A 55,282-nucleotide genomic window follows, 5' to 3' on the forward strand; every position below is an offset into this window, starting at 1 on the left:
CGAGCGCGATATCGTGCGCGCGCTTGGCCGCAATGGGCCTGCGGCGCTTGATGGCTCGATCGGCGATCTGATGACCCGCAAGCTCGAGACCTGCGTGATCTCGGAAAATGCGCTGACCGTGCTGGAGCGGATGACCGAAGGTCGCTTCCGCCATATGCCTGTGGTCGATGGCGAGGGCCGGATGATCGGCTTCATCTCGATCGGCGACGCGGTCTCGGCCCGGCTCAAAGAGCTGCATGCCGAGAAGGAAGCGCTGACCGGCATGATCATGGGCGTCTGAGCTCCGAGTGGGCCAGCGACGGAGACCGGGGCAGGGCCTCATGCGGGGCCTTGCATCTGGAGCGGGAATATTGTTCCAAGTTGCTGAACCGGGGCAAAGGAAATTCACATGCGGATCGGCCTCTATCCAGGCACTTTCGACCCGATTACGCTCGGGCATGTCGATATCATCCAGCGGGCCATGGCTTTGGTCGACCGGCTGGTCATCGGTGTGGCGATCAATCGCGACAAGAAACCGCTGTTCGATCTCGAACGGCGCGTTGCCATGGTCGAGCAGGAATGCGCCGCGATCACCGCGCGCACCGGCGGCGAGATTCTGGTCCATCCTTTCGAGAATCTGCTGATTGATTGCGCCCGCGATGTTGGGGCAACCGTGATCGTGCGCGGGCTGCGCGCCGTGGCGGATTTCGAATATGAGTTCCAGATGGTCAGCATGAATCGCGCGCTCGATTCGAGCATCGAGACCGTGTTTCTGATGGCCGATGCCCGGCGTCAGGCGATTGCCTCGAAGCTTGTGAAGGAAATCGCGCGGATGGGCGGCGATGTCTCGAAATTCGTGACGCCCGCGGTGAATGGCGCGCTGCAAGAGGCCTTCGGGCGCAGCTAAGAACGCGCGCCTGCCTCATTTCCTCTCCCACGCCGCCCTGAAGTTGCTAGAGTTTCAGGGCGCGAGACAAGGAGAGAGATGCAGCAGATAGATTCCCACCAGCAAACGCGGCAGGGCCCGGACCCGATACCGGACCACGCAATTCTCGGCTTTGATGCCATCCCCGGCGCTTTGCGCGACGGGTGGCGCGACTTTCGCCGTGCGCCGGGCTTCGGGCTCTTTTTCGCCTCTTTCTATGTCCTCGGCGGTTTGGTGCTGGTGGCGGTCGCCGCCGCGACCGGGCGCGAATGGCTGCTGATGCCCTTCATCGTCGGCTTTCCGCTGATCGCCCCCTTTGCCGCGGTCGGGCTTTACGAGGTCAGTCGCCGGATCGAGCTGGGCGAGGTGCTCGACTGGCGCGCGATCCTGCGCACGGTCGTGGCACAGAAGGACCGGCAAGTGCCGTCGATGGCGATGGTGATCCTGCTGCTCTTCATGTTCTGGGTCTTCGTCGCCCATACGATTTTCGCGCTCTTCATGGGCGTTTCGGCGCTGACCAATATCACCAGCTCGCCCGAAGTTCTGTTCGGCACGCAGGGGCTGGCCATGCTTGCGGTCGGCACCTGTGTCGGCGCGGGCTTTGCGGGCGTGCTCTTCGCCATCACCGTGGTCGGCCTGCCGTTGATTCTTGACCGCGAGGTCGATCTCATCTCGGCGATCATCGCAAGCTTTCAGGCCGTCGCGGCAAATCTTGGTGTGATGCTGCTCTGGGGGCTGGTGATCACGGGCTTGCTGTTTCTCGCGATCCTGCCGCTGTTTCTCGGGCTTTTCATCGTGCTGCCGGTGTTGGGCCACGCAAGCTGGCACATGTATCGCCGCCTTCTGCCCGATGAGGACGAGACCTGATCGGGGCAGGCTGCGGTATCGCCACAGGCGGTCCTGACGAGCGGGCACGAAAAAGGCGGCCATTGGCCGCCTTGGTCGTCTCGGATCTTGGTCCGGACTTATTCGGAATCCGACGCACGCGGCGGCGCCAGTTTCGGGGTCAGACCGTTCTGGAGCGGATCCTCCTGACGCTGAACCGAGCCCTCGAAGTGGGCACCAGACTCTATAGCGATGGTCTTGTGAACGATGTCACCCTCGACGCGGGCGGTGGCGGTCAGGCGAACTTTCAGGCCACGCACGCGGCCAACCACACGACCGTTCACGACGATTTCGTCAGCGACGATTTCACCTTTGATGGTCGCGGTCTCGCCGACGATCAGCTGATGAGCGCGGATATCGCCCTCGACCGTTCCTTCGATCTGCACATCACCTGCGGTCTTGATATTGCCGGTCACAGTGAGGTCAGCAGAGAGAACCGAGGGCGTCCCGCGATGGCGCGGCGCGGCAGGAGCGGGGGTCTCGTGGTTCGTGTCGAAGCTGCGCGGGGTCTCGGTCGCTTCGGGCGCGGTTTGTTGACGGGGGCCAGGCTCAGTGACACGGGTCTTAGAAAACATTTTGGGCTGCCTTGATGAAACTCATGGGATCCACGGATTGACCATTCACGCGGACTTCATAGTGAAGATGCGAGCCGGTCGATCTACCGGTATTGCCCATATCACCGATCTGGGCCCCGCGCGACACCTTTTGGCCGACTTTCACCCGAATCTTGGAGAGATGACCATAACGTGTTTCTGTTCCGAGCTCGTGCTCGATCTTGATGAGATTGCCGTAACCCTGCATCCAGCCTGCATAAACCACGGTGCCATCTGCGGTTGAAAACACCGAGGTTCCGACCGGTCCGGCCATGTCGATGCCCTCATGGCGACGGCCCCAGCGCGAGCCGTAAGGCGAGGTATAACGGAAGGCCGAGCGCAGCGGCATCGCCAGCGGCAGCTTGTCGACCGCGATCCGGTAGGTGTTCACCTTGTCCAGCGAGACGAGGATTTCCTTCACCCGCGGATCGTCTTGCGTGATCGCAGCATCGCCGCGGGTCGAATAGCCAGCGGGCTCGAGCGGGCCGCCGGTGCCCGAATAGCCGGCGCGGACGGTGCGCAGCAGCTTGTCGGGATCAAGGCCAAGGCGGCGGAACATTTTGTCCATCGGATCGGTCGAAAGAGAGACCGCATCCTCGATCTGCGCAAACAGCGCGTCATTGCGGGCGACGATCCGGTCGCGGTCAAGCGCGATTTCCTGCGCCTCACGACGGGCATCGGTGGCCTCGGTCTCGGCGCGGAGCCTTGCGCCCGCAGCCTCTTTCAGCTCACCCGAAACGATATCCAGCGCGACCGAAAGTTCAGACATGCGATCCGCGCCGATCGGGGCCGGGCTGCCGTCTTCGGCCGGTTGGCCTTTGACGCTGTGCAGCGCCAGCGTCGTGTCATGCAGCTTGTTCTGGACCGCGCTCAACCCGGCTTCCAGCTCGCGACGCTGGTTTTCCGAGGTCAAAAGCTGCGACTGCATGGCCGAGACCTGATCCAGCGCCACCGAAAAGCGGCCTTGAGCGGCGGCAGCTTCGGCAGCGCGGGTGTCGCGCTCGGCCGACAAAGCGGCCAGACGGATCTCGAAGGCTTGTTGGGCGCGCGCGGTGGTGTCGCGTGACGAGCCTTCGCTCACCGTGCCGATGATCAGAAGCGAGCTTGCGATGATTGACCAGCCAAAGACCAGTGCAGCACCACCAAGCGCCGTCAGTTGCGTCAGCGGGCGCAGACGGATGTAGCGCGCGCTCTTCTCCGATTTCAGGAAAAGGCGCTGCTCCGGCAGCCAGCGTTCCAGCGTCGCATTCAAGCGGTTGGTGATGCCCAATGTCACTGTCCAGTTTCTGTGAGTGCGTCCCAGCCGCGCAATGACTGACCGCAGATGGAGCGGGTAAATCGGATGTGTGCCTTGGATGCAACAACGACGACAGAAACCATGTCGCTATTTGGCGGTTTGCTGCCAAATCCGACAGAAACCGGCAGATTTTCGCCGAGATACAGTGCGCCCTCTGCCGGTGTTTCGGACTCGTGGTTTGAACGGTCGGGCGGCTCACAGTTTCGTCAGAAAATCTGTGCTTTTCCGGCACCTGCACATGACCATTATGTCGCGGTCGGGGCATTTTCCCCGAGCAATCCCGGGGCAGATCGCCCAAGGGCGCGCCTTGAGCGTCTGCGACTTTCGGCGGTCAGCCGAAGGCGTAGGGCAAGGGGCCCGAGCGGTCCTCGGGGATGCTGATCGGGCGGTCGACCGGCGGCACCGAGCGCTGATGGCAATTCGGGCGCGGGCAGATTCGGCAGGAAATGCCGATGGGTTCGAAGAGGTCCGCGCTCGAAAGGTCGAGCCCATCGGCATAGACCATATCGCGGGCATGGCTGATCTCGCAGCCCAGACAGATCGCGAAGCGCCGCATCGGCGCGCCGAACGACCCGCCCGGTTTCGAGACATCGCGCGACAGGCACAGGTAGCGCTTGCCGTCGGGCGTCTCGGCCAGTTGCCGCAGGAAACGCGTCGGCGTCTCGAAGGCCTGATGCACGGTCCAAAGCGGGCAGGCCCCGCCAAAGCGCGCGAATTGCAGCCGGGTCGCGGAGTGGCGCTTGGTGATCGTGCCCGCCTGATCGACGCGGACGAAGAAGAAGGGCACGCCCTTGTTGCCCGCGCGCTGCATGGTCGAGAGCCGATGCGCGACCTGTTCGAGCGAAGCGTTGAAGAGATGTGACAGCCGCTCGAGATCATGGCGCTCTGTCTGGGCGGTGGCGAGAAAGCGCGAATAGGGCATCATCGCCGCGCCTGCGAAGTAATTCGCGAGCCCCAGCCGCGCGATGTCGCGCGCGCTGTCGCTGCGAAAACGGGCAAGCTCCAACGTCGCCTCGATCAGCGGGCGGCGGGTTTCCAGCGCGATCAGATGGAGCAGCTGGAACGCCAAAGTCTCGCGGCTGGCGGCGGCATTGACGGTGATGCGATTGCCCTCGCGCAGAAAGACCGCGCTGCTGCCAAGCTCGGCCCGGCTGACGGTCATGCCGCGCTCTTCCAGCGTGCGGATGGCGCGGTCGAGCGGCGCCATCTCGGGATTGGTCATCGCGTAATGCTCGGCCGCGTGATCGACTGCGTCGATGTAATTGTCGCAATAATGGAAGAAATCGCGCACCTCTTCCCAAGGCGAGAGGCTTGCGTTCTGCATTCCCGAACCCAAAGCCTCATCCAGCGCGGCCAGCCGTTCCTGCCCGTCGCGATGGGCGCGGTAAAGCTGCAAAAAGGCGCGGGCGAAGGCCGGGGCATTGGTCGCGGCAAGGCGCAGGTCGATCATGCCGGGCGGCGCGTCAAAGACCGGATCGGCCAAAGCCTCGGCCAGATCGACCACCATACGGTCGGCATCCCCCACCGCCATCGCACCCAGATCCAGCGAGAACTCGGCCGCGAGTTTCAGCAAAACCCCCGCCGAAACCGGGCGATGGTTGTTTTCCATCTGCGAGAGATAGGGCAGCGACACGCCCAGCCGGTCGGCAAAGGCGCGCTGAGTCAGCCTTGCGCGCTGGCGGGTTTCACGAAGAGCTGCGCCGGCATAGATCTTTTGCGTGGCCATGAGGGTGTCCGTCTTTGCAAACTTTCGGATAGGCTTTGCAAAGCGGACCCGCAAGGGGCGATCTCAGCCCCAGTCGTGAAAGACGAACCAAGCGCCAAGGCAGATCAGCGCAAAGCCCACACCATGCTGCCAGGTGAGCTTTTCGCCGAGATAGGCCCAGGAAAACACCGCGAAAACCGAGAGGCTGATGACCTCCTGAATGGTCTTCAGCTGAGCCGCGCTGAAATGGCCGTAGCCGATGCGATTGGCCGGCACCTGCAACACATATTCGAAAAAGGCGATGCCCCAGCTGACCGCGATGACAATCGCGAGCGGCGCCGCCTTGTGCTTGAGATGCCCATACCAGGCGAAGGTCATGAAGATATTCGAGGCGAGCAAAAGCCCGATTGTGACGACAGGAACCGGCAGGTTCATCATTGTTCCCAGTTGGTGCGGTGCTTTTCGAGGTTGCCGAACCGGGTGAAGCGGCCTTCAAAGCTCAGCTCGACCGTGCCGATCGGGCCGTGACGCTGCTTGCCCAGAATGACCTCGGCCTTGCCATGGCACGCTTCCATAACCTGCTGCCAGGTCACCATCTTGTCGAGCTCGTGGTCACCCGGCTTTTCACGCTCGCGGTAATATTCCTCGCGATAGACGAACATCACGATATCGGCGTCCTGCTCGATCGAGCCGGATTCGCGCAGGTCCGAGAGCTGTGGGCGTTTGTCTTCGCGGTTCTCGACCTGACGCGAGAGCTGCGACAGCGCGATCACCGGAATATCCAGCTCTTTGGCGATGGCCTTGAGCCCTTGGGTGATTTCCGAGACCTCGTTCACACGGCTGTCCTTGGCGGTCGCGGCGCGCAGCAGCTGAAGGTAGTCCACGATCAGCACGTCGAGCCCCATCGTGCGCTTCAACTTGCGGGCGCGGGCGGCCAGTTGGTTGATCGGCAAAGCCGGGGTGTCGTCGATATAAAGCGGGCAGTTTTGCAGATCATGCGCGGCTTGCACGAAGCGGCGGAACTCGTCCTCGGTCATATCGCCGGTCCGGATGTTCGACGAGGGCACCTCGGCGGCCTCGGACAGGATCCGCGCGGCAAGCTGTTCGGCCGACATCTCGAGGCTGAAAAAGCCGACGACGCCGCCCAGAACCGTGCCATGCGAGCCGTCGGGCATCTCGCCCATGCGATGCGCTTTGGCGACGTTGAAGGCGATGTTCGTCGCCAGCGAGGTTTTCCCCATCGAGGGACGCCCGGCCAGAATGATGAGGTCCGAGCGGTTCAGACCGCCCATCTTGCCGTCGAGATCAACCAGCCCGGTCGAGACCCCCGAAAGCCCGCCGCCCCGGCTATAGGCGGCATTGGCGGCATTAAGCGCGCCTGTGACCGCCGAGAGGAAGCTCTGAAAGCCGCGCTCGGCCACGCCCTGTTCGCCGAGCTTGTAAAGCGTCTGTTCGGCGGCCTTGATCTGCTCTTCGGCATTGTCGCTGATCGTCACTTGCGAGGCGCGGGCAGAAATATCCTGCCCGAGCGCGATCAGTTCGCGGCGCATGGCGAATTCGCGGATCATCTGCGCGTAATCGCGCGCGGCATGGGACGAAATCGCCGCTGCCGCCAGACGCGCGAGATAGGCCGGGCCGCCAAGGTCTTTCAGGCCCTGGTCGTTTTCCATGAAGGCCTTGATCGTCACCGGGCTCGCCAGCGCGTTCTTGGTGATGCGCTCGGCGCAGATTTCATAGATGCGACGATGGACGGGATCGTAGAAATGCGGCGGGCTGATGATCCGGGTGACGTGGTCAAAGACCTCGTTATTGGTCAAAAGCGCGCCGAGAAGCTGCTGTTCGGCCTCGATCGAGAAGGGGACGGCCTGTTCTGCGGCGGCGCTGGCGATCTCTGCCGGTTGCCGGATTTCCAATGCGCGCAGCTCGCTCATGCCCATGCCCTCATATCAGTGGACCCCGCTTATCTCACAAAGCGGGGCCCGGTTCTATCCTGCTCATCGCGCTTTCGCGCTTTGCAGATCAGGGATGCGCGGCTTGCCACCCACGCGGATCGTTGAGGAAGGCCTCGACCTCATCCAGCGTCGCCGCGTCGAATTTGCCCTGCGCGCGAGCCTCGGCCAGCACATCCCACCAGGTGCAAAGATAGTGCAATTGCACGCCATGTTCGGCCAGACGCGCGGGCGTGTCCTTGAAGATGTCGTAGTAGAAGATCACCGCCGTATGCCCGCAGTTCGCGCCGGTTTCGCGAATGGCATCGACGAAAGACAGCTTCGAGCCGCCGTCGGTGGTCAGATCCTCGACCAGAAGCACCTCTTGGCCCTCGGTCATCACGCCTTCGATGCGGGCGTTGCGGCCGTAGCCTTTGGGCTTCTTGCGGACATAGGTCATCGGCAGCGCGAGCCGCTCGGCGACCAGAGCGGCAAAGGGAATGCCCGCCGTCTCGCCGCCCGCGACGTTTTCGAAGAACTCAAAACCCGCGTCGCGCAGGACGGTGCCCGCCATGAAGTCCATCAGCGTCGCGCGGATGCGCGGGAAGGACAAAAGCTTGCGGCAGTCGATATAGGTCGGGCCCTTCAGGCCAGAGGCATAGGTGAAGGGCTCGGCGGCGTTGAAATGAACCGCGCCGATTTCCAGAAACATGCGGGCGGTCAGGCGCGCGATTTCCTCGCGCGAGGGGAAGGGCAGGGTCATTTCACGTCCTCGACATGCCAGTAAAGCGGGAAGCCGGGGTCGAAAACGGTGACGGTCTCGTCGCCGGCGGTGATTTTTGCGGGATATGCGGCGGGCGTGTCGCGTTTCACGAGACGCAGGCTGTCCTCATTGGGCGCGAGCCCGTAATGCGCGGCGCCATGAAGCGAGGCAAAGCCCTCAAGCCGGTCGAGCGCGCCGTCTTCCTCGAAGACATGGGCGAGGATCGACATGGTGTTCGGCGCGGTAAAGCAACCGGCACAGCCGCAGGCGCTTTCCTTGGCTGTATCCGGGTGCGGCGCCGAATCAGTGCCGAGGAAAAAGCGCGGATCGCCCGAAGTCGCGGCCTCGCGCAAGGCGATGCGGTGGCTTTCGCGCTTGGCGACGGGCAGGCAATAGTAATGCGGGCGTATGCCGCCGACGAGGATATGGTTGCGGTTGATGACCAGATGATGGGTGGTGATCGAGGCCGCGATATTGTCATTGGCGCGCACATAATCGGCGCCGTCCTTGGTCGTGATATGCTCCATCGTGACCTTGAGGCCGGGATGGGCGCGACGGACCGGGTCGAGCACGCGGTCGATAAACACCGCCTCGCGATCAAAGATATCGACGGCGGGATCGGTCACCTCGCCATGCACACAGAGCGGCACGCCTGCCTCGGCCATCGCATCAAGCACGCCGCGCACCTTGTCGAAATCCCGCACGCCGCTGGCCGAATTGGTGGTCGCGCCAGCCGGATAAAGTTTCACGGCGGTGATGATGCCTGCGCGATAGGCCGCGACCAGATCGGCGGCATCGGTGGCCTCGGTCAAGTAAAGCGTCATCAGTGGACGTAACGTCACGTCGCCCGGCAGCGCGGCGGTGATCCTGTCGCGATAGGCGACCGCCTCGGCACCGGTCACAACCGGAGGCACAAGGTTCGGCATGATGATGGCGCGACCGAAATGCGAGGAATATCCGCAGACTGCTTCCAGCATCGCGCCGTCGCGCAGATGCAGATGCCAGTCGTCGGGGCGGCGGATGGTCAATGTCTGGGTCATGGTTTGGCCTTATAGGGGCTGGCGGCGCGGGGGTGAAGTGCCCCTTGCTAGCCGAAAGTGGAGCTTGGCAAAACGCCCCATCGGGCCCAAGTTCTCAAATTGCGACAGGAATAAGGAAGTCCCGAGATGAAAACCGATATGTTCGGCCCAGCCGCCATCTTCGCGCCCTTCGCGCTTTGGCAACAGATGGCCGAGATCGCTTGGGAATCCCAGACGGTCATTGCCATGCGCACGGCGGGCCTGCTCGGTCTGGTCAAGCAAGACGCGGGTGAGCCGCAGCGGATGGTCATGGAAAAGGCCGATGCGGCGGGCGAGGCGATGACCGCCGCCTTGCGCGCGGCCTCGCGCGGGGCACGGGCCGATCAGGTGATGAAGGCCGCCTTGCGCCCCTATCGCCGTCGCACCAAGGCCAATGCCAAGCGCCTGACCGGGCATCTTTAAGCCGGACCTGTCTTCTGGCGTGATCCAGACTGGCGGATCGCCCAACCCCGGATCGCCCAACAAAAAACGCGCCCCTTCGGGCGCGTTTTTGTTTTTTGGATCAGGCGCAAAGGCTCAGATCAGCTTGCCCATGGCAACAGCGGTATCCGACATGCGGTTCGAGAAACCCCATTCGTTGTCATACCAGGTCAGGATGCGGCAGAAGGTGCCCTCCATGACTTTGGTCTGGTCAAGCGCGAAGATCGAGCTGTGCGGATCGTGGTTGAAGTCGATCGAGACATTCGGCTGGTCGGTGTAGCCCAGCACGCCCTTGAGCTTGCCGTTCGAGGCTTCGATGATCGCCTGGTTGATCTCTTCGACAGTGGTGTCGCGCGCGGCTTCGAAGGTCAGGTCGACGACCGAGACGTTCGGGGTCGGCACGCGGACCGAGACGCCATCGAGACGGCCCTTGAGTTCCGGCAGCACCAGACCCACGGCTTTTGCCGCACCGGTCGAGGTCGGGATCATCGACAGAGCCGCGGCGCGGGCGCGGTAGAGATCCTTGTGCATCGTGTCCAGCGTCGGCTGGTCGCCGGTGTAGCTGTGGATCGTGGTCATGAAGCCTTTCTTGATCCCGATCTTTTCGTTCAGCACATAGGCGACCGGGGCAAGGCAGTTGGTGGTGCAGCTCGCATTCGAGACGACGAGCTGGTCGGCTTTCAGCGTATTGTCGTTCACGCCGAAGACGATGGTGTTGTCCGCGCCGGTCGAGGGCGCCGAGACCAGAACCCGCTTCGAGCCATTTTCGAGGTGGATTTTCGCCTTGTCGCGGTCGGTGAAGATGCCGGTGCATTCCAGCGCGACATCGACATTGCCCCAGGGCAGTTCGGCCGGGTTGCGCACGGCGGTCACTTCGATCGGGCCGGTGCCCACGTCGATCGTATTGCCCGAGACCTTCACCTCATGCGGGAAACGGCCATGGACCGAATCGAAGCGCAGCAGATGGGCATTGGTCTCGACCGGGCCGAGATCGTTGATCGCCACCACCTGAATGTCGGTGCGCCCCGATTCGACGATTGCGCGCAGCACGTTCCGGCCGATCCGTCCGAAACCGTTGATTGCCACCTTGACTGTCATGGTTTTCCTCTCCCGCTGATTCAGGGTTTGGCTGCAAATAGCCCGCAAATCAAAGTGATTGCAAATGTTCCGCGCCGCTTTCGCCGCTCAAATCCCCGGGAGCGGCCATGTTAGCGACAGACTTTCGGCCCTAGCGCCAAAAGCTGAGAAATTCGATGAGATCGGAGAACTGGCGCCCGAGGAAAAGCGGCATGTGGCCGCCCAGAAAAACCGCATCGACCACGAAGAGCAGGACGATGAAAAGGGCCAGCGTGAAAGCGATCGCGTTTGTCATAGGGTTTCCTGCGCCCAAAGGCCGGGGCGCGCCATGAAAGCTTGGGATGCGCGGGGCCCGCGCCCCTTTGTGCTAGGCCAAGGGGCGCGGGCTCTGCAAGGGCTCTTCGCCGGGAAGGTCCGTGCGGGGCCAATCAGCTATCCTCATCGGTTTCACCGGCGATCAGGAAGAGATCGCCCGCGGCCTCCATGCGGCGGATGGTCGCGACAACGGTGTTCATCGCCTCTTCCGTGTCCTTGGTCGAGACCTTGCCCATCGCAGTGATATCTTCGCGCATGGTGTCGGCCAGCCGCGTGGACAGCGCCGCGAGGATGAATTCGACCGTCGGCTGATCCTTTTGCCCCGAACCCGCCATGGCCCGTGTGAGCGTGATCCCGTCGATCTCGCGGATGATGCGGGGAATGTCGCGCGGATCAATCCGAACCGGGATATTCGACCAGGTGAAGATCGCCTTGCGGACATGTTCGGCGAATTGGGCATCGTCATCATCAAGCCCGGCCAGAACCGCGTCGCGGGTCGAGGCCAGCGAGAAGTTGAGGATCGCGCCGACCTTTTCGACCGGCCCGCCTTCCAGCGCGGGCTGCGGCAGAAGATCTGCGGCATGAACCAGCGCAAGCCCGATACGACGCAATGCGGGCAGCTCGATCCCGCCGGTGAGCGACATCGCATAAGCGATCTGGCGCGCGAGTTCGGGCTCGAGCTGGCCAAAGACCTCGGCCGCGCGCGGCACCGGCAGTTTTTGAAACATCACCGCCGCGATCTCGCAGGCCTCGGTCCGCGCGAGCTCTGCCAGCATATTCGCGGGCAGGGTCGCGATGCGCTGCCAAGGATCGCTGGCGCCGGACAGCGCCGCCATGCGTCGGAGCCTGCTGGAGGTCGCCTCGGAGAGATGGCCGTCGAGAAGCGACAGCGCGCCGTCGATCGTGCCGGGGAAATGCAGCCCGACCGCTTCGATTTGGGTGCAAAATTCCTCAATGACGCTGTCGCGGGTGTCGCGGTCGATCAGATCCATCGAGGCGATTTCTTCGGCGAGCGCGGCCTGAGCCGAGGGCGGCAGCGCGGACAGGTCGAGATCGGCGCCTTCGGCCAGCAGATAGCGCACGACGACCGCAGCCTTCTGGCGCGAGGTCAGCACGCGCGAGACGAAGCCACCTTCGTCGAAACCGCCATCAAAGCCGCCGAAGCTGCCCGCGCCGAAGCCGCTGCCATCAATCATCAAAAAGCCCCCGATTCTTGCGTCTCGGGGGCAGATTGGCATCAAAAGGCTAAGGACGGGTTAGCCTGCGGTCAGAGCGCGCCGAAAACCCGGCGGAAAATCGTATCGACATGTTTGGTGTGGTAACCAAGATCGAACTTTTCCTCGATTTCCGCGGGCGAGAGCGCGGCGGTGACTTCTGCATCACCGAGAAGCTCGGTCTTGAAATCGGCGCCCTGTTCCCAGACCTTCATGGCGTTGCGCTGCACGAGACGGTAGGCGTCTTCGCGGCTGACACCGGCTTGGGTCAGAGCCAGAAGCACACGCTGCGACATGACCAAGCCCTTGAACTTGTTCATATTGCGCAGCATGTTTTCCGGATAGATCACCAGCTTTTCGATCACGCCAGCCAGACGGCTCAGCGCGAAATCGAGCGTGATCGTCGCATCGGGGGCAATGCCGCGCTCGACCGAGCTATGCGAGATGTCGCGCTCATGCCAAAGCGCCACGTTTTCCATCGCCGGGATCACGGTCATGCGCACCAGACGCGCAAGACCGGTGAGGTTTTCGGTCAGAACCGGGTTGCGCTTGTGCGGCATCGCCGACGAGCCCTTCTGGCCGGGCGAGAAAAACTCTTCGGCCTCAAGCACTTCGGTGCGCTGCATGTGGCGGATCTCGATCGCGATGTTTTCCATCGACGAGGCGATGACGCCAAGCGTGGCAAAGAACATCGCATGACGGTCGCGCGGAATGACCTGCGTCGAGATCGGCTCGGGTTTGAGGCCGAGCTGCAGGCAGACATGCTCTTCGACCGCCGGGTCGATATTGGCGAAGGTGCCGACCGCGCCCGAGATCGCGCCGGTGGCGATTTCTTCGCGGGCATGGACGAGGCGCTGACGGCCACGCTCCATTTCCGCATAGAAGCGGGCGAAGGTCAGGCCCATCGTGGTGGGCTCGGCATGGATGCCGTGCGAGCGGCCGATGCGGACGGTGTCCTTATGTTCAAAGGCGCGCTTTTTCAGCGCGGCCAGAACGCGGTCCATATCGGCGAGCAGGATGTCGGCGGCACGCACGAGCTGGACGTTCAGCGTGGTGTCGAGCACATCCGAGGAGGTCATGCCCTGATGGACGAAACGCGCCTCATCCGCGCCGATATGTTCGGCGAGATGGGTCAGGAAGGCGATGACGTCGTGCTTGGTCACGGCCTCGATCTCGTCGATGCGGGCCACGTCGAAGGCGACGTCTTTGGCTTTCCAGACGGCTTCGGCATTCGCTTTCGGAATGACACCCAGCGCAGCCTGGGCGTCGCAGGCATGGGCCTCGATCTCGTACCAGATTTTGAACTTGGTTTCGGGCGACCAGATGGCGGTCATTTCGGGGCGGGAGTAGCGCGGGATCATCGGAGCCTCCTGAGGTTCCGGGCGATTTAGCGCGGCTTGGCCCTTTGAGCAACCTTGGCAGGGGTATTTGGATGATGAAGAATGGGGGCAGGGAGACAAGAGGTTGGAATATGGGCGTGATTTTGCAAAAGAGGTTGGCCTTCGCACCATGGGAGGATGCGCGGACGCGGCGGCTGCCGGGGGTGATTCCCGTCGCGCCCGAGGATTGGCTGGTCGAAGATGACGCTTTTGCCGAGAAAATGGCGCTGCGGGCCGAGCTGATCGCGACCCAGGAGGCGGCGGTTCATCGCATGGCGCCGGATGCTTTGGCGGCGGCGCGTGAGCTTTATGGCCAGATCCTCGCGCTTCTGCCGGGGCGGGGTTATCAGCTCGGGCCTGATGGGGTGATCCGGCGGCCGGATGGGGTCGAGGTTTTGCCCGATCTCGAGCAGCCTTTGCTGACGCTTGGGCGGCTGGTGGTCGAGGATTTTTGTCTGATGCTGCCGGACGGGGAGAGCGGGCATGCGCTTCGCGGGGCGATCCTGTGCTTTCCGGCGGGCTGGACTCTGGCCGAGAAATTCGGGCGGGCGATGCTCGGGATTCACCAGCCGGTCGCGAAATATGACGAGGCTCTGGCGCCACGCGTGCAGCGGCTGATGGACGGGATGCGGACCGGGATCGGGCTGTTGCGCGGGACCGCGCATCATTCGAATGCGCCGTTGCACAATCCGCGCAGTGAGGCTCAGGGGCATTCCGTCTCGGGCGATTTGCCCTTCATCCGGGTCGAGCGGCAATGTCTCTTCCGGCTGCCCGAGACCGGCGCGGTGGTGTTCTCGATCCATACCACGCTGATCCGCGAGGCTGATCTGTCAGAGGTGCAGAAAGCGACCTTGGCGGAGTTCCCGATCCGCGATGCCGCCTGAGCGCTAGCCCGTGACCGCTTGAACCAGAAGCACGACGTTGAGGCCAAGGACCAAGGCGGCGGCGGCGCCTGCGAGGAGGAGCGTGGCGCCGCGGATGCGGAAGGTGCCCATGATCTTGGGGCGGGAGATGAAATAGATCAGCGCCATCATCGGCACCGGCAGCGCGATCGAGAGCACGACCTGCGACAGGATCAGCGCCGTGGTGGCGTTGATCCCCAAGGCCACGACGATGAAGGCCGGGACCATGGTGACGAGACGGCGCATCCAGATCGGGATCGAGCGGCGCAGGAAGCCCTGCATGATCATCTGGCCCGCCATCGTGCCGACGACCGAGCTTGAGATCCCGGACGCGATCAGCGAGCTGAGAAACATCGCTGCGGCAAAGCCGCCGAGGATCGGGGTCAGGGTGCGATAGGCGGTCTCGATCTCGGCGATGCCCGCGTGGTCGGGGTGGAAAGCCGAGGCCGACATCATCACCATGGCCATATTGACGAGACCGGCGACGGCGAGCGCAATGATGACCTCGCCATTCGAGAAGCGGATGATCCGCGCGGTTTCCCCGGCATTGCGCGCGGTGATCCGCGATTGCGTCAGGCCCGAATGGAGGAAGATCGCATGGGGCATGACCGTGGCCCCGATGATGCCGACGGCGATGGTCAGCGCATAGGCATCGGGCAGCGAGGGCGTCACGCTGGCGCGCAGCGCGGCGGACCAGTCGACCGGGGCGATCAGCATCTCGGCGAGATAGCTGAGCGCGATGATCCCGACGAGGCCGCCAATCAGCAGCTCCATCGCGCGAAAGCCACGCCGTTCGAGCAGCAAAAGCGCATAGGTGACGATCGCGGTGATGGTCATGCCCGCAAGCAGCGGCAGGCCGAAGAGCAGCGAGAGGCCAAGCGCGCCGCCCAGAAACTCCGCCAGATCGGTTGCCATGACGGCAAGCTCGCTCACCATCCACATCGCGGCGACGAGGGGACGGGGCAGGTGATCGCGGCAAAGCTCTGCGAGGTTCTTGCCCGTCACGATCCCGAGCCGGGCCGAGAGCGACTGAAAGAGCATCGCGACCAGATTGGCCAGCACCACCACCCAGAGCAGCGTATAGCCGTAGCGCGCGCCCGCCTCGATATTCGTCGCGTAATTGCCGGGATCGACATAGGCGACTGAGGCGACCACGGCGGGGCCCGCAAGCATCAACCGTTGTCGCCAGCCGATACCTTCCGTGCCGAGGGGGAGCGAAAGCGAAGAGCGGGCGCGGTTGGACAGACTGAGCATGACGGGGTGCCGCAAGACGGAGGGCGAAAAGCCGGGCGAAAACTTAGCCGGTGATCCAGAAGTTAGCCTTGGCTAAGACAATTGCAACCCCTCGTCTTGGGCTTCATCATATGGGCACGGAAAAAGAAGGGCGGACCGGGGGAAGCGATGGCTTTCCGGGCGCGGGGCCGCCTCTAGCGGCGAGGGCTACGTGTGACAGAAGAAGCGGAAACGCCGCAATCGGATCGGTTCGACCGGGCCCGTGAGGTTCGCTCGAAGGCGCGCGTCGAGGATTATGTCGAGATGATCGGCGATCTGATCGAGGAATTCGGCGAGGCGCGCACGGCGGATCTGGCGGCGCGGATGGGGGTGGCGCAGCCGACGGTGACCAAGGCGGTCGCGCGGCTTCGGCGCGATGGTTATGTCACCTCGCGGCCCTATCGCGGCGTCTTTCTGACCGAGACGGGCGCGGCCTTGGCCGAACGCGTGCGCAAGCGGCACCGGATCGTGGTCGCGTTGCTGATCTCGCTTGGCGTGCCCGAGCTGATTGCCGAACTCGACGCCGAGGGGATCGAGCACCATGTCTCGGATGAGACGCTCGCGGCCTTCGAGCAGCATCTCGATAGCTGCAAGTCGCGGGGCTAGATCGGCCCGAGACCATCGCGCGAAACGGAAAAGGCCGCCCGAAGGGGCGGCCTTTCTGTTTCATCGCTGCCGGATCAGCAGCTGTAATACATCGCATATTCGATCGGGTGCGGCGTATGCTCATAGGCATAGACCTCTTCCCATTTCAGCTTGATGTAGCTGTTGAGCTGATCGCGGGTGAAGACATCGCCGGCGAGCAGATAGTCCATGTCCTTCTCAAGCTCTTCCAGCGCCTCGCGCAGGCTGCCGCAAACGGTCGGGATCTCGGCCAGTTCTTCCGGCGGCAGATCGTAGAGGTCCTTGTCCGAGGCCGGGCCTGGGTCGATCTTGTTCTTGATCCCGTCCAGACCGGCCATCAGCAGGGCGGCGAAGGCGAGATAGGGGTTCGCTGCCGGATCGGGGAAGCGGGCCTCGACGCGTTTGGCTTTCGGCGATTCCGTCCACGGAATCCGAACCGCACCCGAGCGGTTGCGTGCCGAATAGGCGCGCAGAACCGGAGCCTCGAAGCCCGGGATCAGGCGCTTGTAGCTGTTGGTCGAGGGGTTCGTCAGCGCATTGAGCGATTTGGCATGTTTCAGGATGCCGCCGATGAACCACAGGGCCTCTTGGCTAAGATCGGCATATTTATCGCCTGCGAACAGCGGCTTGCCGCCCTTCCAGATCGACATGTTCACATGCATCCCCGAGCCGTTGTCGCCCTTCATCGGCTTCGGCATGAAGGTCGCCGATTTGCCATAGGCGGCGGCAACGTTGTGGATGACATATTTGTATTTCTGGATGTTGTCGGCCTGCTCGACCAGACCACCGAAGATCATGCCAAGCTCGTGCTGAGCGGTGGCGACCTCGTGGTGGTGTTTGTCGACCTTGATGCCCATGCGCTTCATGGTCGAGAGCATCTCGCCGCGAATGTCCTGCGCCGCATCGATCGGGTTCACCGGGAAATAGCCGCCCTTATGGGGCGCGCGGTGACCTTGGTTGCCCGATTCGTAGACCGTGTCGGTGTTCCAGGCGGCGTCATGGCTATCGAGCTCGAAGCTCACCTTCTGGGGCGAGACCGAATAGCGCACGTCGTCGAAGAGGAAGAATTCCGCCTCGGGGCCGAAATAGGTCGTGTCGCCGATGCCGGTCGATTTCAGATAGGCCTCGGCCTTCTTGGCGATCGAGCGCGGGTCGCGCGAATAGGCCTCGCCGGTGTCGGGCTCGGCGACGTCGCAATGGATGCAGAGCGTCTTTTCAGCATAGAAGGGGTCGATATAGACCGAGGTCGGATCGGGCATCAGCTTCATGTCGGACTGATCGATCGACTTCCAGCCTGCGATCGACGAGCCGTCGAACATGAAGCCTTCTTCGAAGAAATCTTCGTCGACGAGGTCCGAGACCAGCGTCACATGCTGCAATTTGCCTTTCGGATCGGTGAAACGGACGTCGACATAAGCGATGTCCTCTTCCTTGATCTGATCCAGAACGTCTTTGACACTCATGGTCGTCCTTCCTTGGGTAGTCCGCCGGGGCGCGCCGCGGGCGGTGTCATCTGGTTGTCGCGTGAGCGAATGGGATCAAAGGGCGTCGTCGCCGGTTTCGCCGGTGCGGATGCGGATGGCCTGTTCGACCGGCGAGATGAAGATCTTGCCGTCGCCGATCTTTTCGGTGCGCGCGGCGCTGATGATCGCATCGACCGCGGGCTCGACCAGATCGTCGGGCAGAACCATTTCGATCTTCACCTTGGGCAGAAAGTCGACGACATATTCCGCCCCCCGGTAAAGCTCGGTATGGCCCTTCTGGCGACCGAAGCCTTTGACTTCGGTGACCGAAAGCCCTTGCACGCCGACTTCCTGAAGGGCCTCTTTCACGTCGTCCAGTTTGAACGGCTTGATGATCGCCTCGACTTTCTTCATCGCCTGATCCTTCGTCACGACTTGCCTGAACCCTGATTGGACGCTTTGACTGGGCCCGTCCATCCGAATGCAGCCGCAGCCGGGGTGGAAAACCGGAATCGCGGGCGGTTGCCCTGAAATTGGGCGGAGTGATGAAATAATGGGCAAAGATCTGTTCGCGAGCCGCGAATTGCTGACCAGCGCGCAGATGCGGGCGCTGGAAAATCACGCGATGGCAACGGGGCTCGCGACCGGGCTTGCGCTGATGGAGCGCGCCGGAGCCGCCGTCGCCCAAGAGATTCGCCTGCGCTGGCCGGTGCCGGGCCGGGTCGTGGTTTTGTGCGGACCGGGAAACAACGGCGGCGACGGCTATGTCGTGGCACGGCTGCTTGATGAGGCGGGCTGGCAGGTGCGGGTCTTGGGGCTAGAGACCGCGCCGGGCCCGGATGCCGCCGAGATGAAGCGGCGCTGGCGCGAGCGGGGCGGCATCGAGGCGTTGACCGTGGAAGGCCTTCGCCGGGAGGAGGCGGATCTCACTGTCGACGCGATCTTCGGAACCGGTCTGACTCGGCCGCCTGAGGGCGAGATTGCCGCGCTCCTGCGCGATCTCGGGAATGCGGCGCGGGACGGGCACGCGGTCTCGCAACCGCTGGTCGCGGTCGATGCGCCGAGCGGGCTTTGCCTCGACAGCGGGGCGGTGCTCGGCGCGCGGCGCGGCGCGGATGCAGGCGCACCCCATGCCCGACTGACCGTGACCTTTGACAGCCCGCGCCGTGGCCATGTGCTGGAGCTCGGGCCCGCGCTTTGCGGCGAGCTGGTGATCGCCGATATCGGGCTTGCGCGGCAGGGGCGGGTGGCGCCGTTCGGGGCGATCGCGCCGCCGATCGCGCTGATGAGCGGACCGAGGTTTGCCGCGGAACAGGCGTTCGAATCGCATTTCGGCCATGATGAGCTTTGCCGGAATCTGCTCACCAAATCCGCGACGGGACATAAATTCAGCCACGGCCACGCGCTGATCCTCGCTGGCGGCTTGGGGCAGGGCGGGGCCGCGCGGCTTTCGGCCAAGGCGGCTTTGCGGGTGGGCGCGGGTCTGGTGACGCTTGCGCCCCCGACCGAGGCGCTGGGCGAACATGCGTTGCCGCCCGATGCGCTGATGCGGCGCGCGGTCGATGGCCCCGAGGATCTGCTGCACCGGCTTGAGGACAAGCGCATCACGGCGGCCCTGCTTGGCCCCGGCTCCGGCATCGAGCGGGCGGCGGCGCTACTGTCGGCTTTGCTCGAGACCGGGCGGCCCACCGTCCTCGACGCCGATGCGCTCACGGCTTTGTCGCGACGCGCCGAGCCGCTGGCAGGGCTGCATCCGGGCTGCGTGCTGACCCCGCATCTGGGCGAGTTCGCCCGGCTTTTCCCCGATCTTGCCGAGAAACTGCGCGGGCCGGTGCTGCCCGCATCGCCGCCGCCGGAGGATATGGCCGCGGCCCTCGCGTGGCACGCGGCGTTAAAGGCCGATCAGGCCGCACTGGCCGCGATGCGCGGGCCGCTTTATTCGAAGCTCGACGCGGTTTGCGAGGCTGCGGCGCGGGCGGGCTGCACGGTTCTGCTCAAGGGCGCGGATACGGTGATCGCAGGGCCAGACGGCCCGCCCTTCGTTCAGGCCTCAAGCTATGACGCGGCAGCGCCCTGGCTTGCGACGGCCGGTTCGGGAGATGTTTTGGCCGGAATTATCCTCGGCGCGATGGCGCGCGGCAGCGGGCCCTATCGGGGCGCGCGCATCGGCGCGGCGCTTCACGCTGCCGCAGCGCGCAGCTTTGGTCCGGGCCTCATCGCCGATGACCTGCCCGACACGCTGCCAAAGGTCTTTCATACACTGGCCATATGACGATTTTCTGCTCGCACAGAGGGAAATGCTTTGCTAGAAGGGCGCGGATTTCCGTGGCGGGCCATCCGGCTTGCCCGGCTGAGTTTGCGGGTGTGGCGAAATTGGTAGACGCACCAGATTTAGGTTCTGGCGCCGCAAGGCGTGGGGGTTCAAGTCCCTCCACCCGCACCATGGTTGGATGAAGGATTACAGATGCAGGTCAAGGAAACCCAGAACGAAGGGCTCAAGCGCGGCTATACGTTCACTCTGCCGGCCGCCGAGCTTGCTGCCAAGGTCGATGAGAAGCTGAAAGAAGCGCAGCCCGAAGTCGAGATGAAGGGCTTCCGCAAAGGCAAAGTCCCGATGGCGCTGCTGAAAAAGCAATTCGGCCCGCGCGTTCTGGGCGACGCCATGCAGGAAGCCGTTGACGGTGCGCTGCGCGACCATCTGGAATCGACCGGCGACCGTCCGGCCGTCCAGCCGAAAATCGAGATGGAAAACGGCGAGAACTGGAAAGAGGGCGACGACGTTGTGGTCAACGTCGCTTACGAAGCTCTGCCGGCGATCCCGGAAACCGATCTGTCGGGCATCGAGATCGAGCGTCTGGTCGTGAAGGCCGAAGACAAAGCCGTTGACGAAGCGCTCGCGAATCTGGCCGAGAACGCCCAGAACTTCGAAGACCGTCGCAAAGGCTCGAAAGCTCAGAGCGGCGATCAGGTCGTGATCGACTTCAAAGGCATGGTTGACGGCGAAGCCTTCGAAGGCGGCACCGCAGAGAACTATCCGCTGGTTCTCGGCTCGGGCTCGTTCATCCCCGGCTTCGAAGATCAGCTGGTCGGCGCCAAAGCCGGTGAAAACGTCGATGTGAAGGTCACCTTCCCGGCGGAATACGGCGCGGCTCACCTTGCTGGCAAAGACGCGATCTTCGAGACGACCGTCAAGGAAGTCAAAGCCCCGAAGAAAGCCGAGATCGACGACGAGCTCGCCAAGAAATTCGGCGCCGAAGACCTCGCTTCGCTGAAAGCGCAGATCACCGAGCGTCTGGAAGCCGAATATCAGGGCGCCTCGCGTCAGGTTCTCAAGCGCGCGCTGCTCGACAAGCTCGACGGCCTCTACAGCTTCGACCTGCCGGAAGCTCTGGTCGAGATCGAATCCGGTCAGATTGCGCACCAGCTCTATCACGAAGAGCATCCGGATGATCACGGCCACAACCACGGCGAGATCGAGCCGACCGACGAGCACAAGAAGCTCGCCGAGCGTCGCGTCCGTCTGGGCCTCGTTCTGGCCGAAATCGGTCAGAAGGCCGAAGTGACTGTTTCGGATCAGGAAATGACGCAGGCGGTTCTCCGTCAGGCGCGTCAATACCCGGGTCAGGAACGTGCGTTCTTCGAGTTCATCCAGCAAAACCAGCAAGCGCAGCAGCAGCTGCGTGCGCCGATCTTCGAAGACAAGGTCATCGACCACATCGTCGAAGGTGCGAAAGTGACCGACAAAGAAGTCTCGAAAGAGGATCTGGAAAAGGCAGTCGAAGCTCTCGACGAGCTCTGATCCTTTCCACCGTTTCAGGAAAAGGCCGCCGCTTCAGGCGGCCTTTTTCATGTCGTCCTCGATGTCATCGCCGTTGAGGCTGTCGATCCGGCGCGAGAGCTCGGCATTGAACTCGGCGCCGATCATCACGATGATCGAGGCGATCCACAGCCACATCATCAGCACCACCACCGCGCCAAGCGAACCATAGGTCTCGCTGTAATGGGCGAGGTTCTGGACATACCAGCTGAACCCAACCGAAGCCGCAACCAGCAGCAAAGCGGCGGCAATCGTGCCAGGCAAGACGCGGTGGCGGGCGTTGTTCTGCTGATCTGGTCCCCAGTGATAAAGCGCCGCGATCGCCAATGTCAGAAGCGCGAACATCACCGGCCAGCGCGTCAGCGAGATCAGGCTTTCGATCTCGGGCGGGGCATGAAGCCAGGCGAGCGCAACCGGAATGACCGCGATCCCGGTCAGCAGCGCGATCAGCAGGAAGATGGCGCCGAAGGTAAAGCCAAGCCCGATCAGGTTCAGGCGAAAGAAGCTGCGGGTCTCGGTCTCATACCAGGCGAGGTTCAGCGTCTCGATCAGCGCCTTGATCCCGCCGGTCGCCGAATAGATCGCGACCAGCAATGAGACCGTCCCGGTCAGCGACAGGGTGAAAACCGGCGTCTGGGTGATATGGTTGATCTGCCCGGCGATGATCTGCACCACATCCGGCGGCAGCACCCGATCAAGCAGATTGAGATGATTCGCGATGGATTCGGGATCGGCGAAAAGCCCGTAGATCGAGACCAGCGTGGTGATCGCGGGAAAGAGCGCCAGCAGCGCGAAGAAGGTGACCCCGCCCGAGACCGACAGCACGCGGTCGCGCAGGAATTCGCGGTAGACACCTTTCAGCACCACGAACCAGTCGCGCCGGTCAAGCTGAAGGATCGAGCGAACCCTTGCGGTCGGCGGTGGCGGGCGCGCGGGGCCTTTGGGTGCGGCACGGCGCTTGTCGCGCCAGTCCGGCGGAAGCTCTCCGAAGAGAGCGTCACGCAGGCCGGGCTTTTCGGGGCGCGCAGGCGGCTGTGCGGTCTTCTTCATGGCCGGCGCGGATCAGAGGCGATGCTCGCGGCGATCGGTTTCCTTGGCGGCGCTGTCTTTCTGATCGGCGGCCTTCTCGGATGCTTTCTCGGCCGGTCTGTCGTCTTTCGACGCCATCACATCGCCCATCATGCCGCGGATCAGCTTGGCCGCAGTGCCGAATTCGCTGACCAGCCCCGCCGCTTGCGTGGCGACGGCGCGAAAGCCGGAAAAGGCTGCGCCGAAGGATCCCATCGCGGAATCGACCGAGCCACTCAGATGTCGGGTGTTGCGCTCGACCTCGCGCATGAAATCGGCACGACGACGGCGCGAGGGGCGCGGGCGGCCACGCTCTGCCTCAAGGGCGCGCTCGGCGGCTTCGGCGCGGGCCCGGGCGATGCGCAGCTCTTCCTCATATTCGCGCTGGCGGTTGCGGTTGCGCAGGGCGTCGCGTTCCGCCGGGCTAAGCTCGGCATAGCGCGGGGCAAGCGTCGCCATCCGCACCTCGTCGGGCCGTGCCGGATTGGGGCGGGGCGCGCGCGGCTGCGGCTTGTCCTCGCCGCGGATCATCTCGCCGACATGCCGCCCGGCGATCACCGCGCCTGCCGTCAGGGCGGCGGCGGCAATTCCCATGCCACCCCAAACCAGAAGCTTCGAGGTGGTCGAGGGCTGCGGCCAGATCCGGCTGCCGTCGGGCGAGACATCGCCGCTTGGCGGAATGCGGCGCGATTCATAGGGCGAACCAAAGGCGAAAGGCTCGTCTTGCGCCGGGCGGGAGCCGAGACGGGGCTCGCGGTCTTCTCCGGTGTCGGAGAGCAGACGGTCGGTCTCGCTGCGGTCGGTCATGGCATCCACTTTCGTCATCAGGGCTTTTGCCAATTCAACCCCATTCGACCGTGAATGTTCCAGCCCCTTCTGCGCAACGAGCACAACCGGGGCGCGCGACATCGGTTCGCGCAAAAAGAAACGCGCCCGAAAGGGGCGCGTTTCCAAAGGCTCAGGTCAAAAGACTTGGACCGGAACAGCTTGAGTCAGAAAGGCTCAGGCGTCGTCCGAACCGTCTTCGTCACGGCTTGCGCCGCCGATGTCGTCGAAGAGCTCGGCGATCTCGAAATCGGCTTCAGCATCAGCTTCGGCAGCGAGTTCCTGGATCGATTTGCCCGAAGCCTGCAGAACGGCTTCTTCAGCCGAACGCGCGACGTTCAGGTGGATCGTCGCATCGACTTCCGGGTGCAGGTGCACGCGGACGTCATGCAGACCGAGGTCCTTGATCGGGTTCAGCAGAACGACCTGACGGCGCTCGATCGAGAAGCCAGCAGCATTGGCCGCATCAGCGGCGTCGCGCGGCGTGACCGAACCATAGAGCGCACCAGCGTCCGAAGCCGAACGGATGATGACGAACTTCTGGCCGTCGAGTTTCTCGGCGACTTTCTGAGCTTCGGCGCGAGTCTCGTCGTTTTTCACGGCGAGTTCGGCTTTTTTCACTTCGAAAGCGTCGATGTTCGCTTGCGAGGCGCGGAGCGCTTTGCCCTGGGGAAGAAGGTAGTTGCGGGCATAGCCCTCTTTGACCTTCACGACTTCGCCCAGTTGGCCAAGCTTGGCCACGCGCTCGAGCAGGATGACTTGCATTGAGGTCTCTCCTTACTTCACAGCGTAGGGAAGCAGAGCGAGGAAGCGGGCGCGTTTGATCGCACGGGCCAGCTCACGCTGCTTCTTTGCCGAAACGGCGGTGATGCGCGACGGAACGATTTTGCCGCGCTCGGAGATGTAGCGCTGAAGAAGGCGCGTATCTTTGTAATCGATGGCCGGAGCATTCTCGCCCGAGAACGGGCAGACCTTGCGGCGGCGGAAGAAGGGTTTGTTCGCCATGGTGTGGGTCCTTTCCCGTCTCAGTTGCGGTCTTCGCGCTCGCGGCGTTCGCCACGATCTTCGCGATCACGACGCTCGCCACGATCACCGCGGTCGCCACGATCACGGCGGTCGCCACGATCACCACGCTCACGCTCGTCGCGTTTCTGCATCTGGATGGACGGGCCTTCCTGATGCGCGTCAACTTTGACGGTCAGAACGCGCATGACATCGTCGTGCAGACGGGCCAGACGCTCCATTTCCTGCACGGCGGCCGACGGTGCGTCGGTGCGCAGGAAGGCGTAGTGGCCTTTGCGGTTCTTGTTGATTTTATAGGCCAGAGCGCGGACGCCCCAGTATTCCGATTCGACCACTTTGCCGCCGTTATCGGCCAGCACGGTGGAGAAATGTTCGACCAGCCCTTCGGCCTGCGTGTTCGACAGGTCCTGGCGGGCGATCAGCACATGCTCGTAAAGCGGCATGTAGACCCCTCTTGGTTTCAGGTGGGCTTCATAGGCGGGTAATCCTTCCACGCCCCGCCACGAGAGGCTTCACCGGTTTCGCGATTGCGGAAGGATGCGGCTTTATAGCGGGAAAGTCCCGAAAGACAAGGCGTTTCTCCGTCAATTCGCCTTCACGGCAAAGTCAGGAAACCAAGGTTGGATGCGCGCGTTTGCCGACGTAGACCCTTCAGCGAGGTTCCGCCCTTTGACGAGGGCCGCGATGGCCAGGGGGAGCTGACAAGAATGTCCCGTCATAACATGAAGAGAGAGCATATGAAATCGACCCTGATCGCGCTGACCGCCGTCGCAAGCCTGATGGCGCTTCCGGTTCTTGCGGAGGAAGGAAGGCCCGTCGCTGGCACCTATAACTTCGACCCCGATCACAGCTCGGCCCGGTTTGAATATTCCCATATGGGCTTTTCGGAAAGCCATGGTGTCGTGCGCGGCATCACCGGCAAGATCACGCTCGACCCGGCAGAGCCCGCGAAATCGACCGTCGAGGCCAGCTTCCCGATCTCGAACATCCTCACCGTCTCGCCGCAGCTCGACGAGCATCTGCGCGGCAAGGATCTGTTCAACTCGGCCGATGGCAGCTCGATGGTCACCTTCAAATCGACCAAGGTCGAGCCCAAGGACGGCGACGAGGCGAAAGTCACCGGCGATCTGACCATGAACGGCGTCACCAAAGAGGTGGTGCTTGAGGTCGATCTGAAGAAAGCCGGCGCCAATCCGATGTCGGGCAAGCCCGCCGTTGGCTTTGACGCGGAAACCGAGATCAAACGCTCGGACTTCAATCTTGGCATCTTCGTTCCCGCGGTCAGCGACGAAGTCAAAATCGAGATTTCGGTCGAAGGCGCGAAAGCCGACTGATCCGCGAACAGGCCCGCGACCCCGAGCGGTCAGCGGGGGTGCGCAGAAAGAGGAAAGGAGCCCATTGGGCTCCTTTTGTCATGCACAACCGTTCATCTTCTGTCGCCCCTTCGGCAAAAAACCGAAACACTCGTTACCGCCCGCCTGAACTTGCTAAACTGACACTTTTCACCGCAACGGACCCCAACCCGCCGCAGCAGACCGGAAAACACCTGTGCCTCTGCGCGGGTTTGGTGACCGAAAACCCGGCCGCCTCATCGCGAGCTGCTGGTGTCGAGATAGCGGCGGAAGATTAACAATCCCTTTACCAAACCGCGCATTCCTGCCGGAAGTGAAGAAAAATCAACGCTTTCCGTGTGGGCTCGACGGCCAATGCATGTAGTCGCTCGGGCTGCGGTCGCGGTAATTGTGAAACATTGCCACATTCGACGCACCGCGATGAAAGACTTCCTTGCCCGGCGCGGGCGCTGCAGGTAATTCCGCCTTATGTTGCCTCAAGACAAACTCGCCCAGATCGTCCAGCGTTTCGAATATCTCGAAGCGCAGCTCAACGCCGGACCGGCTGCCGATCAGATCGCTGGGATCAGCCGGGAATATGCCGAGCTGAAGCCCGTCGTCGATCAGATCGCGCGCTGGCACGAGGCCGAGGCGGGGCTCGCCGAAGCGCAGGCGATGCTTGCCGATCCCGAGATGCGAGAGCTCGCGGAGGATGAGCTCGCGCGCCTCAAGGCCGAGTTGCCCGAGCTCGAACAGGCCCTGCGCATCGCACTTTTGCCGAAAGATGCCGCTGACGCCCGCCCGGCGATTCTCGAGATCCGCCCGGGCACCGGCGGCGATGAGGCCGCGCTCTTCGCGGGCGATCTGCTGAATATGTATCGCCGTTATGCCGAGGGGCAGGGCTGGACGTTCCAGCTGCTCGAGCTCAGCGAATCCGAGCTGGGCGGCGTCAAAGAGGCCATGGCGCGGATCGAGGGCGAGGGCGTCTTCGCGCGCCTCAAGTTTGAATCCGGCGTCCACCGCGTCCAACGCGTGCCGGAAACCGAATCGGGCGGGCGCATCCACACCTCAGCGGCGACTGTTGCCGTGCTGCCCGAGGCGGAAGAGGTCGATATCGACATTCCGGCAAATGACATCCGCATCGACACGATGCGCGCCTCGGGGGCGGGGGGCCAGCACGTCAACACCACCGATTCGGCGGTGCGCATCACCCATTTGCCGACTGGGATCGTCGTCACCTCTTCGGAAAAATCGCAGCATCAGAACCGCGCCAATGCCATGGCCGTGCTGCGCGCCCGGCTTTACGATCTCGAACGTTCGCGCGCCGATGCTGAACGCGCGGCGAATCGCAAATCGCAGGTCGGTTCGGGCGATCGCAGCGAGCGCATCCGCACCTATAACTTCCCGCAAGGCCGGATGACCGATCACCGCATCAACCTGACGCTCTATGCGCTCGACCGGATCATGCAGGGCGATGTTGGCGAAGTGCTCGATGCGCTGATCGCCTATGATCAGGCCGCGCGTCTGGCTGACGCGGAATGACCGCTTCTGCCCAATCTGGCGCCGAACTTCTGCGCGCGGCTGCGTTGCGGCTGACTGATGCCGGGGTCGAGGGGGCCGAGCGTGATGCCCAGATCCTCTTTCTTCATGCGCTCGGCCTGCCGCGTCATCGGCTGAACGAGGCTTTGACCACGCCGCCCGAGCCAGAGGCCGCCGCCCGGTTCGAGGCAGCGATTGCCGCCCGCACAGCCCGCCAGCCGGTCAGCCAGATCACCGGACGCCGCGCCTTCTGGATGCATGATTTCGAGGTCACGCGCGACACGCTCGACCCGCGCGCCGAAACCGAATTGCTGGTCGAAACGGGCCTCGAAGCGCCCTTCCTGCGCGTGCTCGATATGGGCACCGGCACCGGCGCGATCCTGCTGTCGCTGCTTGCCGAGCGTCCCGGCGCCACCGGGATTGGCAGCGATATCTCTGACGCAGCCCTTGCGGTCGCACGTCGCAATGCCGCCCGGATCGGGACCGCTGTCGCGGGCCGCGCCGAATTCATCCTCTCGGATTGGTATGAGGCGATCCCGGGTCAGTTCGACCTCATCGTCTCGAACCCACCCTATATCGCGCTGGCCGAGATGCCGGGCCTCTCGCCCGAGGTGCGCGACTGGGAGCCCTGGGGCGCGTTGACCGATCACGGCGATGGTTTGACCGCCTATCGCCGGATCGCGGAAGGTGCCGCCGCGCGGCTGGCGCCGGGCGGTCGGATCGCGGTCGAAATCGGTTATGAGCAAGGCCCGGCGGTGGCTGCGCTCTTTGCGGAAGCAGGATTCGGCCATGTCGAGATCCGGCAAGATCTCGGCCAGCGCGATCGCGTCATATTGGCGCATATTTGATCCAGATTCCGCGGATTTGACGAATTTTGCGCAGTTTGCCCTTGTCAGGCTCATGGTGGCGTGCTTATTCAATTCTTGTGACAAGGGCAAAGAGAGCCCGCGCACGGGTCAGCCGTTTCAGCTTTATACTTTCAAGCTTTCGGGCCATGCCGTCCCGCTTTCGGGTTCAGGTGGCTTTCGCAGACCCCAACCTCAGCCGGTGATTTGCCGGGCAACCTGACAAAAACTGATGAGATCATCCAAATCCCGTTCGCGTAACAAGTCGAACCGCCAACGCACGTTGGGCAATATTGTCAATCGTGTCTTTGATTCCTCGGGTCCCGAGGGCAAAGTGCGGGGAACTCCGCAACAAATTATCGAGAAATACCTGACGCTTGCTCGCGATGCGCAGCTTTCGAACGATCGCGTTGCTGAACAAAGCTTCCTGCAACATGCCGAGCATTACACCCGCCTTCTGGGCGAGGCGCAGCGCGAAATGGCAGAACGCCAGCAGCAATATTCCGGTCAACGCGACGACGACAACCGTGAAGACGGCAATGAGGGCGCGGGGCAGGGCGGCAATGGACGTCCCTATCGCGACGACCAGCCGCGCGATGATCGCAACCGCGACAATCGTGCTCGGGATGACCGTGCCCGGGATGATCGCTCTCGCGACGATCGCCCCCGTGACGAGCGTGCCCGCGATGATCGTCCGCGTGAGGACCGCCCCCGCGAAGATCGGGCGCGCGAGTCGCGTGAAGATCGTCCGCGTGACGAACAGCGCCCGCGCGAAGACCGCCGCCAGCCCCGAGAGGTCGTTGTCGCACAAGCGCCGGTGACGCCCGAGGTGACGGCGCTTGAGGAAGCGCAATCCGTTGTTGCTCATTCGGTTGTCGCCGAAGCTGCGGAAGATGCAGGCCTGCCGCTTGCCATTGGCAGCGAAAGCGGCCCGGTCGAGACCCCCGAGACCGTCGCTGAGGTCAAGGAAGACGAGCGTCCGGCGCAACGCCGCCGCGCTCCGCGTGCGCCCGCCGCACCGCGCACCACGGCTCCGCGTGCCGCTGCACCCCGCAGCCGCAAGAAAGCCGAGCCCGCCGCTGAAACCTCGCAAGAGGAAGTCGGCGAAGGCAACGGCCAGTAAGCCTTGTAATCCGGCCTAGCGCGGCGCTTCGGCGACCGCGCGGGCCAAAGCGCAGAACTGCTCAAGGCCGATTTCCTCGGCCCGTGATGTCGGCGCGATCCCCGCCTCTTCCAGCAGACGTTCGATCTCGGGGTGAATGCCCTTGAGCGAGGCGCGAAGCATCTTGCGCCGCTGGTTGAAGCCCGCGGCGACAACACGGCTGAGAACCTTCGCGTCCGCCGGATAGCGCGGCGCGTCCAGCGCGGTCAGATGAACCACAGCAGAATGGATCTTGGGTGCGGGCACGAAAGCCTCGGGCGGCAGCGTCATCACGATCTTCGCATCCGCCCGCCATTGCGCCAGCACCGCCAGCCGGCCATAGGCCTTGCTGCCCGGCAGCGCCACGATGCGCTCGGCCACTTCTTTTTGGAACATCAGCGTCAGCGATTGCCAGAACGGCGGCCAGTCCTTCGGCGTCAGCCAACGGATCAAAAGCTCTGTGCCGACATTATACGGCAGGTTGGCGACAATGCGGATCGGCGCCTGAACATGGGCCAGAGGGTCGATCTCGAGCGCGTCGCCCTCGATCACCTCAAGCCGCCCCGGATAGGCCGCCGCGATCTCGGCCAAAGCGGGCAGGGCGCGTGCGTCTTTCTCGATCGCGAGCACCTTGCGCGCACCCTCGGCCAAAAGCCCGCGCGTCAAACCGCCCGGCCCGGGGCCAACCTCGATCACATCGGAGCCGGAGAGATCCCCCGCCGCCCGCGCAATCTTGGCGGTGAGGTTGAGATCGAGCAGGAAGTTCTGACCAAGCTGCTTTTTCGCACGCAGATCATGGCGCGCGATAACATCGCGCAAAGGCGGCAGACCGTCGATCGCGCTCATCGGCAGGTCGCAAACTGGCGGAGCGGATGGGACGCGCAGCCGGGGGTTTTGCACCCCCGGAACCCCCGCAGGATATTTGAACATGAAAGACGGGTCATCTGCGCGAAGCCATTTCAGAAGCAAGTTTCAGAGCAGCAATGGTGCTTGCCGGATCGGCAATGCCTTTGCCTGCGATATCAAAGGCCGTGCCATGATCCGGCGAGGTGCGGATGAAAGGCAGGCCAAGCGTCACATTGACGCCGCCCGAGAAGTCGAGAGTCTTGATCGGGATGAGCGCCTGGTCATGATAGGCGCAGATGGCCGCATCATAGCCCGCACGGGCGGGGGCGTGGAACATCGTATCGGCAGGAAGCGGGCCGCGAAGTGCGAGCCCTTCTTCGCTCAGCCGAGCGATGAGCGCTCGCATCCACTCGTCCTCTTCATGCCCCATCACGCCATGTTCCCCCGCATGGGGATTAAGCCCGGCGATTGCGAGGCGTGGGTGGGCAATGCCGAAATCTCGTGACATCGCCGCGGCGGTAATCCGGATGCAGCGCTCGATAAGGTCGGGCGTTAGCGCGGTTGGCACCTCGCGAAGCGCAAGGTGGATGGTTGCGGGGACAACCCGGCACGGCGGGGAGACCGTCGTCGAGGCAAGCATCATGACGACATCAACATCTCCGGCCAGATGGGCGAGATATTCGGTATGGCCGGGGAAGGGGAATGCCGCGCCTGCTTTCAGGGCCTGTTTGTTGATCGGCAAGGTGCAGATGCCACTGGCTTCGCCTGATATGGCGAGAGCGACGGCACGCGCAATCACATCGATCACGCCCTGAGCGTTTCGCGGATCGGGTTGGCCGGGCAGGCGCGGTGCGGGGAAATCGTGGCGCAGAACCGGCAGCACACCCGCCTCAACCGGATCAGAGAGGTGTTCGACCTCTTGCCAGATGGTGTCTGCGGGCAAATGCGCGGGGTCGCCCAGATAGACATAGGGGATCCCCGCGCTCAGGGCTTTCGGCGCTAGCTCGGGACCGATCCCGGCAGGCTCGCCGCAGGTCAGGATGATGGGCTTCATCTTGAGCTCAGCTCGATCCATCTTTGTCTTTCATGTCGAAATATCCCGGGGTCCGGGGCAGAGCCCCGGTCTGGGCAGGTCTGGGCAGCTCAAGGACGCCGGATGATCGCATCGGCGCGCAGCTCGGCCATGAAGGCGTCGGCTGCGGCGGAAACCTTGCGGTTAAAGACCTCATCGCGCACCTGTTCGCGCGAGGGCGTCGCATCCTCGGGCGGCGTTGCGGGCAAGGCGCCGTCCTCTTTCTTCGGCTGGATCAGCGGCACGGCGGGCTGGTTTTCCTCGGCGGCGAGAAGCGCCGGGGTGCGTTTACACAGCATGACGATGTCGCCGCCGAAGACGGTGGCTTCGTTCTCGTCAAGCGTGGCGAGAACGAGCCCGGTATCCGCCGGGATCTGGCCCAGATCGGCGGTCTGCTCGATCAGCCGATCCGCCGGAAGCGGGCGGGCGACCGCATAGAGATCCGAGCAATTGCGCAGGGTTGCCGCCACGCGTCTGGCCTCGGACATATCGCCGAGACGCAGGCGCAGATATTGCAGCTGCTGATCCTTGGCTCCGGCGCGCACCGTGCCCCGGGTGTCGCGAAGATAGAAGAGAACCACGGCGCCCTGCACCGACAAGGGCGCGCTGACCTGACCCGGATGCATCGACAGGATGATGGGGCGCAGAGAGGGCGGCAGGTGCGACAGCGAGGTCCAGGGCAGGCGACCGCCGTTCTCGGCCGAGCGCGTTGCCGAATGCTGGCGTGCCGCGGCGGCGAAATCACCTTCCGAATGGATCGAGGCAGCCAGACGCTCGACCTCGGCATGGACCCGATCTTCCTGACCTTCGGGGGCAGGGACAATCATCTCGGACAAGAGCACATCCTGGACCTTCGGCGTCGAGATGACCTTGGTGAATTCCTGATTGATCTCGGCATCCGAGACCCGCACCATCGGCACGACGCGTGCGCGCACGACATCGCGCCAGACCAGACCCGCCGTCACGAAATCGCGAAAGATCTGGGGATCGACGCCGTTCTGGCCGAGAAGCTGAATGAACTGCTCGCTCGAAAGACCGCCGCGTGAGGCGAATTCGGTTTCGGCGGTCTGGATCTGCGCGGGGGTCGCGACGATATCCATCTGCTTGGCCGCGATGATGCGCAACCGATCCTCGATCAGCGCCTTTTCCGCCCCGGCGCGGTTGGCGTCGGGGGCGCGCAAAAGCTCCATGAACTTCAGGCGTTGGTCGATGTCGAACTGGGTGATGACGCCTTCGTTGACATAGACCACCGGCCGGAACGGGTTAGACTGCGCAAAAACCGGGACGGTTCCGCTCAGAACCGCTGCCATTGCAACACCAAGAATTACTCGCCGCATCGCGTTCCTCTGAGCATGTTTGGCCGGACCTTAGCGCAGGCAGGCGCGCCGCGCCACCGTTCCCCGACCTTCTTTCTGTTTGCCGAACCCGCCAAGGCGGATACCGAGATCGAATGTCGTTTCCGGTTTGAGGTCGCCCGACGAGGTGAAGCGCCGCTCGAGCCCCATTTCCATGGTCACGCATTCATTGCGGTATTCCAGCCCGAAGGCGGCCTTCTGGGCGCGGTCGGCGGTGAAATCATAGCGGGTTTCCGTGGTCGCCCACCAGCCGTCACGGACCTGCCAGCCCGCAGTGGCGGTCAATTCCGAGACATCGCGTAGCCGGTCCTCGTTCGGATCGGCGTTCATCCACAGATAACCGGCCGAGAGTTGCAGTCCGGGCTTCAGCCAGCCCAGTCGCAGCTCGTTGCGGCTGATCGAGAAGGAATCGTCGAAAAGCGCGCGGTTGGCGATCGCCAGCCCGTCATTGCTGCTGTAATGCGCAGCCAGCAGCCAGTCGGATTGCTTGCCGCCCAAGGGCCCCGAGCCGTAGAAAGCGGGGTCCGGATCGGTGCGGAAGACGCGACCGCCGGTCAAGGCAATCGACCAGCCCGCCGGATCGATCCGCGTCCAGGTCATCCCGGCATTCACCCGAAGCCCGCTTTCGCGCTGATCCCAGCCCGGAAAGCGGTCGAGCGAGAAGAGGTTGCCCTCGTCGAATTCGATCAGATAGCTGTCCTCATTCGGAACGTCGCGGCTCCAATCACGTTTGGGCGACCAGACGACTTGCAGCACCGGCTCGAGGATATGGGTGACGGCTCCGGCCGAGCGCATCAGCGGCCAGCGCAGCTCGCCCGCGAGGATCGGATCGATTCGCGCGAACCAGTTGTCATACCGGCTGTCCTGCGAGATGTGGTAAAGATCGGCGTCGATCTCGGTCTGAAGCGCGCCGACGAAGCCATAGGGCAGGATCTCGCTGCGGCGCCAGTCGAAGTTCACCGAGCTGCGGGCCATGTCGCGGCCGAAGGCATCCGCTTTCGAGGACCGGCGATGGCCGTGCAGCGACCATTCCAGCCCGGCCTCGCCGCCGATCCAGCCACCCGGACGCCAGCGCCGCATCCAGATCGCATCGGCGACCAGCGAGGGGGTGAAGCTGTCGATCTCATCCGAGCGCAGGGATTCGTAATTGCCGATCCGGGCATAGACCAGCTTGTCGCGCTGGATCCGGTCAAGGGTCACACCGCTCCAGAGCCGGTCGGCGTCGGTGATGTCGTAATCGAGCAGATAGTTGCGGTCGGTCGCGGTCTGGACCTGCACGCCCAGACGATAGCCGCGCGGCAGGGAAAACTGCGCCGCGCCGAACAGATAGCCGCGCGTGGTGCCGGGGTCGATGTCATCGCGGGTGATGCCGCCGTTGATCTCCATCGCGCCATTGGTGAAGGCTTGGCGATAGCGCAGCTCGAGCGTGCGGGTGCGGCTGACCGAGACATAGGGCGTGACCGTGACATCGGCATGATCGCCGAGCGTCACGAAATAGGGAAACTTCATCCCGAAGCCCAGCTGCGAGGTGGTGCGGATCAGTGGGCGCAAAAAGCCGCTCATGCGTTCGACCGTCGGATCGGGCGCGGTCAGCGAGGGCAGCGCGCCGACCGGAATGCCAAAGGCGCGAAACTGCGGCTGGTCGAAATGCAGCGTATGCTTTTCCGCGTCATGGGTGATTGCGCGGGCGCGGATTTCCCACAAAGGCGTCGGATTGGCGGCGCAGATCTGGCAGCTTGACGCCACGACCCGGTCCATCGTGGTGAAGCGGCCTTCGCCGGTGCGGCGGATCTCGCGGGCGGCAAGCTGCATCTCGCGCGCCAGAACCAGACGTGCGCCGCGCAGGATGCCGTCCTTCATATTGCGGTCGAGCTGAGCGGAATCGGCGATGACGATGGTTTCGTCATCCGTGCCGGTCTTGCCGGGCTCGGTCAGATGGATCGGACCGGCGATGGTGACCGTGCCGTTCTGGCTGTCATAGATCACCTGAGAGGCAATCAGTCGCGTGCCCTTGTACCAGACCACGACCCCGCCCGAGGCGGTCAGCGTCTTTTCGCCCGACAGCGCGACATTATCGGCCAGAACGGTTGCGGCGTCGCCCTGCGTGTTGGTCGGGCCGCCGAAGGTGATGCTGTGATTGCGCGGCGCGCGTGCGACCGAGGGCAGGCTCGAGGCATCGGTGCCGTCGCCAACGCGCTTGTCGCTCGACGGGGTTTCCGTCGGCGCGAGCGCGGGCCCGTGCGAGCTGCCCAGCTGAACCGGCGGCGGCGGATAATAGGGGCTGTCGTCTTGCGCGAAAGCCGGAAGCGGCAGAAGCACTGAAAGCAGCAGGGCCGTTTTGCCCAACCGTCCTGCTTTGCCCGTTCTTGCCGCCGACATCAGCCGTCCTCCAATTGTAGTAATGCGCCGAGCGCAAGGAAAAGCGCAGCGAGCGGGGGCGCCCATCCTGCCACAATGGGCGGAATCGAGCCGCTGTCGCCTAGCACTTGCGCTAGATTACGCAAGAAGAACAGACCGACGCCGCAAGCGAAAGCGCCGAGAACCAGCAGCCCCATTTTCCTTCCGCGCATGTGGCGCATGGTGAACACTGCCGCAATCGCGACCATGGCCGCCATCAGCAGCGGACGCGCCAGCTCGACCTGGAACCAGACCTTGTGTCGCTGCGCAGAAAATCCTGCGCGCTCAAGGCCTTGAATGAATTCCGGCAATTGCCAGAACGGCACCGAATCGGGCTGGCCAAAGCCGTCGCGGATGCGGTCGGCGGTCAGATCGGTCGGAATTTCGTAGGTGGCGAAGGTCTGGGCCTCGGTTTCGGGGTTGCTTGCGGTCAGCGGCCAGCCCTTGCTGTCGCGCAAATGCCACGCGCCATTTTCCAGACGCGCTTCGGCTGCGTCGATGCGTCCGGTCGGGCCCTGTTCCGGCGTGAAGAGCATGAAGGTCGCGTGATAAAGCGTCGTGGCATCGGGGCTCGCGCGGTTGGCGCGGATCACGACCTGACCCATTTCGGATTTGCCGTTGTTCTGCTCGGCCGGAACCCGCAGGCCCTGCCGCAGCCAGACCACGGAATTATCAAGGCTGATCGCCTCGCCGCTTTTGGATTGGATGCGCGCGACCATGGCATCATATTGTTTTTCCGTGGCTGCGACCATCGGATTGAGCAAACCGACGCTGAGACATCCGACCAGCGCCGCCGTGATCGCGGGCGCGGCCAGAACCCTGAGGCCCGAGCGGCCCGAGGCGCGGATCGCCACGAGCTCCGAGCTGCGCGACAGGTTCAGGAAAAGCGCGATCCCCGCCAGCACCGTGATCAGCGGCAGGATCGAATAGAAGCTGCTGGTGATGTTCAGAGCGGCCAATTGCGCCGCCCGGGTCAGGCCGATTCCCGCATCCGAAAAACGGCGCGATTGCTCGACCATCTCGATCAGGAAGAGAATCGCCAGAAAGATTGCGGCGATGATCAGCAAGAGCCGCAGGAAGCGGCGTCCGACATAGGCCGAGAGAATCATGCGCTCTCTCCTTTCCGGATGCATTTGGGGCGTGCGGCAAGCCAAAGCGCGACAAGACAGATCGCCGCACCGACCAGCGCCGGGACCCAGACCAGCGGCCATTTCGAGGCGTCGCGCTCGACCTGGCTGGTCAAGGCGGTGTCGAGGAATTGGACGAAGATCAGCGCCATCACCGACCAGATCAACTGCTTCCAGACGCCGAAGCGGCTGAAGTTGCCCAAGAGCAGCATGGCAAAGCCGAGCATGGCGGTGACGGGCGACAGGAAGGGCTTGGCCAGCCGCTCGAACGCCTCGGCGCGGGCCTTGTCATAGGTCGAGCCGGTCGCCTGCAACAGCTCGGGCGAGGGCCAGAACAGCGCGGGCGTCGAATAGGTGCGCAGATCGCGACTTTTGGTTTTCGCAGGCCCCAGCACCGCGCCGAGGTCATAGGTCATATCGGTGAAGCGGGTCAGCGACAGGCTTTGGCGGCCATTGGTCTGGCGCAGCGTCTGGACCGAGCCCTGAACCATCAAAAGCTTCGGCCCGGTGTCTGAGCGGATCAGGTAAGCCTCTGATGCGGAATAGGTCTTTTCGTTCTTGAGATCGCGCGAATCCTGAAAGAACAGATCCTTCATGCGGCCATCATTGGCGATGTCGCGGATATAAAGCGTCAGCCCATCGGCCGGAAACTGGAAGACGCCGGGGCGCAGGAATTGCGCGGTGACGTTCTCGGCCAGCTCTTGTTGGCGGTCGGCCATGCGGGCGCGGGCGGCGGGCACCAGCCCATGGACCAGCACCGCCGACATGATCGCCACCAGAAAACCATAGACCAGCACCGGACGCGCCAGCCGCCAGGGCGACATGCCCGCGGCCTGCATCGCGACCAGCTCGGATTCCGAAGACAGCCGGTTCGTGCCATAGGCCGAGGCCGCAAAGGCCGCGATCGGCAGGACGACCGAGATGACCAAGGGCAGGGTGAGCGCGGTGAATTCGACCACGACCATCGCGGTCTGCCCGTCCGAGATCAGCTGTTCAAACAGGGAAACCGCGCGGTTGATCCAATAGACCGAAACCAGCACGAGGGCGAAGAACCCGAAGAGGGTCAGGAACTGAGACAGGATATATCGGTCAATGCGCGCCATGTTTCCCTGCTCATTCGTCCCTGCTGGATGGTCCCTGCCGGTCTCGTGGCGCCTGATTAACGCCTCTGCTTGATTTGGAAAAGTCCCGGCTCTGGTCAAGACGGGACGAGGTGACTAGGTTTCCTCCAAATTGGCAATTCTTTCCGAACAGGCAATGCGCATGACAAGTCCCGTCGAAATTTCCTTCACCGCAACCGAGATCACCGGCCTTTCCGGGCGTGAGGGCCGCATCGCGGTGCTGATCGGTGACAGCGGCAAGCTGCCGGCCGGTCTGCCGCGCTCGACCCGCGAGGCGGCGCAGCGCGCGCTTGATTCGGCGGGCTGGGCGGCGGTGAAGCCGGGCGGCGCGCTGGAGCTTGCCTATCCCGCCGGGCTTCAGGCATCGGCGCTGCAACTGATCTCGCTGCCGCGTCGCGCGACGGTTGCCGAGGCGCGCAAGGCCGGTGCGGCGATCGGCGCCAAGCTCGGGAAGGGCGAGACCACGGTTCTGGCAGATCGCCACAGCCTCGCCGCCGAAGTGGCGCTGGGGCTGGCGCTGCGGGCCTATGATTTCGATGTCTACAAGACCCGCAAAGCCGACGAGGCCGAGACCGCTGAAGACGGTGGCGAGGAATCCGGCAGCGAAAAGCGTGCGCATGTCACCTTCATGGCTGCCGAGCCCGAGGCACTTGCCCGGAAGGCCGAGCTCGGTGCCGCGATTGCGGAAGGCGTGTTCTTTACCCGGGATCTGACCAACGAGCCCTCGAACGTCCTGACGACCTCGGATTTCGCCGACCGTCTGCTGGCGATGCAGGAAATCGGCATCGAGGTCGAAGTGCTCGACGAGCCCGAACTGGCCAAGCTCGGAATGCGCGCGCTTCTGGGCGTCGGGCAGGGCTCGGAAAGCCCGTCGAAAGTCGTGGTGATGCGCTGGAACGGCGGCGGCGAGGAAGCGCCGCTTGCGCTGGTCGGCAAGGGCGTCGTCTTCGACACCGGCGGGATCTCGATCAAGCCCGCGGCGGGCATGGAAGAGATGACCATGGACATGGGCGGCGCGGCGGTTGTGGCCGGGGTCATGCGCGTGCTCGCGCTGCGCCGCGCCAAGGCCAATGTCGTCGGTCTGGTCGGACTGGTCGAGAACATGCCCGACGGCAAGGCGCAGCGTCCGGGCGATATCGTGAAGTCGATGAAGGGCGACACGATCGAGATCATCAACACCGATGCCGAGGGTCGTTTGGTGCTGGCGGACGTGCTTTGGTATGCGCAAGAGCGCTTCAAGCCGAGCACGGTCATCGACCTTGCCACCCTGACCGGCGCGGTTCTGGTGGCGCTCGGTTATGAAAACGCCGGGATTTTCACCAATGACGATGCGCTGTCGGATGCGGTGACGAAAGCCGCGCGGGCGGAAGGCGAGGGCGTGTGGCGCCTGCCGCTGGCACCCGCTTACGACAAGATCATCGATTCGCGGCTGGCCGATGTGAAGAACTCGGGCGGGCGCTATGCGGGCTCGATCACGGCGGCGCAGTTCCTGCAGCGCTTCATCAAGAAAGAGCAATCCTGGATGCATATCGACATCGCCGGTGTCGCTTTGCCGCCGGGGGGAACCACGCTTTCGCCCAAGGGTGCGTCGGGCTGGGGGGTGATGACGCTCGATCGTCTGATCCGCGACCGCTACGAAGTGAAATAATCCATGGGCGCCGCGCTTTTCTACCATCTCACGCGCTCGGCCCCCGAGGTGCTTTTGCCGGTTCTGATCGGCAAAAGCCTTCATGCGGGCTGGCGGGTCGAGCTGCGCGGCGCGCATCTTCCGGCGCTGGAACGGCTGGACGAGAGCCTCTGGCTCGGCGATGGGTTTCTGCCGCATGGGCTGGCGGGCGGCCCGCATGATTCGCTGCAGCCTGTGCTTCTGACTTTGGTCGGGCAGGGGGCGACCAACAACCCCTCCTGCCTGATTACGCTTCATGGTGCCGAGGTCGCGGCCGAGGACTGCGCGCCGTTGGAACGCACTCTGATCCTCTTTGACGGCAATGATCCCGAGGCGCTTGAGCGCGCCCGCGCGCAGTGGCGCCTGCTGACCAAAGCCGGGGTTTCCGCGGAATATTGGAGCGAGGCCAGCGGAAAATGGGAGCGCAAGCAGTAGCTTAGCGTTCGAGCAGCAGCTTGTCGCCCTCGATCGAGACCCGCGCGAAGCGGCTGAGATAGTTCATCCCCAGCAGCGATTGATCCATCTCGCCGTCGATCACCACGGCCGGGACCTTGTGGTCCTCGATCTCGCCGATGCGAATCTCTTGGATCACCACGGGCGCGGTATTGACCGTGCCATTCGCGGTCCGCGCCTGCGAGATGAAGGCGAGATTCGCCGTGTCGATGCCGATTTTCGCCGCGTCCTTTTTCGTGAGCGCGATGGTCGTCGCGCCGGTATCGACCACGAAATCGATGGAGGTGCCGTCAAGCTGGGCGCGCAGATAATAGTGGCCGTCATCGCTGACCGGGATCTCGATGCCGCCGCCCTCAAGGATCTGCTGGCGTGGCGCGACGACGCCGGAAATATCCTTCCACAATCCCGCAACCGCAACGGTTCCCGCGAAAATCAGGCCCCAGGCCGCAACCTGACGCAAAGTCTGGCCGGGGCGTGCGCGCAATTCGACGATCAGGAAACCGCCGATCGCAACCAGCAGAAGGGCAAGATAGGCAAGGCGCGGCAGGTCGTCTAACATCGGCTTTTCCGGCTCAGAGGGCGCGCCGACCGGTCCGCCAGCGCGCCAACGCGCCCAGATCTTGGGCGCAGCATCACGCGTTTGGGGGTTTCGATCATCGCATCAACCACCTATATGCTAGGGCACCTGTTCTATCGCAAGGGTCAGGCCGGCCCTGCAACGGAGGCATAACATGCACGCACCTTCACCCATCGCCCTACTTCTGATTGCAATCGTGGTGCTGGTCCTTTTCGGCCGCGGCAAGGTCTCGAACCTGATGGGCGAGGTCGGCAAAGGCATCACCGCCTTCAAAAAAGGCGTCAAAGAAGGCACCGAGGAAATCGAGAGCGCCAAGGCCGACGAGGTCAACAGCCAAAGCGATATCGAGAAAGCCCGTGCCGAGATCGCCGCCGAACGTGCCAAGCTCGAAGCCGAGCGCGCACGCCTGGCAAGCGATGGCGCCATGCGCGACGTCACGCCGCAAGACCAGAACAAGCTCTGAACCTGATCGGGCGCCGCAATGTTTGATGTTGGCTGGAGCGAGCTGCTGCTCATCGGCGTCGTCGCTCTGATCGTTATCGGACCCGAGGATCTGCCCAAGCTCTTCCGGACCTTGGGCCGGATTTCCGCGCGAGCGCGCGGGATGGCGCGCGAATTCTCCTCGGCGATGGAGGATGCCGCGAAAAGCTCGGGGCTCGATGAGGCAGCGAAGACGCTCAAGGATGTGAACTCCCTGACCTCGAAGCGGGCGCTCGGGCTGGATGCGCTGGATCGCGCCGCCGATAAATTCGAAAAATGGGATCCGCTGACGCCTAAGGACGAGGCCGCACGCGGCTCGCTTGTGCCCGATCCCTCGTCGCCGCAACCGCCGTCATCATCGTCGTCGTCGCAGCCGACCCAAAGCTCGGCTCTGCCCGCGCCACCGTCCGTGGCCGCCGCTACGCCGGCGCCTGCCTTTGCGCCCGAAGACATCACGCCTCCTGCGCAAGACGCTCCGAGCCGTCGCCGCCTTCATGCGGTGCGCCGTGCCGATCTGGATGGCACCACCGAGAAGAAAGGCGACTGAGTGGCGTCCAATTCTGCCAAACCCGAGGATATCGACGACAGCTCTGCGCCGTTGATGGAGCATCTCAAAGAGCTGCGCACCCGGCTGATCTGGTCGGTGCTGGCCTTTGTGATCGCGATGATCCTGTGCTATTTCGTCTGGAATCCGATCTTTGACTTCCTGACCAAGCCGATCTGCTATGCGCTGGAAAAGCGCAATCAGGCCTGTGGGCTGGTGCTTTTGAAGCTTCAGGAAGGCTTCTTCGTCGCCATGCGGATCGCCTTCTTTGGCGGCTTCATTCTGGCGTTCCCTGTGGTCGGCTATCAGCTGTGGCGCTTTATCGCGCCCGGGCTTTACCGCAGCGAAAAGAATGCGCTTCTGCCCTTCCTGATTGCCTCGCCGGTCATGTTCCTGCTGGGTGCGTCCTTCGCCTATTACGTCATTCTGCCCTGGGCCTTCGACTTCTTCCTTGGCTTCCAGCAGGGCCCCCATGCGCTGCCGGATGCGACAGTGGCGGCGGCTGATGCGGCGCGCCATGCTGGCAATACCGCAAGCGGCGGCGTCGGAGTCGCGGTCGAAAATCCTTGGGCGGGCATCGTCTTTCAGGGTTCGGTCGAGGAATATCTGACGCTGACCACCAAGTTCATCCTGGCCTTCGGGATTTCGTTCCAGCTGCCGGTCGCGCTGACGCTGATGGGCAAGGCGGGGCTGGTCTCTGCCGAGGGGCTCGCGTCGGTCCGCCGTTACGCGATCATCGCGATCCTCATTCTCGCGGCGATGGTGACACCGCCTGACGTGATTTCGCAGGTCGTGCTCTTTGCGGTCATCTACGGCCTCTATGAGATCTCGATTTTCCTCGTGCGCCGGATCGAGCGCAAACGTGATGCCGAGGATGGCGAACAAGAGAGCTGAGCTGAGCGGATCTGAGATGAGTGAAATCGATACCCCGACCCTGACCCGGATTGCCGAAGCGCTGGAGCGGATGTCTCCGCCGACACATGGCGAACCCAGTTTCACCGAGGCCACGGCCTATATCTGGCAGGTCGATCCCGATCATCTGCTGCCGGTGCCTTCGGTCAGCCGGGTCGATCTGGTCCAGCTCATCGGCATCGACCGGGCGCGCGACACTTTGATGCAGAACACGCTGCAATTCGCGCGCGGGTTTGCGGCGAACAACGCGCTGCTCTGGGGCTCGCGCGGGATGGGGAAAAGCTCGCTGGTGAAGGCCGCTCATGCCGAGGCGGTGGCGCAGGGGCTGCCGCTCGTGCTGGTCGAGATTGCGCGAGAGGATCTGGGCTCGGTTGGGCGTCTGCTCGCGGTTCTGGGTCGCCACCCGGAAAAACGCTTCATCCTCTTCTCGGATGACCTGTCGTTCAGCCATGATGACACCCAGTATAAATCGCTCAAAGCCGTGCTCGACGGCGGTCTGGCCGGGCGGCCCGAGAATGTGATTCTCTATGCCACCTCGAACCGCCGCCACCTGATGCCGCGCGACATGATCGACAATGAGCGTTCGACCGCGATCAATCCCGGCGAAGCGGTCGAGGAAAAGGTCTCGCTCTCGGATCGCTTCGGGCTGTGGCTGGGCTTCCATCCCTGTTCGCAAGACGATTATCTGGCGATGATCGACGGCTATTGCACCGCCTATGGTCTGCGCCCCGATGCCGCGACCCTGCGGGCCGAGGCCATCGAATGGCAGGCCACGCGTGGGTCGCGCTCTGGGCGAGTCGCTTGGCAGTTCTTCACCGATCTGGCCGGACGGCACGGAATCACGGTCTAAGGCCCAAGCGGTCCGCGCGGCGGCGATCTGCCGCAGGGGCGAGATGCAAAAAAATCTGGACGGGCGGGTAGGGAACTACCTGCCCTTTTTTATGGCACCTTCCCCACCCTGACCTGAAGATTCCGTGGAAAGGGCGCCGTGGATTCTGCGGAAAATTTAGCCAATTTCGCTGGAAAATCCCGCGTGTGGGCAAAATTCTTGCGATAATTGAGCGATTGCTCGATTTTGGCGCGGTGCCACTGGACGGCCGCGAAAGATTGTTGCCAACTCGCCGAGCGCTTGCGTAGTCTCAAAGAGCGGAAACGATAACCACAACAGGGAGCCCGCATTGACGACGCCGATTCAGGACGACGCCTTCGTCGTGTTCGACCATGTCCAGAAAAGCTACGATGGCCAGACGCTGGTTGTGAAAGACCTGAACCTGACCATTGGTCAGGGGGAATTTCTGACCATGCTCGGGCCCTCGGGTTCGGGCAAAACCACCTGCCTGATGATGCTCGCGGGGTTCGAGACGGCGACCCATGGCGAAATCCGGCTCGACGGCAAGAACATCAATGATGTGCCGCCGCACAAGCGCGGCATCGGCATGGTTTTCCAAAACTACGCGCTCTTTCCCCATATGACCGTTGGCGAGAACCTCGCCTTCCCGCTGGAAGTGCGCGGCATGGGCAAGTCCGAGCGTGAGGACCGCATCACCCGCGCCCTCGACATGGTCCAGATGGGCAAGTTCCGCAACCGCCGCCCGGCCCAGCTTTCGGGTGGCCAGCAGCAGCGGATTGCTTTGGCTCGGGCCTTGGTCTTTGACCCGAAGCTCGTGCTGATGGACGAGCCACTGGGCGCGCTCGACAAACAGTTGCGCGAACATATGCAGTTCGAAATCAAGGCCTTGCACGACCGTCTTGGCATTACGGTCGTCTATGTGACCCATGATCAGGGCGAGGCTTTGACCATGTCGGACCGCATTGCCGTTTTCAACGATGGTCGCATTCAGCAGCTCGCGCCGCCTGCCGTTCTTTACGAAAAGCCGGAAAACAGCTTCGTCGCGGGCTTTATCGGCGAGAATAACGCGCTCGCCGGCACGATCGAAAAGCTGAACGGCGAACATGCTCTGGTGCGGCTGAGCAATGGCGAGCTGATCGATGCAACGGCGGTCAATCTGCGCGAAAGCGGTCAGAAAACCACGGTCTCGATCCGGCCCGAGCGGGTCGAGTTCAAGCCTGAAATGATGCCCCCCGGCGCCCATACGATCGAAGCGGAGGTTCGTGACGTGGTCTATATGGGGGACATTTTGCGCACGCGTCTGCGCGTCGCGGGATCCGAGGATTTCGTGATGAAAAGCCGCAATACCCTGGGCCAGACCCGTCTGGCGCCGGGCCAAAAGATCCGGATTGGCTGGCACCCGCAGGATGCGCGGGCGCTCGATACCGTCTGAGACATTGTTAACTAGGGAGAGAGACTTGAAAAAACTGCTTATCCTGACGTCGGCCCTCGTGGTCGTCGGCGCAGCCGCCCAGGCCGAAGAGATGAACCTGCTGTCCTGGGGCGGGGCCTATGGCAACAGCCATGTTCAGGCCTATGTCAAACCCTTCGAGGCCGAATCGGGGATCAAGGTCAAGGTCAGCGATGCCGACAACCCGGCAACGCCGCTGAAAGCGCAGGTCGAGGCCGGAAACGTCACCACCGATGTCGCCTCGGTCGAATATGCCGATGCCGTGCGCCTGTGCGACGAGGGTCTGCTGGAAACCATCGACCCGGCGATTCTGGTCGCGGCCGAAGACGGCACGCCCGCCGCCGATGACTTCATCCCCGGCGCGGTCACCGATTGCTTCGTCGGCACCGATGTCTATTCGATGGCGCTCGCCTATGATGAGTCCAAATTCCCCGATGCCAAGCCTGCGGGCCCGGCCGATTTCTTCGACACCGCCAAATTCCCCGGCAAGCGCACCATGCGCAAAGGCGCGAAATTCAACCTCGAATTCGCGCTGATGGCGGACGGTGTTCCGGCGGCAGATGTCTATAAGACGCTTGGCACGCCCGAGGGCGTCGATCGCGCCTTCAAGAAGCTCGATACGATCAAGAAGGACGTGATCTGGTGGGAAGCGGGCGCGCAGCCGCCGCAGCTTCTGGCCGATGGCGAGGTCACCATGGCCTATGCGTTCAACGGCCGGATCTTCACCGCAGCGCAGGAAGAGAAGAAGCCCTTCAAGATCGTCTGGGACGGTCAGGTCTATGAGATGGAGGGCTGGGTCGTGCCGAAAGGCGCGAAAAATCAGGACGCTGCGAAGAAGTTCATCGCCTTCTCGACCGCGCCGAAGCAGCAGGCCCGCGCCGCTGAATTCATCAGCTACGGCCCGCCGCGCAAATCGGCTGCCGCCATCGTCGGCAATCTCGAAGGCACCGATGTTGCCATGCAGCCGAACCTGCCGACGACTGCGGCCAATATGACCAATGCGCTTGGCTCGAACCTCGATTTCTGGGTCGATCATGACGGCGAGCTGAACGAGCGTTTCAGCTCCTGGCTCGCCCAGTAAGCGAGACATGGCCGTCCCTTCACCGGGGCGGCCGTTCTTTCCTTCGGAGGGAAAACCCTCCGCAAAAGGCGGGCAAACCGCCGCGACCGGAGCGGGTGTCGCATCACGCGAGCTGCGCCGGATTGCCAGACAGGGATGAAGGAAGAGATGGCAACCACTCCCGTGCCTCGGGCACTTGACCCCCATGCCGCGATCGCCCTTGAGGCGACGGGCCTTGACGACAGCGGCGGGCTGCGGACGGCGGATGGACAGCCGTTGTCGCGCGCTTTGGCGCGCAGTTCGCGGCGCGCGCGGCGTCGGGCCTTCTTTCTGGTCCTGCCGCTTTTGCTGTTCATCCTCATCACCTTTGTGGTGCCGATTGGCCAGATGCTGCAACGCTCGGTCAAGAATGACGGCTTTTCCGCGAATATGCCCGAGTTGAGCCGCTGGTTCGCCGAGCATCCGCGCGGCACCGCCCCCGACGAGACCGCCTATGCGGCGCTGGCCGCCGACCTGAAAAGCTCGGCTGAGGCGCGCACTATTGGCACGGTTGGCACGCGGATCAACTATGATCTCGCGGGCTCGCGCTCGCTCTTCACCTCGGCGGGACGGACCGCCCGGACGGGGCTCGAGCCGCCCTATCAGTCCTCGGTTCTGGCGATGGACCCGAAATGGGGCGATCCCCATCTGTGGTCGGTGATGCGTGAGGCCTCGAGCCCCTATACCGCGAATTTCTATCTCGCCGCGCTGGATCGCACCCGCAATGATCAGGGCGAGATCACGATGGCTCCGGCTGATCAGCAGGTCTATGTGATGCTCTTCAAGCGCACGATGATGCTGTCGGCGATCATTACCGTCACGACTTTCCTCTTGGGCTTTCCCATTGCCTATCTGCTGGCGACCTTGCCGCTGCGCAAGTCCAACCTCTTGATGATCCTTGTGCTTTTGCCATTCTGGACCTCGCTTCTGGTGCGGACCACCGCGTGGATGGTGCTGTTGCAGCAGCAAGGCGTCATCAATGACTTTCTGGTTTGGCTCGGGGTGATCGGCAATTCGAGCCGGATTCAGATGATCTACAACCAGACCGGCACGATCATCGCCATGACCCATATTCTGCTGCCCTTCATGATCCTGCCGCTTTACTCGGTCATGCGCACGATCAACCCGAGCTATGTCCGCGCGGCGCGTTCGCTTGGTGCGACGAGCTGGACCGCTTTCCGCCGGATCTATTTCCCGCAAACCCTGCCGGGGCTGGGGGCGGGGGCGCTTTTGGTCTTCATTCTGGCGATTGGCTATTACATCACGCCCGCGCTGGTCGGCGGCTCGTCGGGGCAGCTCATCTCGAACATGATCGCGATGCATATGACCCAGACGCTCAACTGGTCGATGGCTGCCGCCTTGGCCGCATTGCTGCTCGGCGGCGTGCTGATCCTCTACTGGATCTACGACCGGCTGGTCGGCATCGACAATCTGAAACTGGGGTAAACCATGGCGCTTCCGACTTATGCATCCCCGCTCGAGCGCGTCTGGCATTACGCCTATCTGGTGATCTGCGGGCTGATCTTTTTCTTCCTGATCGCGCCGATTGTCGTGGTCATCCCGCTGTCCTTCAACGTCGAGCCCTATTTCACCTTCACCCACAAGATGCTGGCGCTCGACCCCGAGGGTTATTCGCTGCGCTGGTATGACACGCTTTTGACCTTCGGCATGGCTAATCCCGGCGCGCCGCGGGACTGGAGCTGGTGGGTCGATGCCTGGCAGAACGCCAAATGGATCAATGCCGCGAAAAGCTCGATCATCATTGGCGTGTGCTCGACCATTGTGGCGACGGTGCTGGGCACGCTGGCCGCCCTTGGTCTCAGCCGCCCCGAGATGCCCTTCCGGCGCATCATCATGGCGGTGCTGATCTCGCCGATGATCGTCCCGATCATCATCACCGCGACGGGCATGTTCTTCTTCTACTCGAACCCCTGCTCGCCCTTGAGCTGGTTCGGGGTCGAGCCGAATTGCGGCAAGCTCGCCGGGACTTACCTTGGGATCATTCTCGCCCATGCGACGCTTGGCATTCCCTTCGTCATCATCACGGTGACCGCGACGCTGATCGGCTTTGACCAGTCGCTGAACCGTGCGGCGGCAAGCCTTGGGGCCAATCCGCGCACGACCTTCTTCCGCGTGACCTTGCCGCTGATCCTGCCGGGGGTGATCTCTGGCGCGCTCTTCGCCTTTGTCACTTCCTTTGACGAGGTGGTCGCGGTGCTCTTCATCGCCGGGCCGGATCAGCAGACCATTCCGCGCCAGATGTGGACCGGTATCCGCGAGCAGATCTCGCCCGCGATCCTCGCCGTGGCGACGCTTCTGGTGATCTTCTCGATCGCTTTGCTGACCGCGATCGAGCTCTTGCGCCGCCGGACCGAGCGGCTGCGCGGGGTGACACCGCGCTAAGGCATAATCCGGCGAGGGACGGAGGAGGGGGCGCGCCACGGGCCGCGCCCCTTTTCCATTCAGGGCAGAACCGCGATCCAGAACCAGATCGTGAAGATCGAGAGCGCGGTCGAGATCAGCACGGTCGAGGCCGCGACCCGTTTCGCGCGGCCATACATCGAGGCGAAGAGATAGGCATTCACGCCCGGCGCCATGCTCGCGGTGATCACGGCCGAGCGGATCGCGCCGGTCGGCAAAGCGAAGAGCTTGCCAAGCGTGAAGGTCAGGACCGGATGCAGCACCAGCGAACAGGCGCAGCAAAGCGCAATCGCCTTGCCGTCCCCCTCGGGGCGATAGCGATAAAGAACGCCGCCCAGCCCGAACAGCGCGGTCGGCAGCGCCGCGCCCGCCATCATATCGGCCGCCGCCCAGAAGCCCGCGGGCAGCACCAACCCCAGCGACAGAAGCAAGTTCATCACCAGACCGCAGAAGATCCCGATGACCAGCGGCGTGCGCAACACGCCCCTCAGCGCGCGCGACACCACCCGGCCAAGCGAGAGGTTCAGCTCGCGCGCGCGGGTGAATTCCATCATCGTGATGCCGAAGGTGTACAGCAACGGCGAATGGATCGAGATGATCGCAAGGTTGCCCGCAATCGCCTCGGCGCCATAAGCGCGCTCCATGATCGGGATGCCCAGCAGCAGCGAATTCGAGAAGAGGCAGCAAAAGCCGATGGCCACCGCATCCTCGGGCGAGCGGCCCAAATAGCGGCGCGCGACGAACCAGCCGGTGAAATAGGACAGAAACGCGCCGGTGTAGAAGGCGAGCCACATCAGCGCGTTGAAATTCCCGCTGAGATCGAGCCGCGCGATATTGGCAAACAGCAGCACCGGCACCGCGAAGTTCTGCGCAAAACGCATCACCCCATCAATGGCGCTTTCGTCGAGCATCTTGCGCCATGTCACCAGATAGCCAAAGCCGATGATCAGAAACACCGGCAGGATGACATCAATCAGGATCGTCATTTGAAGGTCAGGACCATCCCGTCATAGGCCGGTTCGACATGGTCCGGCGTCTCGGCGCGGACCGCCTCGTAATCGAGGTCGATATGCATATTCGTGGTGACGCCCTGCCGGGCGCCCGCCTGCGCGATCCAGTCGAGCGCCAGCGCCAGATGGGCATGGCTCGGGTGCGGCGTGTGGCGCAAAGCGTCGCAGATGAAAATCTCGCAGCCCGCGATCGCGGGCCAGGCCGTCTCGGGGATCGAGAGCACATCGGGCAGATAGACCAACCCGCCATCCTCGCCCGCGACGCGGAACCCCAGCGCCGGAATGCCGCCGTGATCGACCTCGAAGGGGGTGAAATGCAGCTCTCCGCCCGCGCCGTTCACGCTGAAGGCGCCGCCGATGTGGTGCAGCTCGCAGATCGGCGGGTAATAAGAGCCCGCGGGTGTCTCGAAAATATAGCCAAAGCGGTCGAGCAGCGCCAATGAGGTCGGGCGGTCGGCCCAGATCGGCATGATCCGCCCCATATTATAGACAATCTGGCGCAGGTCATCGATGCCGTGGATATGGTCGGCATGGGGATGGGTGTAAAGCACGCCGTCGAGCTCGCCGACATCCGCGCTCAGCAGCTGCGGCACAAGATCCGGCCCAGTGTCGATCAGCACGCGCGTCGTGCCATTCGGCCCCACGCGCTCGATCAGAAGCGAGCAGCGGCGGCGGCGGTTCTTCGGGTTGAGCGGGTCGCAGGCCCCCCAGCGGTTCCCAAGCCGAGGCACCCCGCCTGAGGAGCCGCAACCAAGGATCACCGCCCGGATCATAAGGCGGCCTTGCTGAACAGCCGGTCGAAATTGGCCGAGGTCAGCGCTGCGAATTCCGCCTCGGAGAGCCCCAGCGCCTCGGCACCGATGCGTGCGGTATGGACGACATAGGCGGGCTCATTGCGCTTGCCGCGATAGGGCGGGGGCGCGAGATAGGGGGCATCGGTCTCGACCAGAATGCGTTCGCGCGGGGCATTGAGAAAGATCTCGCGGATCTCTGTCGAGCGCGGGAAGGCCGCGATCCCCGACATCGAGAGGTAAAAGCCGAGATCCAGCGCGGCTTTCGCAAGCTCGGGCCCGCTGGTGTAGCAATGCATGACGCAGCCATAGGCCCCGTTGCGGTGCTCCTCGGTCAGGATGCGCGCCATATCGTCATCGGCATCGCGCGAATGGATGATGAGCGGCAGGCCGGTCTCGCGCGCGGCGGCAATATGGATGCGCAGGCTCTCGGCCTGAACGGCGGCGCTTTCGGCGGTGTAATGGTAATCAAGCCCGGTTTCGCCGATGCCCACGAACTTCGGATGCTGCGCAAGGGCGATCAGCTCATCGACCGTGACCAGAGGCTCTTCGGCGGCATACATCGGATGGGTGCCGCCCGCGTAAAAGACGCCGTCATGGGCTTCGGCAATCGCCCGCACGCGCGGCTCGTTCTTCATCCGGGTGCAGATCGTGACCATCCGCGTCACCCCGGCCGCTTTGGCCCGCGCGATCAGCTCACCCTCCTGCCCGGCGAAATCCGGGAAATCGAGGTGGCAATGGCTGTCAACAAGCTGGGGGAGGAGGGAAGGTGCGGTCATATCTGCCGGGTCCGATCATGTCGCGGGCTGGTTCGCGAGCCCAATGAGCATATCCAACACCAAAGCGGAAGGGTCAAGGTTGACGGCTCGTCCGGTTCGGGCGCGCGCCGACAGTTCCGCCTGGGCAGTCGCCCAGATCCGCGCGCTTTGATCGTCGGGAGACATCCGCGCCAGAACCTCGGCCTCGCCCTCGGCGGCCTCGGGCAAAGGTGGGCCAAGGAGGCCCGCAATCGCCGCGCGCGAGAGGAAGCGGTCGAGAAGCGTCATGGTCAGGTCGAACGGATCGCCCGACGCGCCGGGACGGCCCGCCGCCAGATCGGCAATCGCTGCCGCCTTGCGCCGGTCCATCCGTGCGGGATGCTCGAAAAGATCGACGATGCGCTGGTAAAGCGCGATCCCGTCCTGGCCGGTCAGCCGTAACGCCTCGCCGACCGAACCGCCCGAAAGCGCGGCAAGTTTATCCGGATCGCCGGGCGCGTCGAGCCCTGCGAGAATATGGCCGATCTCGGCGGTCGAGAGCGGCGAAAGGCGCAGCTCGCGGCAGCGCGAGCGAATGGTCGGCAAAAGACGCGCGGGCTGGTGCGAGATCAGGAAGATCACCGCGCCTTTCGGCGGCTCTTCGAGGATCTTTAACAGCGCGTTTGCCGCCGAAGGGTTCATGTCATCGGCGGCGTCGATGATCGCAATCCGACGTCCGCCCTCCGCCGCGCTCATGTGGAAAAATGAGAGCAGGCGACGGATTTCCTCAACCGTGATCTCGGACCGCAACCGACCGGTTTTCTCATCGACGGGACGGCGGATCAGGCTCAGGCGCGGCTCGGAGAGCGCGGCGATGCGGCGCAGGACCGGATCGTCGGGCGGAAGCTGCAGCCCGGAACCGGGAGCCTCGGACAAAAGCCAGCGTGCCAGCGCCCAGGCGAGCGTCGCCTTGCCGGTGCCGCGCGGCCCGGTGATCAGCCAGCCATGGTGCAGACGCCCCGAGTGGGCTGCGGTGAGAAAGCTTTCAATCGCCGCGGCATGGCCGATCACCTCTGACGCGTGGCGGGGATGAGGCGCGCCGGGGACCCGGTCGGCCTCGGGAAGCTCGTCCTCACTCATGGCAAAAGCGCGCGGATGCGGGCGGCGACGACATCTTCGGAACCGGTGCCGTCAATCAGACGCACCCGCGCGGGCGCCTCCTCGGCGAGCGCGTGAAAGCCGTCGCGCAGCCGGTATTGGAAGGCGAGGCCCATGCCCTCGAAACGATCTTCAACCGTCGCGCGGGCCTGTCCCCGGGCCAGCGAAATCGCCGGGTCGATGTCGATGACGAAGGTGAGGTCAGGCTCGATCCCGATCATCAGCGCGTGAAGCTGGTCGACGGTCTGGCGCAGATCGGCGCGAGCCGCGCCCTGATAGACCCGCGAGGAATCGGCGAAGCGATCGGTGATGACGGTCGCGCCACGCGTGAGTGCAGGCTGGATCAGGCGTTCGAGATGGTCGCGGCGCGCGGCGGTGAAGAGCAAAAGCTCGGTTTCGGGGGACCAGCGTTCAGCGCCGCCTTCGACGAGAAGGCGGCGGATCTCTTCAGCCCCGGCGCTGCCGCCCGGCTCACGCGTCAGGACGACCTCGCGGCCCTGGCCCGCAAGCTCTGCCGCAAGACGGCGCGCTTGCGTGCTTTTGCCAGAGCCGTCGACCCCCTCGAAGCTGATGAACATCCGCGCGGTCTCAGCTGCCGGCGGCGTCGATGGCTTTATGCGCGAGACGCGAAGCCGCGCCCTGCAAGCGGCCGAAGACCCCGGCTGAATCGACATCGGTCGCGGTGATCAGCGGCATTTTCGACTCGCCCGTGCCCGGGATCTGGATGACGAGATCGCCAACCCGCGTGCCCGCTTTGATCGGCGCCTCGATCGGTCCGTTGAAGACGGCTTCGGCCGTCACGCCCGATTGCGCGCCCGCCGGGATCAGCACCTTGACGCCGTCTGCGGTCGTCAGCCCGACCCGGCTGCGGTCACCCAGCCAGACCGGGGCTTCGGCGACGATTTCGCCCTTCGGCACGACCGTGCGCATGGTGAATTGGCGGAAGGCCCAGTTCACGATGCGCTCGGATTCCTCGGCGCGGGATTTGTCGTCTTGAAGACCGGAAACCACGAAGATGATGCGGCGGCCACCTTGAACGGCAGAGCCGACCAAGCCGTACCCGGCTTCTTGCGTGTGCCCGGTCTTGAGCCCGTCGGCCCCGATCCCGAGCTTCAAGAGCGGGTTGCGGTTGCGCCGGTTCGCGGGGGCGCGGTTGTCGAAGGGAAACTCGGCGATGGCGAAATATTTGTAATAATCCGGGAAGTCGATGATCAGATGCTGGGCGAGCAGACCCAAATCATGTGCGGTCATGATCTGGTCGGGATCGGGCCAGCCCGAAGCATTGACGAAATGCGAATTCTCAAGACCGAGCGCCTTGGCGCGATCGGTCATCTGGCGGGCAAAAGCCTCTTCCGTGCCGGCGAGACCTTCGGCGACGACGACGCAAGCGTCATTGCCCGATAGCACGATCATGCCCTTGATCAGCTCTTCGACGGTCGGGCGATCCTGTTCGTTGAGGAACATGGTCGAGCCCTGCATCTGCCGCGCTTTGGTCGACACCGGCAGGCGGGTATCCAGCTGGACGCGCCCTTCTTTCAGAGCCTCGAACAGCATGTAGATCGTCATGAGCTTCGACATCGAGGCCGGATGCATGGCCTGATCGGGGTTCTTCTCCATCAGGACTGTGCCGGTTTCGACATCATAGACCCAAGCCTCGCGGGCATTCGTGTCGAAGGCCATGACCGGGGCCACTGTCGAGAGCAGGGCACAAATTCCGACGAGAAGGGAGCGCATGAGGATTCCTTTGCCTGTCGCTTTTTCCCGCATGGTTACAGCAGCGGTCCGCAAGTCGCAACGATGCGGCCTGCGGATTTCAGCGAAGTGATCACCTCCGGGGTGACTTCACGCAATCCTGACGTGCAAATCACCCGAACGCTTGCATCAATAGCTGCGGATCAGCCCGACAAGACGACCCTGAACCCGGACCATATGTTCGGGCAGAAGCCGGGTTTCATAGGCGGGGTTGGCCGCCTCAAGCGCGACCAGCCCGTTCTTGCGCCGATACCGCTTCAACGTCGCCTCATGGCCATCGACCAGCGCCACGATGATTTCGCCATTATCGGCGAAATCCTGTTCGCGGATGACGACGACATCGCCGTCGTTGATCCCGGCCTCGATCATGGAATCGCCACGCACTTCAAGCGCATAGTGATGTTCGCGGCTGGTCAGCATACTGCCCGGCACGGCGATGTGATGGGACACCTCTGAAATCGCCTCGATCGGGACACCGGCGGCGATCCGGCCCATCACCGGCAGTTCGATCGCGGCAGCTTCGACAAGCGGGGCGGCAGGGGGCAGGGTCGGCTGCGCGGCCTTGTCGCTGTCGAGGGCGCGGGGCCTCATCTCTCCACCCCGGCTGTCGCTGCCTTTGCTGAGGGCATCGGGCAGGCGGACGATTTCCAGCGCACGGGCGCGATGGGGAAGGCGGCGGATGAAGCCGCGTTCTTCCAGAGCCGTGACCAGACGATGGATACCGGATTTCGAGCGCAGATCGAGCGCGAGCTTCATTTCGTCAAAAGAAGGCGGTACGCCATCGCGGGCCATGCGGCCTTGAATGAATTCGAGCAACTGAATCTGTTTCTTCGTCAGCATAAGTATCCCCGATCCTTCTGCCTGTCCATGTTCGACTTATGTTCTAACTTCCCGAGGGAGTCACGTCAATCAATTCAACCGATTCGATTGAACAAAAGGTTAACATTGCAAAGAAAATCGCGGTTTTAGCCGTGAAGGGGCAAATATTCGACGATCTCGCCTATCTCTCGTGCCGGGTCATGGGCCGGGCGGATCAAGAGGGCATCGGCCTCGGCCAGAAGCCCAAGCCGGGCGGAATCCTGATCGGCGAAAGCAGAGATCCCCGGCAGATCGGGTCCCGCAGTCAGGCGCGCGCGCTGGTAATGCTGCCGGTCGCCCTCTGGCGGGAGGGCGGCGGTCAGCCGGGCGCGGCGCGGCTGATGGCGCGGCGAAAGCCCCTGCATCGCCAAGAGGAGCGGCTGCATGAAAAGCTTCGCGCAAACGATCGACGAGACCGGATTGCCCGGCAGGCCCAGCATCGCGGCCGCGCCCATCCGGCCCGCCATCAGCGGTTTTCCGGGGCGCATGGCGAGCTTGTAGAAGGCGCGCTCCATGCCAAGATCGCCGGAAACCTTGGCGATGAGATCATGGTCGCCGACCGAGGCGCCGCCAATGGTGACCACCAGATCGGCGCCCTCGGCCAAAGCAAAGCCCTCGCGCAGGCTTTCTTCGGTGTCGCGGGCGATGGGCAGGATGCGGGCCTCGGCGCCGACTTCGCGGGCGAGCCCGGCAATCGCAAGGTCGTTCGAGCAGATGATCTGGCCGGGGCCGGGGATCTCGCCGGGGCGGACCAGCTCATCGCCGCCAGCCATGACGGCGACGATGGGGCGGCGGGCGACACTGATGCGCGGCACATTCATCGCGGCCAGCAGCGCCAGATCCGAAGGGGCGAGCGGGCGGCGGGGCAGGAACTCGGCGCCTTCGGCGAAATCATTGCCGCGCAGACGGATGTTGACGTTGGCGGTGACCGGGCCCACGGCGATGCGGTCGCCTTCGCGCGTGACGATTTCCTGCATGACCACGCGGTCATAGCCTGCGGGAACCGGCGCGCCGGTGAAGATGCGGATTGCAGTGCCGGGACGCGGCGTGCCGTCCCAAGGGTGCCCCGCGGACGAGGTGCCGATGACCTCGAGCGGGCCGGGCAGATCGGCACTGCGCAAGGCATAGCCGTCCATGGCGGCGGAATCGAACGGCGGTTGGGTCAGACGCGCGACGGCAGGGGCGATCATCACCCGA

Annotated in this window: 55 protein-coding genes, 1 tRNA gene and 1 pseudogene (2 of these 57 cut by a window edge); 23 read left to right on the forward strand and 34 right to left on the reverse strand. The window is 63.6% G+C overall.

Annotation, left to right across the window (positions count from 1 at the left end):
• The 3 genes from JCM7686_RS03290 to JCM7686_RS03300 all read left to right on the forward strand — a co-directional run.
• Positions 1–280: the 3' portion of a CBS domain-containing protein gene (locus JCM7686_RS03290; protein WP_020949447.1), read on the forward strand. It extends 158 nt beyond the left edge of the window; only the last 280 of its 438 coding nucleotides appear in the window; its start codon lies beyond the left edge, outside the window; it ends in the stop codon at positions 278–280.
• A 108-nt stretch (positions 281–388) separates the two neighbouring features.
• Positions 389–886 (forward strand): pantetheine-phosphate adenylyltransferase, encoded by a 498-nt coding sequence (gene coaD, locus JCM7686_RS03295; RefSeq protein ID WP_020949448.1) that lies wholly within the window; start codon positions 389–391, stop codon positions 884–886.
• Between the two features lie 78 nt (positions 887–964).
• A complete protein-coding gene (locus tag JCM7686_RS03300) occupies positions 965–1,771 on the forward strand; it encodes a DUF2189 domain-containing protein (protein ID WP_020949449.1) in 807 nt (268 codons plus the stop codon).
• Positions 1,772–1,869: 98 nt separating this feature from the next.
• Here JCM7686_RS03300 and JCM7686_RS03305 read toward each other — a convergent pair whose 3' ends face one another.
• The 7 genes from JCM7686_RS03305 to pyrC form a co-directional block, all read right to left on the reverse strand.
• Positions 1,870–2,364: a bactofilin family protein gene (locus tag JCM7686_RS03305; protein WP_020949450.1), complete on the reverse strand. Its 495-nt coding sequence runs from the start codon at positions 2,362–2,364 to the stop codon at positions 1,870–1,872.
• Positions 2,354–3,652: a DUF5930 domain-containing protein gene (locus tag JCM7686_RS03310; protein ID WP_051201508.1), complete on the reverse strand. Its 1,299-nt coding sequence runs from the start codon at positions 3,650–3,652 to the stop codon at positions 2,354–2,356. Before JCM7686_RS03310 ends, JCM7686_RS03305 begins: the two co-directional genes overlap by 11 nt.
• A gap of 358 nt (positions 3,653–4,010) precedes the next feature.
• On the reverse strand, positions 4,011–5,405 hold the full coding sequence (locus tag JCM7686_RS03315; RefSeq protein ID WP_020949452.1) for a helix-turn-helix domain-containing protein: 1,395 nt from the start codon (positions 5,403–5,405) through the stop codon (positions 4,011–4,013).
• Between the two features lie 63 nt (positions 5,406–5,468).
• On the reverse strand, positions 5,469–5,822 hold the full coding sequence (locus JCM7686_RS03320; RefSeq protein WP_084621021.1) for a DMT family protein: 354 nt from the start codon (positions 5,820–5,822) through the stop codon (positions 5,469–5,471).
• Entirely contained in the window at positions 5,819–7,315 is a 1,497-nt protein-coding gene (locus tag JCM7686_RS03325) for a replicative DNA helicase (RefSeq protein ID WP_020949454.1), read from the reverse strand. The genes JCM7686_RS03320 and JCM7686_RS03325 overlap by 4 nt, the downstream gene beginning before the upstream one ends.
• An 88-nt stretch (positions 7,316–7,403) precedes the next feature.
• Positions 7,404–8,075: an orotate phosphoribosyltransferase gene (locus JCM7686_RS03330; RefSeq protein WP_020949455.1), complete on the reverse strand. Its 672-nt coding sequence runs from the start codon at positions 8,073–8,075 to the stop codon at positions 7,404–7,406.
• Complete coding sequence (gene pyrC / locus JCM7686_RS03335) at positions 8,072–9,115, reverse strand: dihydroorotase (protein ID WP_020949456.1); 1,044 nt, start codon at positions 9,113–9,115, stop codon at positions 8,072–8,074. Before pyrC ends, JCM7686_RS03330 begins: the two co-directional genes overlap by 4 nt.
• 126 nt (positions 9,116–9,241) lie before the next feature.
• Here pyrC and JCM7686_RS03340 point away from each other — a divergent pair, with 126 nt between their 5' ends.
• Entirely contained in the window at positions 9,242–9,556 is a 315-nt protein-coding gene (locus tag JCM7686_RS03340) for a hypothetical protein (RefSeq protein ID WP_020949457.1), read from the forward strand.
• 114 nt (positions 9,557–9,670) lie between these two features.
• Here the strand turns inward: JCM7686_RS03340 and gap are convergent, their stop codons facing one another.
• From gap to purB, 4 genes are all read right to left on the reverse strand, one after another.
• A complete protein-coding gene (gene gap, locus JCM7686_RS03345) occupies positions 9,671–10,672 on the reverse strand; it encodes a type I glyceraldehyde-3-phosphate dehydrogenase (RefSeq protein ID WP_020949458.1) in 1,002 nt (333 codons plus the stop codon).
• Positions 10,673–10,802: 130 nt separating this feature from the next.
• Positions 10,803–10,946 carry a hypothetical protein gene (locus tag JCM7686_RS24810; protein WP_041527091.1) on the reverse strand — a complete coding sequence of 48 codons (144 nt, stop codon included), beginning with the start codon at positions 10,944–10,946 and terminating at the stop codon, positions 10,803–10,805.
• A gap of 133 nt (positions 10,947–11,079) precedes the next feature.
• Complete coding sequence (locus tag JCM7686_RS03355; protein WP_020949460.1) at positions 11,080–12,162, reverse strand: flagellar motor switch protein FliG; 1,083 nt, start codon at positions 12,160–12,162, stop codon at positions 11,080–11,082.
• Between the two features lie 71 nt (positions 12,163–12,233).
• The gene (gene purB, locus JCM7686_RS03360; protein ID WP_020949461.1) at positions 12,234–13,541 is read right to left on the reverse strand and encodes an adenylosuccinate lyase; all 1,308 of its coding nucleotides are present in this window, start codon (positions 13,539–13,541) and stop codon (positions 12,234–12,236) included.
• A 110-nt stretch (positions 13,542–13,651) separates the two neighbouring features.
• Between purB and JCM7686_RS03365 the strand changes: the two genes are divergently transcribed.
• On the forward strand, positions 13,652–14,443 hold the full coding sequence (locus JCM7686_RS03365; protein ID WP_020949462.1) for a heme-dependent oxidative N-demethylase family protein: 792 nt from the start codon (positions 13,652–13,654) through the stop codon (positions 14,441–14,443).
• 3 nt (positions 14,444–14,446) lie between these two features.
• Here JCM7686_RS03365 and JCM7686_RS03370 read toward each other — a convergent pair whose 3' ends face one another.
• The gene (locus tag JCM7686_RS03370) at positions 14,447–15,715 is read right to left on the reverse strand and encodes an Nramp family divalent metal transporter (protein ID WP_020949463.1); all 1,269 of its coding nucleotides are present in this window, start codon (positions 15,713–15,715) and stop codon (positions 14,447–14,449) included.
• A gap of 192 nt (positions 15,716–15,907) precedes the next feature.
• On the opposite strand from JCM7686_RS03370, the gene mntR reads away from it, so the two are divergent.
• On the forward strand, positions 15,908–16,339 hold the full coding sequence (gene mntR / locus JCM7686_RS03375; protein WP_020949464.1) for a manganese-binding transcriptional regulator MntR: 432 nt from the start codon (positions 15,908–15,910) through the stop codon (positions 16,337–16,339).
• Positions 16,340–16,413: 74 nt separating this feature from the next.
• On the opposite strand, the gene glnA is transcribed toward mntR, so the two are convergent.
• Together glnA and JCM7686_RS03385 are read right to left on the reverse strand one after the other, a co-directional pair.
• Entirely contained in the window at positions 16,414–17,820 is a 1,407-nt protein-coding gene (glnA, locus tag JCM7686_RS03380) for a type I glutamate--ammonia ligase (protein WP_020949465.1), read from the reverse strand.
• A 75-nt stretch (positions 17,821–17,895) separates the two neighbouring features.
• Positions 17,896–18,234, reverse strand: coding sequence for a P-II family nitrogen regulator (locus tag JCM7686_RS03385; RefSeq protein ID WP_020949466.1), 339 nt, complete (start codon positions 18,232–18,234; stop codon positions 17,896–17,898).
• 139 nt (positions 18,235–18,373) lie between these two features.
• On the opposite strand from JCM7686_RS03385, the gene JCM7686_RS03390 reads away from it, so the two are divergent.
• From JCM7686_RS03390 to tig, 3 genes are all read left to right on the forward strand, one after another.
• Positions 18,374–20,092 carry an NAD(P)H-hydrate epimerase gene (locus tag JCM7686_RS03390; protein ID WP_020949467.1) on the forward strand — a complete coding sequence of 573 codons (1,719 nt, stop codon included), beginning with the start codon at positions 18,374–18,376 and terminating at the stop codon, positions 20,090–20,092.
• Between the two features lie 86 nt (positions 20,093–20,178).
• Positions 20,179–20,263, forward strand: a tRNA-Leu gene (locus tag JCM7686_RS03395).
• Positions 20,264–20,284: 21 nt separating this feature from the next.
• Positions 20,285–21,619 carry a trigger factor gene (gene tig / locus JCM7686_RS03400; RefSeq protein WP_020949468.1) on the forward strand — a complete coding sequence of 445 codons (1,335 nt, stop codon included), beginning with the start codon at positions 20,285–20,287 and terminating at the stop codon, positions 21,617–21,619.
• A gap of 33 nt (positions 21,620–21,652) precedes the next feature.
• On the opposite strand, the gene JCM7686_RS03405 is transcribed toward tig, so the two are convergent.
• The 5 genes from JCM7686_RS03405 to rpsF form a co-directional block, all read right to left on the reverse strand.
• Positions 21,653–22,687 (reverse strand): YihY/virulence factor BrkB family protein, encoded by a 1,035-nt coding sequence (locus JCM7686_RS03405; RefSeq protein ID WP_020949469.1) that lies wholly within the window; start codon positions 22,685–22,687, stop codon positions 21,653–21,655.
• A 12-nt stretch (positions 22,688–22,699) separates the two neighbouring features.
• Positions 22,700–23,530: a hypothetical protein gene (locus JCM7686_RS03410; protein WP_148292568.1), complete on the reverse strand. Its 831-nt coding sequence runs from the start codon at positions 23,528–23,530 to the stop codon at positions 22,700–22,702.
• Positions 23,531–23,707: 177 nt separating this feature from the next.
• On the reverse strand, positions 23,708–24,295 hold the full coding sequence (gene rplI, locus JCM7686_RS03415; RefSeq protein WP_020949471.1) for a 50S ribosomal protein L9: 588 nt from the start codon (positions 24,293–24,295) through the stop codon (positions 23,708–23,710).
• Between the two features lie 12 nt (positions 24,296–24,307).
• The gene (gene rpsR, locus JCM7686_RS03420; RefSeq protein WP_020949472.1) at positions 24,308–24,535 is read right to left on the reverse strand and encodes a 30S ribosomal protein S18; all 228 of its coding nucleotides are present in this window, start codon (positions 24,533–24,535) and stop codon (positions 24,308–24,310) included.
• A gap of 20 nt (positions 24,536–24,555) precedes the next feature.
• Entirely contained in the window at positions 24,556–24,996 is a 441-nt protein-coding gene (gene rpsF / locus JCM7686_RS03425; RefSeq protein WP_020949473.1) for a 30S ribosomal protein S6, read from the reverse strand.
• A 294-nt stretch (positions 24,997–25,290) separates the two neighbouring features.
• Here rpsF and JCM7686_RS03430 point away from each other — a divergent pair, with 294 nt between their 5' ends.
• The 4 genes from JCM7686_RS03430 (at position 25,291) to JCM7686_RS03445 (ending at position 29,391) form a co-directional block, all read left to right on the forward strand.
• Positions 25,291–25,887 (forward strand): YceI family protein, encoded by a 597-nt coding sequence (locus JCM7686_RS03430; RefSeq protein WP_041527093.1) that lies wholly within the window; start codon positions 25,291–25,293, stop codon positions 25,885–25,887.
• 486 nt (positions 25,888–26,373) lie between these two features.
• Positions 26,374–27,426, forward strand: a complete 1,053-nt coding sequence (gene prfA, locus JCM7686_RS03435; RefSeq protein ID WP_020949475.1) for a peptide chain release factor 1 — start codon at positions 26,374–26,376, stop codon at positions 27,424–27,426.
• The gene (prmC, locus tag JCM7686_RS03440) at positions 27,423–28,271 is read left to right on the forward strand and encodes a peptide chain release factor N(5)-glutamine methyltransferase (RefSeq protein ID WP_020949476.1); all 849 of its coding nucleotides are present in this window, start codon (positions 27,423–27,425) and stop codon (positions 28,269–28,271) included. The genes prfA and prmC overlap by 4 nt, the downstream gene beginning before the upstream one ends.
• Positions 28,272–28,500: 229 nt before the next feature.
• Positions 28,501–29,391: a DUF4167 domain-containing protein gene (locus JCM7686_RS03445; protein WP_020949477.1), complete on the forward strand. Its 891-nt coding sequence runs from the start codon at positions 28,501–28,503 to the stop codon at positions 29,389–29,391.
• 15 nt (positions 29,392–29,406) lie between these two features.
• Here JCM7686_RS03445 and rsmA read toward each other — a convergent pair whose 3' ends face one another.
• From rsmA to lptF, 6 genes are all read right to left on the reverse strand, one after another.
• Entirely contained in the window at positions 29,407–30,255 is an 849-nt protein-coding gene (gene rsmA / locus JCM7686_RS03450; protein WP_020949478.1) for a 16S rRNA (adenine(1518)-N(6)/adenine(1519)-N(6))-dimethyltransferase RsmA, read from the reverse strand.
• Positions 30,256–30,349: 94 nt separating this feature from the next.
• On the reverse strand, positions 30,350–31,309 hold the full coding sequence (pdxA, locus tag JCM7686_RS03455; RefSeq protein ID WP_236635867.1) for a 4-hydroxythreonine-4-phosphate dehydrogenase PdxA: 960 nt from the start codon (positions 31,307–31,309) through the stop codon (positions 30,350–30,352).
• Between the two features lie 89 nt (positions 31,310–31,398).
• Positions 31,399–32,664, reverse strand: coding sequence for a peptidylprolyl isomerase (locus JCM7686_RS03460; protein ID WP_020949480.1), 1,266 nt, complete (start codon positions 32,662–32,664; stop codon positions 31,399–31,401).
• A 30-nt stretch (positions 32,665–32,694) separates the two neighbouring features.
• Positions 32,695–35,061 carry an LPS-assembly protein LptD gene (locus JCM7686_RS03465; RefSeq protein ID WP_020949481.1) on the reverse strand — a complete coding sequence of 789 codons (2,367 nt, stop codon included), beginning with the start codon at positions 35,059–35,061 and terminating at the stop codon, positions 32,695–32,697.
• Positions 35,061–36,188 carry an LPS export ABC transporter permease LptG gene (gene lptG, locus JCM7686_RS03470; RefSeq protein ID WP_020949482.1) on the reverse strand — a complete coding sequence of 376 codons (1,128 nt, stop codon included), beginning with the start codon at positions 36,186–36,188 and terminating at the stop codon, positions 35,061–35,063. Before lptG ends, JCM7686_RS03465 begins: the two co-directional genes overlap by 1 nt.
• The gene (gene lptF, locus JCM7686_RS03475; RefSeq protein WP_020949483.1) at positions 36,185–37,309 is read right to left on the reverse strand and encodes an LPS export ABC transporter permease LptF; all 1,125 of its coding nucleotides are present in this window, start codon (positions 37,307–37,309) and stop codon (positions 36,185–36,187) included. Before lptF ends, lptG begins: the two co-directional genes overlap by 4 nt.
• A gap of 160 nt (positions 37,310–37,469) precedes the next feature.
• On the opposite strand from lptF, the gene JCM7686_RS03480 reads away from it, so the two are divergent.
• Both JCM7686_RS03480 and JCM7686_RS03485 read left to right on the forward strand, forming a co-directional pair.
• Positions 37,470–38,975: a leucyl aminopeptidase gene (locus tag JCM7686_RS03480; RefSeq protein ID WP_041527561.1), complete on the forward strand. Its 1,506-nt coding sequence runs from the start codon at positions 37,470–37,472 to the stop codon at positions 38,973–38,975.
• 3 nt (positions 38,976–38,978) lie between these two features.
• Positions 38,979–39,428: a DNA polymerase III subunit chi gene (locus tag JCM7686_RS03485; protein WP_020949485.1), complete on the forward strand. Its 450-nt coding sequence runs from the start codon at positions 38,979–38,981 to the stop codon at positions 39,426–39,428.
• Position 39,429: 1 nt separating this feature from the next.
• Here the strand turns inward: JCM7686_RS03485 and JCM7686_RS03490 are convergent, their stop codons facing one another.
• Positions 39,430–40,005: a retropepsin-like aspartic protease family protein gene (locus JCM7686_RS03490; RefSeq protein ID WP_020949486.1), complete on the reverse strand. Its 576-nt coding sequence runs from the start codon at positions 40,003–40,005 to the stop codon at positions 39,430–39,432.
• Between the two features lie 172 nt (positions 40,006–40,177).
• Here JCM7686_RS03490 and tatA point away from each other — a divergent pair.
• The 8 genes and pseudogenes from tatA to JCM7686_RS03530 all read left to right on the forward strand — a co-directional run.
• A pseudogene (gene tatA, locus JCM7686_RS25100) lies at positions 40,178–40,375 on the forward strand (twin-arginine translocase TatA/TatE family subunit); the annotation flags it as partial.
• A 129-nt stretch (positions 40,376–40,504) separates the two neighbouring features.
• Positions 40,505–41,050: a Sec-independent protein translocase protein TatB gene (tatB, locus tag JCM7686_RS03500; protein ID WP_020949488.1), complete on the forward strand. Its 546-nt coding sequence runs from the start codon at positions 40,505–40,507 to the stop codon at positions 41,048–41,050.
• A 54-nt stretch (positions 41,051–41,104) separates the two neighbouring features.
• Positions 41,105–41,941 (forward strand): twin-arginine translocase subunit TatC, encoded by an 837-nt coding sequence (gene tatC, locus JCM7686_RS03505; RefSeq protein ID WP_051201614.1) that lies wholly within the window; start codon positions 41,105–41,107, stop codon positions 41,939–41,941.
• Between the two features lie 16 nt (positions 41,942–41,957).
• Positions 41,958–42,809, forward strand: coding sequence for an ATP-binding protein (locus JCM7686_RS03510; RefSeq protein ID WP_041527094.1), 852 nt, complete (start codon positions 41,958–41,960; stop codon positions 42,807–42,809).
• A 328-nt stretch (positions 42,810–43,137) separates the two neighbouring features.
• Positions 43,138–44,241 carry an ABC transporter ATP-binding protein gene (locus tag JCM7686_RS03515; RefSeq protein ID WP_020949491.1) on the forward strand — a complete coding sequence of 368 codons (1,104 nt, stop codon included), beginning with the start codon at positions 43,138–43,140 and terminating at the stop codon, positions 44,239–44,241.
• The gene (locus JCM7686_RS03520; RefSeq protein WP_020949492.1) at positions 44,216–45,340 is read left to right on the forward strand and encodes an ABC transporter substrate-binding protein; all 1,125 of its coding nucleotides are present in this window, start codon (positions 44,216–44,218) and stop codon (positions 45,338–45,340) included. The genes JCM7686_RS03515 and JCM7686_RS03520 overlap by 26 nt, the downstream gene beginning before the upstream one ends.
• Before the next feature lie 162 nt (positions 45,341–45,502).
• Positions 45,503–46,804 (forward strand): ABC transporter permease, encoded by a 1,302-nt coding sequence (locus tag JCM7686_RS03525; RefSeq protein WP_041527562.1) that lies wholly within the window; start codon positions 45,503–45,505, stop codon positions 46,802–46,804.
• A 3-nt stretch (positions 46,805–46,807) separates the two neighbouring features.
• On the forward strand, positions 46,808–47,761 hold the full coding sequence (locus JCM7686_RS03530; protein ID WP_020949494.1) for an ABC transporter permease: 954 nt from the start codon (positions 46,808–46,810) through the stop codon (positions 47,759–47,761).
• Between the two features lie 59 nt (positions 47,762–47,820).
• Here the strand turns inward: JCM7686_RS03530 and JCM7686_RS03535 are convergent, their stop codons facing one another.
• The 8 genes from JCM7686_RS03535 to JCM7686_RS03570 form a co-directional block, all read right to left on the reverse strand.
• Positions 47,821–48,765 (reverse strand): AEC family transporter, encoded by a 945-nt coding sequence (locus JCM7686_RS03535; RefSeq protein WP_020949495.1) that lies wholly within the window; start codon positions 48,763–48,765, stop codon positions 47,821–47,823.
• The gene (locus JCM7686_RS03540; RefSeq protein ID WP_020949496.1) at positions 48,762–49,562 is read right to left on the reverse strand and encodes an MBL fold metallo-hydrolase; all 801 of its coding nucleotides are present in this window, start codon (positions 49,560–49,562) and stop codon (positions 48,762–48,764) included. Before JCM7686_RS03540 ends, JCM7686_RS03535 begins: the two co-directional genes overlap by 4 nt.
• Positions 49,559–50,359, reverse strand: coding sequence for a TatD family hydrolase (locus JCM7686_RS03545; protein ID WP_020949497.1), 801 nt, complete (start codon positions 50,357–50,359; stop codon positions 49,559–49,561). Before JCM7686_RS03545 ends, JCM7686_RS03540 begins: the two co-directional genes overlap by 4 nt.
• 15 nt (positions 50,360–50,374) lie before the next feature.
• The gene (locus JCM7686_RS03550; protein WP_020949498.1) at positions 50,375–51,457 is read right to left on the reverse strand and encodes a DNA polymerase III subunit delta'; all 1,083 of its coding nucleotides are present in this window, start codon (positions 51,455–51,457) and stop codon (positions 50,375–50,377) included.
• Positions 51,454–52,053, reverse strand: a complete 600-nt coding sequence (gene tmk, locus JCM7686_RS03555) for a dTMP kinase (protein ID WP_041527096.1) — start codon at positions 52,051–52,053, stop codon at positions 51,454–51,456. The genes JCM7686_RS03550 and tmk overlap by 4 nt, the downstream gene beginning before the upstream one ends.
• 10 nt (positions 52,054–52,063) lie before the next feature.
• Entirely contained in the window at positions 52,064–53,209 is a 1,146-nt protein-coding gene (locus JCM7686_RS03560; protein ID WP_020949500.1) for a D-alanyl-D-alanine carboxypeptidase family protein, read from the reverse strand.
• A 147-nt stretch (positions 53,210–53,356) separates the two neighbouring features.
• Positions 53,357–54,067 carry a transcriptional repressor LexA gene (lexA, locus tag JCM7686_RS03565; protein ID WP_020949501.1) on the reverse strand — a complete coding sequence of 237 codons (711 nt, stop codon included), beginning with the start codon at positions 54,065–54,067 and terminating at the stop codon, positions 53,357–53,359.
• A 125-nt stretch (positions 54,068–54,192) separates the two neighbouring features.
• On the reverse strand, positions 54,193–55,282 hold the 3' portion of the coding sequence (locus JCM7686_RS03570) for a molybdopterin molybdotransferase MoeA (RefSeq protein WP_020949502.1). The gene runs 89 nt beyond the window's last position; 1,090 of the gene's 1,179 nt are visible here — the last part of the coding sequence; the start codon falls outside the window, past its right edge — the gene reads right to left on this strand; the stop codon is at positions 54,193–54,195.

It is taken from the genome of Paracoccus aminophilus JCM 7686 (assembly GCF_000444995.1).
In the GTDB taxonomy this organism is placed as follows: domain Bacteria; phylum Pseudomonadota; class Alphaproteobacteria; order Rhodobacterales; family Rhodobacteraceae; genus Paracoccus; species Paracoccus aminophilus.

Excerpts from the sequence above, each read along its gene's own strand:
- JCM7686_RS03300 (WP_020949449.1), top strand. The coding sequence starts at position 965 with ATGCAGCAGATAGATTCCCACCAGCAAACGCGGCAGGGCCCGGACCCG.
- JCM7686_RS03545 (WP_020949497.1), bottom strand. The coding sequence starts at position 50,359 with ATGACCGCACCTTCCCTCCTCCCCCAGCTTGTTGACAGCCATTGCCAC.
- JCM7686_RS03490 (WP_020949486.1), bottom strand. The coding sequence starts at position 40,005 with ATGTTAGACGACCTGCCGCGCCTTGCCTATCTTGCCCTTCTGCTGGTT.
- JCM7686_RS03305 (WP_020949450.1), bottom strand. The coding sequence starts at position 2,364 with ATGTTTTCTAAGACCCGTGTCACTGAGCCTGGCCCCCGTCAACAAACC.
- JCM7686_RS03370 (WP_020949463.1), bottom strand. The coding sequence starts at position 15,715 with ATGCTCAGTCTGTCCAACCGCGCCCGCTCTTCGCTTTCGCTCCCCCTC.
- pdxA (WP_236635867.1), bottom strand. The coding sequence starts at position 31,309 with ATGAAGCCCATCATCCTGACCTGCGGCGAGCCTGCCGGGATCGGTCCC.
- lptG (WP_020949482.1), bottom strand. The coding sequence starts at position 36,188 with ATGATTCTCTCGGCCTATGTCGGACGCCGCTTCCTGCGGCTCTTGCTG.
- lptF (WP_020949483.1), bottom strand. The coding sequence starts at position 37,309 with ATGGCGCGCATTGACCGATATATCCTGTCTCAGTTCCTGACCCTCTTC.
- JCM7686_RS03485 (WP_020949485.1), top strand. The coding sequence starts at position 38,979 with ATGGGCGCCGCGCTTTTCTACCATCTCACGCGCTCGGCCCCCGAGGTG.
- JCM7686_RS03410 (WP_148292568.1), bottom strand. The coding sequence starts at position 23,530 with ATGACGAAAGTGGATGCCATGACCGACCGCAGCGAGACCGACCGTCTG.
- JCM7686_RS03480 (WP_041527561.1), top strand. The coding sequence starts at position 37,470 with ATGACAAGTCCCGTCGAAATTTCCTTCACCGCAACCGAGATCACCGGC.
- JCM7686_RS03535 (WP_020949495.1), bottom strand. The coding sequence starts at position 48,765 with ATGACGATCCTGATTGATGTCATCCTGCCGGTGTTTCTGATCATCGGC.
- JCM7686_RS03560 (WP_020949500.1), bottom strand. The coding sequence starts at position 53,209 with ATGCGCTCCCTTCTCGTCGGAATTTGTGCCCTGCTCTCGACAGTGGCC.
- JCM7686_RS03445 (WP_020949477.1), top strand. The coding sequence starts at position 28,501 with ATGAGATCATCCAAATCCCGTTCGCGTAACAAGTCGAACCGCCAACGC.
- JCM7686_RS03325 (WP_020949454.1), bottom strand. The coding sequence starts at position 7,315 with ATGAGCGAGCTGCGCGCATTGGAAATCCGGCAACCGGCAGAGATCGCC.
- JCM7686_RS03550 (WP_020949498.1), bottom strand. The coding sequence starts at position 51,457 with ATGAGTGAGGACGAGCTTCCCGAGGCCGACCGGGTCCCCGGCGCGCCT.
- tatC (WP_051201614.1), top strand. The coding sequence starts at position 41,105 with ATGGAGCATCTCAAAGAGCTGCGCACCCGGCTGATCTGGTCGGTGCTG.
- JCM7686_RS03520 (WP_020949492.1), top strand. The coding sequence starts at position 44,216 with ATGCGCGGGCGCTCGATACCGTCTGAGACATTGTTAACTAGGGAGAGA.
- JCM7686_RS24810 (WP_041527091.1), bottom strand. The coding sequence starts at position 10,946 with ATGACAAACGCGATCGCTTTCACGCTGGCCCTTTTCATCGTCCTGCTC.
- tig (WP_020949468.1), top strand. The coding sequence starts at position 20,285 with ATGCAGGTCAAGGAAACCCAGAACGAAGGGCTCAAGCGCGGCTATACG.
- JCM7686_RS03390 (WP_020949467.1), top strand. The coding sequence starts at position 18,374 with ATGGGCAAAGATCTGTTCGCGAGCCGCGAATTGCTGACCAGCGCGCAG.
- JCM7686_RS03510 (WP_041527094.1), top strand. The coding sequence starts at position 41,958 with ATGAGTGAAATCGATACCCCGACCCTGACCCGGATTGCCGAAGCGCTG.
- JCM7686_RS03530 (WP_020949494.1), top strand. The coding sequence starts at position 46,808 with ATGGCGCTTCCGACTTATGCATCCCCGCTCGAGCGCGTCTGGCATTAC.
- prfA (WP_020949475.1), top strand. The coding sequence starts at position 26,374 with ATGTTGCCTCAAGACAAACTCGCCCAGATCGTCCAGCGTTTCGAATAT.
- JCM7686_RS03355 (WP_020949460.1), bottom strand. The coding sequence starts at position 12,162 with ATGATTGATGGCAGCGGCTTCGGCGCGGGCAGCTTCGGCGGCTTTGAT.
- glnA (WP_020949465.1), bottom strand. The coding sequence starts at position 17,820 with ATGAGTGTCAAAGACGTTCTGGATCAGATCAAGGAAGAGGACATCGCT.
- JCM7686_RS03330 (WP_020949455.1), bottom strand. The coding sequence starts at position 8,075 with ATGACCCTGCCCTTCCCCTCGCGCGAGGAAATCGCGCGCCTGACCGCC.
- rpsR (WP_020949472.1), bottom strand. The coding sequence starts at position 24,535 with ATGGCGAACAAACCCTTCTTCCGCCGCCGCAAGGTCTGCCCGTTCTCG.
- JCM7686_RS03340 (WP_020949457.1), top strand. The coding sequence starts at position 9,242 with ATGAAAACCGATATGTTCGGCCCAGCCGCCATCTTCGCGCCCTTCGCG.
- rpsF (WP_020949473.1), bottom strand. The coding sequence starts at position 24,996 with ATGCCGCTTTACGAGCATGTGCTGATCGCCCGCCAGGACCTGTCGAAC.
- JCM7686_RS03320 (WP_084621021.1), bottom strand. The coding sequence starts at position 5,822 with ATGATGAACCTGCCGGTTCCTGTCGTCACAATCGGGCTTTTGCTCGCC.
- JCM7686_RS03365 (WP_020949462.1), top strand. The coding sequence starts at position 13,652 with ATGGGCGTGATTTTGCAAAAGAGGTTGGCCTTCGCACCATGGGAGGAT.
- lexA (WP_020949501.1), bottom strand. The coding sequence starts at position 54,067 with ATGCTGACGAAGAAACAGATTCAGTTGCTCGAATTCATTCAAGGCCGC.
- JCM7686_RS03460 (WP_020949480.1), bottom strand. The coding sequence starts at position 32,664 with ATGCGGCGAGTAATTCTTGGTGTTGCAATGGCAGCGGTTCTGAGCGGA.
- rplI (WP_020949471.1), bottom strand. The coding sequence starts at position 24,295 with ATGCAAGTCATCCTGCTCGAGCGCGTGGCCAAGCTTGGCCAACTGGGC.
- tatB (WP_020949488.1), top strand. The coding sequence starts at position 40,505 with ATGTTTGATGTTGGCTGGAGCGAGCTGCTGCTCATCGGCGTCGTCGCT.
- tmk (WP_041527096.1), bottom strand. The coding sequence starts at position 52,053 with ATGTTCATCAGCTTCGAGGGGGTCGACGGCTCTGGCAAAAGCACGCAA.
- purB (WP_020949461.1), bottom strand. The coding sequence starts at position 13,541 with ATGATCCCGCGCTACTCCCGCCCCGAAATGACCGCCATCTGGTCGCCC.
- coaD (WP_020949448.1), top strand. The coding sequence starts at position 389 with ATGCGGATCGGCCTCTATCCAGGCACTTTCGACCCGATTACGCTCGGG.
- gap (WP_020949458.1), bottom strand. The coding sequence starts at position 10,672 with ATGACAGTCAAGGTGGCAATCAACGGTTTCGGACGGATCGGCCGGAAC.
- rsmA (WP_020949478.1), bottom strand. The coding sequence starts at position 30,255 with ATGAGCGCGATCGACGGTCTGCCGCCTTTGCGCGATGTTATCGCGCGC.
- pyrC (WP_020949456.1), bottom strand. The coding sequence starts at position 9,115 with ATGACCCAGACATTGACCATCCGCCGCCCCGACGACTGGCATCTGCAT.
- JCM7686_RS03540 (WP_020949496.1), bottom strand. The coding sequence starts at position 49,562 with ATGATCCGGGCGGTGATCCTTGGTTGCGGCTCCTCAGGCGGGGTGCCT.
- JCM7686_RS03465 (WP_020949481.1), bottom strand. The coding sequence starts at position 35,061 with ATGTCGGCGGCAAGAACGGGCAAAGCAGGACGGTTGGGCAAAACGGCC.
- JCM7686_RS03385 (WP_020949466.1), bottom strand. The coding sequence starts at position 18,234 with ATGAAGAAAGTCGAGGCGATCATCAAGCCGTTCAAACTGGACGACGTG.
- JCM7686_RS03315 (WP_020949452.1), bottom strand. The coding sequence starts at position 5,405 with ATGGCCACGCAAAAGATCTATGCCGGCGCAGCTCTTCGTGAAACCCGC.
- prmC (WP_020949476.1), top strand. The coding sequence starts at position 27,423 with ATGACCGCTTCTGCCCAATCTGGCGCCGAACTTCTGCGCGCGGCTGCG.
- JCM7686_RS03430 (WP_041527093.1), top strand. The coding sequence starts at position 25,291 with ATGAAATCGACCCTGATCGCGCTGACCGCCGTCGCAAGCCTGATGGCG.
- JCM7686_RS03405 (WP_020949469.1), bottom strand. The coding sequence starts at position 22,687 with ATGAAGAAGACCGCACAGCCGCCTGCGCGCCCCGAAAAGCCCGGCCTG.